This window comes from Plebeiibacterium sediminum, assembly GCF_026013605.1.
Classification (GTDB): Bacteria; Bacteroidota; Bacteroidia; order Bacteroidales; family Marinilabiliaceae; genus Saccharicrinis; species Saccharicrinis sediminus.
Genome location: NZ_JAPDPJ010000015.1, coordinates 1 through 57,671 on the forward strand (window position 1 = coordinate 1; position 57,671 = coordinate 57,671).

Annotated in this window: 45 protein-coding genes and 1 tRNA gene (1 of these 46 running past the window's edge); 25 read left to right on the plus strand and 21 right to left on the minus strand. The window is 33.2% G+C overall.

The window, feature by feature from the left end:
• Window positions 1–833: 833 nt before the first annotated feature.
• On the plus strand, window positions 834–3,428 hold the full coding sequence (locus OM075_RS08465; protein ID WP_301190062.1) for an alpha-L-rhamnosidase-related protein: 2,595 nt from the start codon (window positions 834–836) through the stop codon (window positions 3,426–3,428).
• Between the two features lie 70 nt (window positions 3,429–3,498).
• On the opposite strand, the gene OM075_RS08470 is transcribed toward OM075_RS08465, so the two are convergent.
• Window positions 3,499–4,683 carry a BamA/TamA family outer membrane protein gene (locus OM075_RS08470; protein WP_301190063.1) on the minus strand — a complete coding sequence of 395 codons (1,185 nt, stop codon included), beginning with the start codon at window positions 4,681–4,683 and terminating at the stop codon, window positions 3,499–3,501.
• 146 nt (window positions 4,684–4,829) lie between these two features.
• On the opposite strand from OM075_RS08470, the gene OM075_RS08475 reads away from it, so the two are divergent.
• From OM075_RS08475 to OM075_RS08500, 6 genes are all read left to right on the plus strand, one after another.
• Window positions 4,830–5,207 (plus strand): PAS domain-containing protein, encoded by a 378-nt coding sequence (locus OM075_RS08475; RefSeq protein ID WP_301190064.1) that lies wholly within the window; start codon window positions 4,830–4,832, stop codon window positions 5,205–5,207.
• Window positions 5,208–5,601: 394 nt separating this feature from the next.
• On the plus strand, window positions 5,602–7,188 hold the full coding sequence (locus tag OM075_RS08480) for an alkaline phosphatase (RefSeq protein ID WP_301190065.1): 1,587 nt from the start codon (window positions 5,602–5,604) through the stop codon (window positions 7,186–7,188).
• A 150-nt stretch (window positions 7,189–7,338) separates the two neighbouring features.
• Window positions 7,339–8,481 carry a YibE/F family protein gene (locus tag OM075_RS08485; RefSeq protein ID WP_301190066.1) on the plus strand — a complete coding sequence of 381 codons (1,143 nt, stop codon included), beginning with the start codon at window positions 7,339–7,341 and terminating at the stop codon, window positions 8,479–8,481.
• A 209-nt stretch (window positions 8,482–8,690) separates the two neighbouring features.
• Window positions 8,691–9,893 (plus strand): dipeptidase, encoded by a 1,203-nt coding sequence (locus tag OM075_RS08490; protein ID WP_301190067.1) that lies wholly within the window; start codon window positions 8,691–8,693, stop codon window positions 9,891–9,893.
• A gap of 288 nt (window positions 9,894–10,181) precedes the next feature.
• A complete protein-coding gene (locus OM075_RS08495) occupies window positions 10,182–11,087 on the plus strand; it encodes a helix-turn-helix domain-containing protein (RefSeq protein WP_301190068.1) in 906 nt (301 codons plus the stop codon).
• Window positions 11,088–11,196: 109 nt separating this feature from the next.
• A complete protein-coding gene (locus tag OM075_RS08500) occupies window positions 11,197–13,440 on the plus strand; it encodes a T9SS type A sorting domain-containing protein (RefSeq protein ID WP_301190069.1) in 2,244 nt (747 codons plus the stop codon).
• A gap of 101 nt (window positions 13,441–13,541) precedes the next feature.
• On the opposite strand, the gene OM075_RS08505 is transcribed toward OM075_RS08500, so the two are convergent.
• Window positions 13,542–15,251 carry a M56 family metallopeptidase gene (locus OM075_RS08505; protein WP_301190070.1) on the minus strand — a complete coding sequence of 570 codons (1,710 nt, stop codon included), beginning with the start codon at window positions 15,249–15,251 and terminating at the stop codon, window positions 13,542–13,544.
• Window positions 15,244–15,618 (minus strand): BlaI/MecI/CopY family transcriptional regulator, encoded by a 375-nt coding sequence (locus OM075_RS08510; RefSeq protein WP_301190071.1) that lies wholly within the window; start codon window positions 15,616–15,618, stop codon window positions 15,244–15,246. Before OM075_RS08510 ends, OM075_RS08505 begins: the two co-directional genes overlap by 8 nt.
• Window positions 15,619–15,819: 201 nt before the next feature.
• Here OM075_RS08510 and OM075_RS08515 point away from each other — a divergent pair, with 201 nt between their 5' ends.
• Entirely contained in the window at window positions 15,820–17,766 is a 1,947-nt protein-coding gene (locus tag OM075_RS08515; protein WP_301190072.1) for a tetratricopeptide repeat protein, read from the plus strand.
• Window positions 17,767–17,851: 85 nt separating this feature from the next.
• Here the strand turns inward: OM075_RS08515 and OM075_RS08520 are convergent, their stop codons facing one another.
• The 13 genes from OM075_RS08520 to OM075_RS08580 form a co-directional block, all read right to left on the minus strand.
• Window positions 17,852–18,613 carry an exodeoxyribonuclease III gene (locus OM075_RS08520; protein WP_301190073.1) on the minus strand — a complete coding sequence of 254 codons (762 nt, stop codon included), beginning with the start codon at window positions 18,611–18,613 and terminating at the stop codon, window positions 17,852–17,854.
• 292 nt (window positions 18,614–18,905) lie between these two features.
• Window positions 18,906–20,354 (minus strand): TrkH family potassium uptake protein, encoded by a 1,449-nt coding sequence (locus OM075_RS08525; RefSeq protein WP_301190074.1) that lies wholly within the window; start codon window positions 20,352–20,354, stop codon window positions 18,906–18,908.
• A gap of 11 nt (window positions 20,355–20,365) precedes the next feature.
• Window positions 20,366–21,742: a sodium:proton antiporter NhaD gene (gene nhaD / locus OM075_RS08530; protein WP_301190075.1), complete on the minus strand. Its 1,377-nt coding sequence runs from the start codon at window positions 21,740–21,742 to the stop codon at window positions 20,366–20,368.
• 89 nt (window positions 21,743–21,831) lie between these two features.
• Window positions 21,832–22,086 carry a hypothetical protein gene (locus tag OM075_RS08535; protein WP_301190076.1) on the minus strand — a complete coding sequence of 85 codons (255 nt, stop codon included), beginning with the start codon at window positions 22,084–22,086 and terminating at the stop codon, window positions 21,832–21,834.
• Between the two features lie 295 nt (window positions 22,087–22,381).
• Window positions 22,382–22,819, minus strand: a complete 438-nt coding sequence (locus OM075_RS08540) for a VOC family protein (protein WP_301190077.1) — start codon at window positions 22,817–22,819, stop codon at window positions 22,382–22,384.
• A gap of 119 nt (window positions 22,820–22,938) precedes the next feature.
• Window positions 22,939–23,202: a hypothetical protein gene (locus OM075_RS08545; protein WP_301190078.1), complete on the minus strand. Its 264-nt coding sequence runs from the start codon at window positions 23,200–23,202 to the stop codon at window positions 22,939–22,941.
• A 79-nt stretch (window positions 23,203–23,281) separates the two neighbouring features.
• Window positions 23,282–24,754: a hypothetical protein gene (locus tag OM075_RS08550; protein ID WP_301190079.1), complete on the minus strand. Its 1,473-nt coding sequence runs from the start codon at window positions 24,752–24,754 to the stop codon at window positions 23,282–23,284.
• Window positions 24,747–25,763 (minus strand): S41 family peptidase, encoded by a 1,017-nt coding sequence (locus OM075_RS08555; protein WP_301190080.1) that lies wholly within the window; start codon window positions 25,761–25,763, stop codon window positions 24,747–24,749. The genes OM075_RS08550 and OM075_RS08555 overlap by 8 nt, the downstream gene beginning before the upstream one ends.
• 6 nt (window positions 25,764–25,769) lie before the next feature.
• Entirely contained in the window at window positions 25,770–26,564 is a 795-nt protein-coding gene (locus tag OM075_RS08560) for a hypothetical protein (protein WP_301190081.1), read from the minus strand.
• Between the two features lie 61 nt (window positions 26,565–26,625).
• On the minus strand, window positions 26,626–27,471 hold the full coding sequence (locus OM075_RS08565; protein WP_301190082.1) for a hypothetical protein: 846 nt from the start codon (window positions 27,469–27,471) through the stop codon (window positions 26,626–26,628).
• Entirely contained in the window at window positions 27,471–28,091 is a 621-nt protein-coding gene (locus OM075_RS08570) for a hypothetical protein (protein ID WP_301190083.1), read from the minus strand. The genes OM075_RS08565 and OM075_RS08570 overlap by 1 nt, the downstream gene beginning before the upstream one ends.
• Before the next feature lie 178 nt (window positions 28,092–28,269).
• Window positions 28,270–29,637, minus strand: a complete 1,368-nt coding sequence (locus OM075_RS08575; RefSeq protein ID WP_301190084.1) for a hypothetical protein — start codon at window positions 29,635–29,637, stop codon at window positions 28,270–28,272.
• Between the two features lie 315 nt (window positions 29,638–29,952).
• Window positions 29,953–30,711: an acyl-[acyl-carrier-protein] thioesterase gene (locus OM075_RS08580; RefSeq protein WP_301190085.1), complete on the minus strand. Its 759-nt coding sequence runs from the start codon at window positions 30,709–30,711 to the stop codon at window positions 29,953–29,955.
• A gap of 321 nt (window positions 30,712–31,032) precedes the next feature.
• Between OM075_RS08580 and OM075_RS08585 the strand changes: the two genes are divergently transcribed.
• The 6 genes from OM075_RS08585 to OM075_RS08610 all read left to right on the plus strand — a co-directional run bounded on the left by OM075_RS08585 (window position 31,033) and on the right by OM075_RS08610 (window position 39,670).
• The gene (locus OM075_RS08585; protein ID WP_301190086.1) at window positions 31,033–32,553 is read left to right on the plus strand and encodes a rhamnogalacturonan acetylesterase; all 1,521 of its coding nucleotides are present in this window, start codon (window positions 31,033–31,035) and stop codon (window positions 32,551–32,553) included.
• Between the two features lie 325 nt (window positions 32,554–32,878).
• Window positions 32,879–34,774, plus strand: a complete 1,896-nt coding sequence (locus tag OM075_RS08590) for a methyl-accepting chemotaxis protein (RefSeq protein WP_301190087.1) — start codon at window positions 32,879–32,881, stop codon at window positions 34,772–34,774.
• Between the two features lie 327 nt (window positions 34,775–35,101).
• Window positions 35,102–35,728 (plus strand): carbonic anhydrase, encoded by a 627-nt coding sequence (locus OM075_RS08595; protein ID WP_301190088.1) that lies wholly within the window; start codon window positions 35,102–35,104, stop codon window positions 35,726–35,728.
• A 690-nt stretch (window positions 35,729–36,418) separates the two neighbouring features.
• Window positions 36,419–37,255: a formylglycine-generating enzyme family protein gene (locus tag OM075_RS08600; protein WP_301190089.1), complete on the plus strand. Its 837-nt coding sequence runs from the start codon at window positions 36,419–36,421 to the stop codon at window positions 37,253–37,255.
• A 161-nt stretch (window positions 37,256–37,416) separates the two neighbouring features.
• Complete coding sequence (locus tag OM075_RS08605) at window positions 37,417–37,911, plus strand: hypothetical protein (RefSeq protein ID WP_301190090.1); 495 nt, start codon at window positions 37,417–37,419, stop codon at window positions 37,909–37,911.
• 550 nt (window positions 37,912–38,461) lie between these two features.
• A complete protein-coding gene (locus OM075_RS08610; RefSeq protein ID WP_301190091.1) occupies window positions 38,462–39,670 on the plus strand; it encodes a glycoside hydrolase in 1,209 nt (402 codons plus the stop codon).
• 316 nt (window positions 39,671–39,986) lie between these two features.
• On the opposite strand, the gene OM075_RS08615 is transcribed toward OM075_RS08610, so the two are convergent.
• Window positions 39,987–40,061, minus strand: a tRNA-Arg gene (locus OM075_RS08615).
• A 318-nt stretch (window positions 40,062–40,379) separates the two neighbouring features.
• Here OM075_RS08615 and leuS point away from each other — a divergent pair.
• From leuS to OM075_RS08635, 4 genes are all read left to right on the plus strand, one after another.
• Complete coding sequence (leuS, locus tag OM075_RS08620; RefSeq protein ID WP_301190092.1) at window positions 40,380–43,166, plus strand: leucine--tRNA ligase; 2,787 nt, start codon at window positions 40,380–40,382, stop codon at window positions 43,164–43,166.
• An 87-nt stretch (window positions 43,167–43,253) separates the two neighbouring features.
• Window positions 43,254–44,114, plus strand: coding sequence for a YitT family protein (locus tag OM075_RS08625; RefSeq protein ID WP_301190093.1), 861 nt, complete (start codon window positions 43,254–43,256; stop codon window positions 44,112–44,114).
• Window positions 44,115–44,165: 51 nt separating this feature from the next.
• Window positions 44,166–45,026, plus strand: coding sequence for a YitT family protein (locus tag OM075_RS08630; RefSeq protein WP_301190094.1), 861 nt, complete (start codon window positions 44,166–44,168; stop codon window positions 45,024–45,026).
• 148 nt (window positions 45,027–45,174) lie between these two features.
• On the plus strand, window positions 45,175–46,440 hold the full coding sequence (locus tag OM075_RS08635; RefSeq protein ID WP_301190095.1) for a M23 family metallopeptidase: 1,266 nt from the start codon (window positions 45,175–45,177) through the stop codon (window positions 46,438–46,440).
• Window positions 46,441–46,507: 67 nt separating this feature from the next.
• Here OM075_RS08635 and OM075_RS08640 read toward each other — a convergent pair whose 3' ends face one another.
• Together OM075_RS08640 and purN are read right to left on the minus strand one after the other, a co-directional pair.
• The gene (locus OM075_RS08640; RefSeq protein ID WP_301190096.1) at window positions 46,508–47,236 is read right to left on the minus strand and encodes a DUF169 domain-containing protein; all 729 of its coding nucleotides are present in this window, start codon (window positions 47,234–47,236) and stop codon (window positions 46,508–46,510) included.
• Window positions 47,237–47,284: 48 nt separating this feature from the next.
• Window positions 47,285–47,854 carry a phosphoribosylglycinamide formyltransferase gene (gene purN / locus OM075_RS08645; RefSeq protein WP_301190097.1) on the minus strand — a complete coding sequence of 190 codons (570 nt, stop codon included), beginning with the start codon at window positions 47,852–47,854 and terminating at the stop codon, window positions 47,285–47,287.
• A gap of 172 nt (window positions 47,855–48,026) precedes the next feature.
• On the opposite strand from purN, the gene OM075_RS08650 reads away from it, so the two are divergent.
• The 5 genes from OM075_RS08650 (at window position 48,027) to rprY (ending at window position 52,647) form a co-directional block, all read left to right on the plus strand.
• Window positions 48,027–48,263, plus strand: a complete 237-nt coding sequence (locus OM075_RS08650; protein ID WP_301190098.1) for an acyl carrier protein — start codon at window positions 48,027–48,029, stop codon at window positions 48,261–48,263.
• Window positions 48,264–48,301: 38 nt separating this feature from the next.
• Window positions 48,302–49,549 (plus strand): beta-ketoacyl-ACP synthase II, encoded by a 1,248-nt coding sequence (fabF, locus tag OM075_RS08655; protein WP_301190099.1) that lies wholly within the window; start codon window positions 48,302–48,304, stop codon window positions 49,547–49,549.
• A 5-nt stretch (window positions 49,550–49,554) separates the two neighbouring features.
• The gene (rnc, locus tag OM075_RS08660) at window positions 49,555–50,298 is read left to right on the plus strand and encodes a ribonuclease III (protein WP_301190100.1); all 744 of its coding nucleotides are present in this window, start codon (window positions 49,555–49,557) and stop codon (window positions 50,296–50,298) included.
• 85 nt (window positions 50,299–50,383) lie between these two features.
• Complete coding sequence (locus OM075_RS08665; RefSeq protein ID WP_301190101.1) at window positions 50,384–51,991, plus strand: sensor histidine kinase; 1,608 nt, start codon at window positions 50,384–50,386, stop codon at window positions 51,989–51,991.
• On the plus strand, window positions 51,964–52,647 hold the full coding sequence (gene rprY, locus OM075_RS08670; RefSeq protein ID WP_301190102.1) for a response regulator transcription factor RprY: 684 nt from the start codon (window positions 51,964–51,966) through the stop codon (window positions 52,645–52,647). Before OM075_RS08665 ends, rprY begins: the two co-directional genes overlap by 28 nt.
• 105 nt (window positions 52,648–52,752) lie before the next feature.
• Here the strand turns inward: rprY and lepA are convergent, their stop codons facing one another.
• Complete coding sequence (gene lepA, locus OM075_RS08675) at window positions 52,753–54,540, minus strand: translation elongation factor 4 (RefSeq protein WP_301190103.1); 1,788 nt, start codon at window positions 54,538–54,540, stop codon at window positions 52,753–52,755.
• A gap of 244 nt (window positions 54,541–54,784) precedes the next feature.
• Window positions 54,785–55,975, minus strand: a complete 1,191-nt coding sequence (gene sucC / locus OM075_RS08680) for an ADP-forming succinate--CoA ligase subunit beta (protein ID WP_301190104.1) — start codon at window positions 55,973–55,975, stop codon at window positions 54,785–54,787.
• A gap of 118 nt (window positions 55,976–56,093) precedes the next feature.
• Between sucC and OM075_RS08685 the strand changes: the two genes are divergently transcribed.
• Window positions 56,094–56,627 (plus strand): RNA methyltransferase, encoded by a 534-nt coding sequence (locus OM075_RS08685; protein WP_301190105.1) that lies wholly within the window; start codon window positions 56,094–56,096, stop codon window positions 56,625–56,627.
• A 586-nt stretch (window positions 56,628–57,213) separates the two neighbouring features.
• A protein-coding gene (locus tag OM075_RS08690; protein WP_301190106.1) for a hypothetical protein crosses the window boundary here: on the plus strand, window positions 57,214–57,671 show its beginning. Its footprint extends 700 nt past the window's final position; 458 of the gene's 1,158 nt are visible here — the first part of the coding sequence; the start codon lies at window positions 57,214–57,216; its stop codon lies beyond the right edge, outside the window.

Consider the following 57,671-nt stretch of genomic DNA (forward strand, 5'->3'; position numbering starts at 1 on the left):
AAACCATCGTTTTTGGCCAAAAGTGGAATCCAAAACCCCCATTTTTAGCAAAAAATGGAATTCTGAGGCATTATGGGGGGTAAATCAAATCAAAACTTCAGACACCCAAAATTATATATCACTATCACACAAATACTTACAACCATAAAAAGTAACAGTAAAATTACTGTTATTTTTTCGATGAATATTTCAATATACTTTAGTACTACAAGCTGAGATCAAAGCGCTATTTGCGCTAAACACTTTGCTCTTGGCTCTAAAGTCGGCCGATACATGTTTAACCCGAGTTCTGTTATAACCTGATCAGTGATAGCAGGGCATACAAAAAAACAAAGTCATGAAAATTTATACAAAAGGAATCAACGAACCATCAACATAAAAAAAAGTAAACACTGTCGGGAGTCAAAATAAATCAGGATATTTTATAAAACTTCGATTATTTAGTTCTTTGACAAAGTTACTTTTAAAATCTACTAAGGCTTTAAATTCTTATTTCACTATGGATAGCTATGATAAAAGATGCTTTTCAGTATACAAATAACCTATCGCAAACAGGTAATATTCTGCCAACATCCCATTAATACTTCTATATTTTTCTCCCTTACAACTTCTTATATTACACTGGTATTCTTTTTCTTACCCCCTAAACCTTCAATATATTTTTTGTATTTTTAGTTATTCAGTAATGTTTTTAATTGCTTTGAATTACAAAATGACACTAACCATTAACATTTCGATAAAAGTATTTTTAATAATTCAATTAAACATTTCATGTTATGAGGATCACCCCTTTTATTTTCATTTTAATGATACTATACAGTTGTAATAATCCCATGAACATTCATCATGTAAATAAAAACTTTACGGTATATAACAATAAAGTAGTACAAGGCGATTTTATTGCTGAAGTACATCCTGATGGTTCCATGACCAGTAATTATATGAGCCCGGTTAACATTCCTCAAAAAAGGACAATCGAATTAAAGTTTAGCATCAACCAAAAGGATAATGAACTACCGTTTGCTACAAATCATCAAATTGTTGTTAAACCTGAAAATGGGATTTATAATACGCCTATCATTGAATTTGGAAATCAGCATATTGATGAACAAGCTGGTATTGATGAAACTTTAGAATCAAATATAACATTAAATGTAAAACTTGATCTGCGAAAAGTATTTAAAGCCTTTGATGAAAAAGGTTATTATGAAGATATTAACCACGACAAAATAACTCAAAAAGATTTTAAAGGGGTTTTTATGGCAGGGAATATTGCACCCCTTAATTTTGATTTTGAAAACCTTGGAGAAAATGTTCAACTTAAGGATGAAGATGGAGATCATATTTATGAGTTATCAATAAACATAAATACTTTTGACGAAAACAAATTTGTAAAGCCTGAGTGGAAACTAACAAAAGATATCAGTCAGTATCCTCAACTTAAAACGGATAACGAATTGATACAGGCTTTATATAATATGGCCCTGGAGGAAACTAAATTATTGAGCGAAGATGATGGAACTTTTAGAACCGGTGCGAAATGGGCTGGCGTTTGGACCAGAGATGTTAGTTATGCTACCGTTTTAGGTTTAGGAATTGCAGATACACAAAGAGCGAGACATTCTTTACTCAAAAAAATAAAGCGGGATAGAATTATTCAGGATACCGGTTCGGGTGGTGCATGGCCAGTATCTTCAGACAGAACAACATGGGCATTAGCAGCATGGGAAATCTATCTAATTTCAGGAGATGAGTTATGGCTTGATTACTGCTACAAAGTCATTAAAAATACGGTTGAAGATGATAGGATTATTGTATTTGACAACAATTCGCATCTATATAAAGGAGAATCCTCCTTTCTGGATTGGAGAATACAGACTTATCCAAGATGGATGGATAATACTGATATCTATTCTTCACTAAACCTTGGAACCAACCTGGTACATTATCAAACGCTGAGAATATTAAGTCAGATGGCCAAGCTATTAAACCAGAAAGAAGATATAAGCAAGTATTCGAACTGGGCCAATGAACTTAAAACTGCCATAAATACCAATCTTTGGAATCAGGAAAAAGGATATTACAATCAATATATCTATGGTAGAAACTACAAATTCAGTTCACCAAAATCAGAATCTCTGGGTGAGGCTTTTTCTGTTTTATATGATGTTGCCGATGAAAAATCAAATACCGTTATTGAAAACACACCAACTCTAACATGGGGAATTCCATGTGTATATCCACAAATACCAGGTATTCAACCCTATCACAACAATGGAATATGGCCTTTTGTACAAACCTTCTGGAATTTAGCTGTATCTAAAGCAGGGAATAACAATGCCTTAGAACAGGGCATCAGTTCTTTTTACAGAGCCGCAGCAATGTTTTTAACCAACAAAGAAAATATGGTTGCTGATAATGGAGATTTTATGACTGCATTAAATTCTGACAGACAACTATGGAGTGTTGCAGGGAACCTGGGGCATATTTACAAGATTTTCTTTGGAATGAACTTTAAGCCAGATCACAAATTGTATTTTAACCCCGTAATTCCGAATTCATACCAATGCAAAATGGAGTTAAGCAACCTAAAAATAAGAGATAAGGAATTTACGATAAAAGTGAATGGTTACGGAAATAAAATACAGTCATTTACTGTTAATGGAGAAAAACAAACAGAACATTCTGTAAGTCTGCTTGGAGAAGGTAAAGTTATTATTGAAATAGAGATGGCTAATAATGATTTTTATGGTAGTACAAATGTGGTTGCTAATAAATTCCATATTGCAACACCACAAGCCGCCATCAAAAACCAGGAGCTGTTGTGGGATTCTGTTCAGAATGCAGTAAAATACGAAGTATACAAAAATGGCAAACTACTTACCACCACTACTGATGTAACCAAAATAAACCTGGATGAAACCAATGGAGAATATACAATTCGTGCCATTGATATTGTTGGAGATCCTTCATTTATTAGCGAACCAATTTATTACAAACCACAATCAGGAGGATATCTGTCTTTTAATAAATACAAATGCAACAAAACGGTTTCTATTGCAGGTGCTCCTGCCGGTATGATTGAATTATCAAAACAAAAGAATCTTGATGTTGAATGGAATATCAATATTCCTGAAGAAGGAACTTATATACTATTCTTTGAATACACAAACGGAAGTGGACCATGGAATACGGATAACAAATGTGCCAACAGAACTTTGTGGATAAATGATCAAAAGACAGCTCCTGTAATTATGCCACAGAGAGGAACAAATGAATGGGCCAACCTGGGAGAAACAAATCGTATAAAAACCCAGTTACCAAAAGGAACACATCATTTTAAACTGACTTTTGAGCCAGAAAATGAAAATATGAATGTTGATACAAATAGCGCTTTACTTGGCAAAATGAAATTAATTAAACTTTAAATCAATTCAACAAATTCAATCGGATAGAACAACCATTTCTATCCGGTTGTTTTTATGATACCCTTAAATATTAAAAGGCTTCACTAAAAGCAACGTAAAAACCTCTTCTATCTTTAGCTACTCCATAATCCAACCTTAAATTCATACGTGGTTGTATTTCAATCCTCAAACCGGCACCTAAATTAGGTAAGAAATCTTCAATCTCTTCATAGCTACTGGCTACAGAACCAAAACCAGCCCAGGCAGCAAAACCCACATGTTTTAAATACCTTCGTATGGATGGCATCCTCATCCCTGAAAACATATGACGATATTCAGATATCCCGAATAAAGCAACTTTATCTCTGAATCGCCCCCACTGATACCCTCTTAAATCAAACTGAGTTCCCAACTGAGGTAAATCCATCCATGGAATTTCGCCATCAGAATACTGTGTTTTAAACTGAAAAGCCCATACCTTTCTGTCTCCAAGGTTCAGGTATTTACGTGTATCAAGGGTAGCTTTTAAAAACTCGTTGCTATCCCCTATCTTTAAAAAGTTATTGTATTTTAAAAACGATATACTAAAATAATAACCTTTATATGGATTCTGAACATTATCCCTCTTATCTAAATCCAAAGCCAGACCTAATCCAAAATTCGTGGCACTTTTGCCATATTTTTGAACATAAATATCCGACTTCATGTACTCATTTAATTCCGTTGCCTTGGTACTGTTAAAATCATAGGTTACTCCAACAAACAGACTTTTATTGATACGATGAACAACTTTTCCTTCTGCAGAAAACCATTGGCGGTGATATCTTGTGGTTTCATCTGGTGTAGATGTTCTGTTTCCGGCATCATAACCTACCCCCCAGTAATTATCCGGCATATCCCTGTAAAACAGCATGGTCAACAACCTCATCTTATCTGTTTTACCATATATATAAGGGAAAGCAGCTATAGAAACAGATTCGTTTGTACTGTATCCTACCGAAAACGGAATACTTGAGCGATCAACAAAAGGATTATCTTTTTGAAGTTTAAAGGACATTAATGCACCTGCAGAAAACAACAATTCCAATTCAGGAGTGTATGTTGGAGCTACATATGGTGTAAACATCAAATTCTTTTCTGTTGACCTTGAGTGATACAACGAATCCAATTGATCTGATGTTTTATCTGTAGGATCTCCAACCTTAGGAACCTGAGCTCTAACAACTACAATAAAAAAACAGAAAAGGAATACTATTCCTCCCTTATACTTATACATTTCCTCCCTTTTATAACCGCTGCAAATATACAATTATTGAGCATTTCATAAGAACATGTTTATCACAAATTTACGAGAAAAAACAATTGATATTGACAAACTATTTTCATAAATTTAAAAGACTGATACAAAATGACATATATAAAATGACAACAAATATCGCCCTAACAAATATTTCCTTTAACTTTTTAAGAGGTTCTCATCAATTCTTAGAATTGATACTGGATAATATCAATAGTTCTGTTTTGCTCTTAAACAACAGAATGGAACTAATCTCATTTAATAACGCTTTCTTAGCTATGTTTCCGAAAAATAAGGACAAAGATCTTATTTATATCAGGTGCGGAGAAGCGATTGGCTGTGCCTATCAGGTAGAAGAACAAAAAGATTGTGGAAAAACCAGTAAATGCAGGAATTGCGAATTAAGATTAAGTGCCATTTCAACCTATTTAAACAATACCACCACTTTTAGAAAAAAATCACCCGCCCATTTTATGTTGAGCGTAACAAAAAGGTGGACATGAACATTCAATACACTACAAAATATTTTGCCTTTGAAAACGAAAAGTATGTATTGATGATTATTGAAAGCATCGATTAATAGCAATTCTTACTCTCGACTTACATTACCTACTTAATTTATTGTTAATTAGAGCAATTAACTACTAAATTGTAACATTACGCTTAACTTCTTCAATATAAGGCGTATTTAATTTAAGCGAACATAAAATACAATTTATACGCCTATTTGCAACACCCTAACGTTAATATATTGTTGATTTTTATTCAATTAGCTAAAGAACTTGATTTTAATAAAAATAACGTTTTAAATAAACTTAACACTAATAGTTGACTTTTGCACTGTTTACTTAACTCAAACATTACTTAGAAAATAACAACCTAAATTATTTAAACAGAATGAAAAAATTCAATTATTTAAACAAGTTAGCTTTTGCCTTTTTTACAATAGCTAGTCTTTCTTTAACTTTTACCTCGTGTAATGATGATGATGACACGATTGATTCAAGTAAAAAATCAGCTACCGGCATACTTGAAGAGTACAATACACCAAAGTATGTATTTCTATTTATTGGAGACGGTATGGCTAACGTGCAAATTAATGCAGCTGAAGCAGCCTTAAACAGTTCTGGCTTTCTAAAATCAGTTGGTATAGGAACATTGAATATGCAGCAATTTAATGTAACAGGCATGCAAACTACACATGCTAAGGACCGTTATATTACTGACTCGGCTGCTGCAGCAACAGCATTAGCAACTGGAGAAAAAACAACTTGCGGTACCATTTCTCAAAACGGAGAGCATTCTGAAGAAATAAAAACCATGGCAGAAATGGCCAAAGCAAAAGGAATGAAAGTTGGTATTGTTTCAAGTGTAAGTATCGACCATGCAACACCTGCCTGTTTCTATTCTCACGCAGAAACACGTAATTACTACAATTATATTGCAAGCCAAATGGCTACTAGTAATTTCGATTATTTTGGAGGAGGATATGCTAAAGGCAATTTTACTAAATACAGAGACGCATCGAGAGTACCTGCAGATTTTACTCCGGTTGATATTGATCAGGCCATGATAAATGCAGGATACACTATAGCTACCAACAAAACAGAACTTAACGCTATTGCAAATGGAACAAAGTGTTGGGCTTATTCAGATCAATATGATGGTTCTGCAGCGCTTCCTTATGAAGTTGACCGTACTTCTGATGACCTTTCCTTAGCCGATTTTACTGAAAAAGGCATTGAACTATTAGATAATAAAAATGGATTTTTCATGATGGTTGAAGGTGGAAAAATAGACTGGGCTTGTCATGCTAACGATGCTGTTGCATCAACATTTGATGTTGTTGCCTTTGATGATGCAGTAGGGAAAGCCATTGATTTTTACAACGAGCACCCGGATTCAACCTTAATTATTGTAACTGGTGATCATGAAACCGGAGGATTAACTTTAGGTTATGCAGGAACTGCCTACGAAACCGCCTTTACATTTTTAAACTACCAAAAAATATCCTATGATGAATATTATAATAATGTAGTAAAATCCTGGGATCCTGCCACAATTACATTTAATGAAGCATTAGCATCAGCTAAAGAATATTTTGGATTAGGAGATGAAACTAAAACTGAATCAAGCGAACAAGGACTTGACTTTTCTCTTGAGTTATCTGATTATGAAACAGAGAGACTTCAAACAGCTTTCGATTTAACTATTGGCATCATGGATGGTTCTGTTAATTTTAAAGAAGAATGTGCAGGATATGATTCTGATATTTTTGGAGGAAGCAGTTACGATCCTTTTACCGTAACAGTAACTCATATTTTAAATGAAAAAGCAGGTATTGATTGGACAACATATTCACACACTGCAGTTCCTGTTCCTGTTTTAGCCCTGGGTCAGGGAGAATATAAGTTTACTGGATACTATGACAACACTGATGTTGCGAAAAAAATAATAGAAATAGCCGCATTGAATGCTGAATAATCTGTTTTCACTAACTAATTAAAAGGTCTGCATTTTTTAATGCAGGCCTTTTATTCAATAAAAGTCACTCAGTCATAACCCTTAACAAAACATGTGAATAACTAAATATACATTACAATTGAGGTAAATCGACCAATTATTAAATATGTCATGCTAAAAACACACAAAAGGAAAATTAATATTGCTTTCACTATAACTATCTCCATCTTAACCATTATCTTAATTTACTTACCTACAGGACATGAAAATCCTCGTTTGTTAAAAAACACAGATCATGTTAAAGCCCAAGTTATTGCGGTAAACAATGACGATCTGGATCAACACGGAATTGTTACTGTGGGAACCCAAGATCTTAACTTAAAACTATTATCTGGTAACTTTAAAGGTGATACCGTAATAGCACACAATATTCTTATTGGACAAAAAAAATTAGACAAGATTTTTAAACCTGGTAATAAAGTATTAACTGTTTTAAAGTTTAACAAAAGTGGTTCAAAGATTATTGAGGCAAGAGCCGATGATTTTTACAGAATACAAATAGAATGGATATTATTAGGTTTATTTGCATTGTTTCTGGTTTGCTTTGCCGGAATAACCGGGTTTAAGGCTTTATTATCATTTATTTTTACTGCGCTGGCCTTTTGGAAAATTCTACTACCATTATTTCTGAAGGGATATTCCCCAATCATTGTTTCATTTGGAATTATAGTTTTGTGTACAACTGTAATTATTATTTTAATAAACGGTTTCTCAAGAAAAGGATGGGTAGCTTTATTAGGAGCCATAAGCGGAGTTGGAATCACAACTAGTATGGCATTATTATTTGCACATTTCTTTAAAGTCTCCGGTACAGTAAAAGAGTTTTCTGAAACACTACTTTATACAGGTTATACACACCTTGACCTAACTGCTATATTTATATCTTGTATTTTTATTGCCGCTGCTGGTGCTGTTATGGATGTAGCTATGGATATTGCTGCTGCACAACACGAAGTACTTGAACATAATCCATCCATAAAAAAGAAAGAACTCATGAAATCTGGATTTAACGTAGCCTATCCTGTAATTGGAACAATGACAACGACACTCCTATTTGCATATTCCGGAAGTTTTATGTTTGTTTTCATGGTATTTATGGCTAAGGGCACTCCGTTAATATCTATTTGTAATACAAATTATATTGCTGCTGAAATACTACACACTTTGGTTGGTAGTTTCGGCTTAGTGTTAGTAGCTCCCATTACAGCAATATTAGGCGGCTTAATTTACCCTATAAAAGATCAGAATAAATAAAACAACCTTTGCTATTGATGTGAAAAACTAAAAAGCAATGGTGAAGCAATATTATAGTGCATAGACATAAGTTTGAGATATTTTTGTTGATCCACAAATTTTAACTAGGGGTGCAGGGTTATTTTTAATCATTTTAAACACATCTATAATAAATATCAGGCATTAAAATATAAAATATCACTATTTTGCACATCTAATACTCAAACAATATGGCATTTTTAAAATTTTCAGCAATCATTATTGCTTTTTCAGTACTTTTTCCAAAGAACTTCTCACTTTCTGATGCAAAACGCGTTCATAATTCCATTACAACTATTGATACGCATTGTGACACACCTATGAAATTTGTGAACAATGGCTTTGACATCAGTGTATCTCACGAGGCACCTGAGAGCCGGGTTGATATACCCAGAATGGAGGAAGGTGGTTTAGATGCCATCTTTTTTGCCATCTTCACCAGTCAGAAGCCAAGAAATACCGAAACTTACAAAGAAACTTATGATTTAGCCAATCAAATGATTGATTCAACAATAGTAAGTTTAGAACACAATAAAAGCACTACTGGTCTGGCCACCTCAGTAAAAGATTTACAAAAACTTGAGGCTGAAAATAAGAGAGCCATCTTTTTAGGTATGGAAAACGGCTTTCCTATTGCCAAGGACATTAACAGAGTAAAAGAATTTTACGATAAAGGTGTTCGCTATTTAACGCTATGTCATTCTTCAAACAATGATATTTGCGATTCATCAACAGACCCAAAGGGAGCTGAGCATCATGGCGTTAGTAAATTTGGGAAAGAGGTGATAAAAGAAATGAATAAACTGGGTATGATTATCGATGTTTCGCATATTTCAGACACAGCTTTTTACGATGTAATGAAATACAGTAAAGCTCCGGTAGTTGCATCGCATTCAAGCGTGCGTTCGGTTTGTGATCATCCAAGAAACATGAGTGATGATATGATTAAATTGTTAGCTAAAAACGATGGAGTGATTCAAATTTGCATACTTGGAGATTATATAAAATCACCTGATACCACAAGTGTTCATTACACCAAAATGCAGGAACTGAAGAAAAAGTATAACAACTGGCAATATAAAAACGACGATGAAAGAAAGCAAGCCTGGGCTGAATGGGATGCCATAAACAAGAATTACCCTCAAGTATTGCCAACCATTGCCGATGCTGTTGACCATATTGATTATGTAGTAAAGTTAGTTGGGATTGATCATGTTGGAATTGGTTCTGACTTTGATGGTGGTGGTGGATTAGCAGACTGCACAAACGTTGCAGACTTTCCTAAAATAACTCTGGAACTACTAAGAAGAGGTTATTCTGAGGATGATATTGCAAAAATTTGGGGAGGAAATTTCTTACGTGTATTTAAAGCTGTTGAAAAGTTAAAAGCTTAGCAAAGAAACCCTATTCATTTCATTTTAAAAACATTAATCATTTACATCCAGAATCACAACCTCATATTAAATCAAAATATAGCTATAAAAACGTTTAAGTACTCAGTTTTATGCTTTAAAAACCAGAACAAAACATTACTCTTTTTGTTAATAAATCGTAGTTACCCAAAAGAGATTAATAACTTTTATAGCTATATTTAACACCCTCCGTAATTATAATGATTGGCTACAAGTTTTAAATAATAAATTTTGTTAGCTACAAATGTTAATGTTATTATAATTATAAATATGGGAAGTGAAATTCTACATTACCGTTCGGTTGAACACTTTTTTCAATTACTGAATTTAGATAGCCCCAGGTTAGATGGCTTTGGCATTATTTCATTAGCTGATTTAGATGTACCCGGAAACATCATAAACCAGAAAGTAACCTGTGAGTTTTATTGTGTAATGTGCAACAGCACTGATAAACACCTGATATATGGAACCTCAAACTATGAGCAAAAAAATGGCCTTTTAAGCTTTGTTGCTCCCAACCAGTTAATTATTGGAACTGAAGGCTCAAACTCAAAAGACGGGTGGATTCTGGTATTCTCACCAAAATTTATTAAAAATTCGCATTTCATTAAAGATAGCAGCCTTCACCACTTATTTTCTTATGATATTAACGAGGCTTTAAATGCAAACAATGAAGAATTAGAGGTGATTAATCAGGGTATTAAAAGAATGCAATCAGAAATAATGCGTAATGATGAGTACAGTCAAAACATTATATCAACAGAAATTTTTTTACTACTACAAAACTGCTTAAGAGCTTTTAACCGACAGTTCAATATAAAAAATAGCTCCGATACAAATTTATTGGCTAAAGTGGATTACTTTCTTGAAACCTATTATGAGCAAAATCGAAATCTGAACGATGGACTTCCTAATCTTCAGTATTTGGCAGATCAGTTTTGTCTTACGCCTAAATATTTAAGCAAAACTTTGAAATCAAATACTGGCATAAAAACAACAGATTATATCAATTCATTTATTATTAACAAAGCAAAGAGTACGCTTCTTGTTAGTAATAAAACCATACAGGAAATTGCTTTTGATTTAGGTTTTTCACAACCCCATTACTTTACTCAGCTTTTTAAAAAATTTACTGGGGAAACACCCCTTGAGTACAGAAAGGAAAAATTAAATTAATATTAAAAGATACCTTTGTCTTTTTTGTTAGCCAAAGCGACTTTTCTGATAAAATCCCGAAAAGTAAGTGTATTTCTTTGTCATATAGAAAATTTATTAAACTATTATTATGAAGAAAACACTTTACCTTTTATTATTTTTATGCATTGCAAATTTTGCAAAAAGTCAAAGCATTATTTATGTTGATCAAAATGCAACCGGAAATTCAGATGGTTCCAGTTGGGCAAATGCTTTTACAACCATATCTGATGGATTGGCTCTTGCCACAACAAACGATGAAGTATGGGTAGCCAAAGGAACCTATACGCCGAGCGTGGCTGCAACATATACTGTTCCCCTGGTATTAATTAATGAGGGAGTAAAATTAATTGGTGGCTTTGATGGTACTGAAACTACTATTTCAGACAGGGATATAACTAAAATCCATACAGATAATGCAACCATTATTACTGGCGACTACAATGGTGATGATATTTCCGGAGATCTGTCAACAAACAAAAATGATAATGCTCCTAACCTTATCCGACTAAGCGCTAATAATACTACCATTGATGGTGTTATTTTACAAAATGCCTACACACCAGGACACAATCCAGTTATTGTTCCAGGCACTAACAAATACGATTTTACCATAGCCAATACTATTATTAAAGATAATTTCGCAGAAGGAATATTTTTTGACTGGCGTGTATTTTCAGGTGATTTAATCATTAAAAACACAAGTATTATTAACAATAAAGCTAATAACGGCATAATGTTAATACAACTTAGCAATGATAATGGAAACAACCTGAACAGTTATTTGGTTAATGTTCTGTTTGCTAACAATAATTACCATTCCGATTGGGGTGCCATTTGGTTTCGCAAAGTATCTGGATCATCTTACACTGGTAACCATACTCTTACTAACTGTACATTTGTTAACAATGTAAATGTACATTACCAACCATACCGCCAACTTATCAATGTAAGTGGTGACGGTAATAATAACATCAATATTTACAATTCAGTATTCTGGGATAACAAATATCAAACAACCAATATTGCAGACTATGATATTTTTAATACTAAAATATCAGAAGGTGATACACACAATGTTACCATTAAAAATTCCATCATCAAACTACCTGCAGAAATTGACAGGGTTACTGATGGCACAATAGTAACTGAAGACCTGAGTACAACAAATCCTAATTTAGATTCAGATTACCTGCCTACAGCTACATCTAGTGCAGTAATAGATCAAGGTGATAACACTTTTTACTCCAGCACTTATCCAACGACCGATTTAGCTGGTAATAACAGAATTGATAATACCACAATTGATTTAGGTGCCTACGAATATTCTGCTGGTTGTTCTGACATCATTACTATTCCGGACAATAATTTTGAAACAGCATTATTAAATCACGACCCGGTTATTGACACTAATGGAGACGATTTAATTTGCAGAGATGAAGCAGAAGCGTTTACAGGAATGCTTAATTTATATAATAAAAACATAAGTGACTTAACAGGGATTGAAGCATTTACTAATATTACGAGATTGTTGTTAACGAACAACGCACTAACCACAGTCAATTTAAGCCAAAACACTGCTCTTACATACCTATGGGTCAAAAACAATAATTTATCGAGTATAGATATTTCTCAAAACACAGCTTTAGAATATTTTTCCTGTGAAGAAAATCAGATTTCAACCTTAGATCTAAGTGCAAATAATCAAATAATCCATTTATCTTGCTTTGATAATCAGCTGACAAGTTTGGATGTTAGTAATCTAAGTTCATTAACAAGATTGCTTTGTTACGATAATGAATTAACAAGCCTGAATGTGTCATCCAACACAAACCTAATGGAATTATATGTTTCCGAAAACTATTTAACAAGTCTCGATTTATCTTCAAATTCTAATTTTAAAAGTTTAGAATGTAATGATAATCATCTAACTACCTTAGACTTATCTAATGGCAACAATAGTAATATGATTCAGGTTTGGGCCTACAACAATCCGGACTTAACATGTATTAAGATTGACGCTGGCTTTACACCTTCTGCATCATGGCAAAAAGATGCAACTGCAAATTGGAACGAGAACTGTGGTACTGCAACCGATGTTGAGGATCATTTTTCTGAAGGCGTACAAATTTATCCTAACCCTGCAAGTGAGTATATTTTAATACAATCGCAAGATGAAATACAAGAAGTAATCTTATACACTGTAGCCGGCTCTGAAGTTATGAGAACTACTGAAGACAAAATATCATTGACAGATTTACCCAATGGATTATATATCGTAAAAGTCATTAACATTAAAGAAGAAATTGCTGTTAAACGAATTTTCAAAAAATAGTTAAGTGTGAATAATGCTAGTTAATCAAATTAATTAACTACAACTAAGGCGATGTTCAAAGTCTGAACATCGCCTTTTTATTTTTTGAAATTACATTACTGCTACTCCAAATCAATGTTTTTAAAAGTTAATGTAATCGGGTATCGCTTTTTTATTTCCTTTTGCTCATCAAATGTCATATCATCATATTTCTTAGATTTAAAAAACGCAAATTCTCTACGTTGCTCAAAAATAGTTGACCAAACCGCATCAATAGCTTTCATATAATCGTTATAAAGCGTGCTATTATTGTACTTATACAACATCACATATTTTTCATGCGCCTTAATATAAGTACCTAATTCTCTTTTTACATGATCAATATTTCTTACATCTGCATCATTAATAGTAAACAAAAAATCAATTTTACTTTCATCAACTAACATAGCATCTTTAGGAGGAAGTAATGCAAATAATGCAACTTCTTTTCCGTTAAATTCATCACCCGCAGGATTTACAACATAACCTATCTTTAAAAGATCCGTATTCCGCAATGCACTCTTTACCTCATCAACAAGCTCCATTTTTACAGCTTTATCAATGATTAATAAAACAGTCATTTTATTCACTTTCTTTTGATCGGCTTTTGACTTAATTGAACTCAGAATTTTCTCTATTTGATTAAACTCTTTCTTTTCATCATTAATATAAAGCTGTTTACCTTCAATTTTTACTCTACAAAGAATAAAGTCTTCATCATAAGGCTTAACTTCCTTTGCAAATGGTAAATCAATTTTACCATTTGTGTTGGTTACTGCAGCTAAATCACCAATAATACTATCATTAACTTTTTCAGGAATCAAGGTTCCCTTTGTCATATTAACAAAAAATAAAAATGCAACAGCAAGTAACGGTAGTACTATAATAGCTTTCAATTTAGCTAAACGTCCTGATTTTATTTTATTCATCATGGCTATTCTTTTTTTAATCGATAATAAATTAAAGTTATTTACCAGCTCAACTGAGCGAATGCTGATTAACTGACTCAGTAAAAGAGACTGATAATCGAATAATTGATGTCCCTGCTCAAGTACATGCCTGTCGGCAATATACTCGTGACACGATTTAATCGATTTCTGTATGCGCCATGTTAGCGGATTAAACCACTGGAACGAAATAATAATTTGTGCCAGCAATAAATCTACTGTATGTTTCTGTTTTACATGAATCCTTTCATGCTCTAACACTTGTTTAAATTCACTATCTGTTAAGGCCTCTTTATTGATGAATATCCATCGTAAAAATGAAAAACTGGGAACTTCCTCTGTTAACAATACCAGAGTATAGCTACCGTATTTCTCTGTTTTATTTTTATGGACTAAGTGCGCTAATTGAAAAACATGAATAATTAAGCGCAATACAAAAAAGAGCAAGCCTGCTAAATAGATATAAAATAAGATTTTAATAAGATGTATAGAAGATTTTGCTTGTTGCTGCTGAAGATCTTTATTTTTCTTTGATGCAGCAAAAAATGAATTTGCTTTATGATCATTATGAGATACGGCATAATCCGGATCTGTTAATAAAATAAGCTCTTCATAATAGTTTCTGAACTGACTAACTTTAACTATTGTTTCTGAGATAACATTAGACTGTACTGAATTTACAGACACTGAACCCAATGGCATAATTAACGATAATACCATGGCTCCTACCAAATAAATTCGATTAAAGGTAAAGTAAGTTTCTTTACGAAAGAAAAACACATAACCTAAATAAAACAGGGTTAAACACAACCCCGATTCAAACAAATATATCAGAAACTTAGCCATTTTGCTGTTTTTTAAGTTCTTCTAACATCTTTATCGCTTCATTTACTTCATCAATTTTTAAGTTTTTATTTTCTGAGAAAAAATTAACTACCTGAGACAAGGAGTTATTAAAATATCCTTTTACCAAACTACCCAACTGACTCTTTCGATATTCATCTTTCGAAATCAAAGGATAGTATTCGTACGTTCCGCCATATTTATTAAACCCTACAATTTCTTTCTTCACCAAAACCCGCACTATAGTGGAAACACTATTATAAGGAGGTTTAGGATCTGGCATTTTTTCAATAATATCCTTTATAAATCCTTTTTTAAGCTCCCAAAGCAGCTTCATTATTTTTTCTTCAGCTTTTGTTAATGTTACCATCGTAATACTAAGTTAGTTAATCAGCAATTCAAACTTACAACTTATTTTTACGTTTGTCAACTTATTTTTAAGTTATTTAATTTAAAAATAAGTTTTGCGACTAAAACACTCATTGCTTTTATGATGATATTTTAACTTTTCTTATTATTTTTCAAATATTCTACTTTTATCTATCTTTATACCTTAAACCCAAATACATTAATGATGAAACTAACCCTAAAGCTATCCATTACTATTATTGCGCTATTTTTCCTAACGCCAATTTATTCTCAAACACCATTCGGTGCTCATATAGAAGCCACAAACCTTTATAATCAACACAAATACGCAGAGGCATTAACTCTATTTACAGAAAACATCAATAATGGACAAAAGGATTTTGATGGGTATTACAGAAGAAGTTATTGCAACTTTTACCTCGATAATTACCAGGCAGCCATTAACGATTTAGAATGTGCCTATGATTATGCTCCCAAAGATTATAATTACTATTACATGAAAGCCCAATCATATGATAAGCTTAAAAAGTTTGACTTAGCAGCATACTATCTTGACCTTGCAGTTAAAAGTCAACCTCAAAATATAAAATACCACAAGTACAGATCAGCCCTTAACATGGAATTGGGTAATTATAAAAAAGCCGAGTACGATCTAAACCTAATCATTAACAATAACCCTAAGGATTATAGCAGTTACTTTAACAGGGGATTAGCAAAATTTAATCAGAAACGAAAAACTGAAGCTTGCCTGGATTGGCAATATGCAAAAGAACACAGCGATGGCAGTAAAAGATTCTTTTTTTACAAATGTGCAGATGTTGATTTACGAAATAAAAAAATAACCCCAACAACAGAAAAGTCTGTAATTCCTCCACGCTTTAAAGCAAACGATGATACTGTATGCTGCGCTTATTTAAGTGATAAAATAAGCTATACAATTGACAATTACATTAATCATGCAGAAGGTAATGCCCTTGTAAAATTTACACTATCCAAACAAAAACAAATCACAAATATCGAGTGGCTATTATCAACAGACTCGATTCTAAATAATAAAATTACAGAGGCTATCATATCTTCTGAGCAATATTTTACAACATGTGCAATAAAAGATAATCACCCCGTTGATTACACCTATTACATACCTGTTTCATTTCAACTAAATAAAGTAAAAATATCTTCAGTTCAACTCATTGAGTCTCTGCAATTCTATTATAATAACAACGACCTTAATAAAGCCTATCAATTATCTAATAGGATCTTAGCGAGAAACCCATATTTAATTGAGGTAGCTGAAATACATACTGCAACAGCCTCAAAACTCAAATTAAAAAATAATTTCATCAACTTAAATGATATTTGCAAAACGGAAAGCAACGTAGAATTGGCAAAACATATTGTTGCTAAGCAAAATTTTAAATCCATTTATTTTAACGCTACATGGCAATTAACGAACAAGGAAAACTCTGATTTCTACAGAATATGCCAGTGGACTACCCCAAAAACATTCGATGATAAGAATTATGAAGGACCCATGAATCACACCTTTCTTGATATGCAGGGTAATTTTTACGACTATACCTCATCCAGAAAAATAATAACAAAAGGGTCATACAACAACAACAATAAACAAGGTCGCTTTGAATTCTTTTACGCAAATGGTAATCCTTCGTTAATGTTGAATTTTAACAAAAATGAAGTTTGTGATACTGCCATCTTTTATAGCGAAGAAGGATTTAATTACCAATCTATTCTTTGCAAAGATGGATACTTTAACGTAATTAAATATTACGATGAAAACGGAAATAATCTTTTAACAGATGGTAGTGGCTCCTGGGAATATACAAAAGAAGGTGTAGATAATCAGAAAACATTAAAAGTTGAAGGAAACCTTATTAATAATTTAAGAGATGGTAAATGGCGCTGTTATTACGGTGATGAGCTTTATATTGAAGAAAAATACGAATACGGATTATTTATTAGTGGTAAGTATTACGAATACGGGAAAAGTAAATCGGCTCCGATAAAACTTGAATCCTCAGCAATTCTATCATGGATTTTCATTCCATCTTTTATTATTGCAAGCGAAACACCCGTTATAAGTATTGAGTACAGAAGTGCATTTGAAGATGTAATATCTCAAAAATAACAACTCAAATCATAGATGAATCATCCCTGATAAAAGTAACAACCTGAATTCAATGTACAATTTTGAATTCAGGTTGTTGTTTTTTTTATATTTCAATACCCACTGGGCAATGATCTGAGCCCATAATATCATTCAAAATAAAGGCATCTTTAAGTGATGGAAGAAAAGATTCACTGGCTAAAAAATAATCGATTCTCCAGCCTACATTCTTACCCCTGGCTCCTGCTCTGTAACTCCACCATGAATAAGTATCTGCCTGGTCAGGGTAAAAATGTCGGAAAGTATCTTTCAGTCCTCCCTGAGTAAAACGGTCCATACCATCAATCTCTTCTTGCATAAAGCCGGCCGACTTGTTATAATTTGCCTTTGGTCGGGCCAAATCTATCGGTTTATGTGCCACATTAAAATCACCGCACGAAAGTACCGGCTTTTTATCTTCAAGTGATTTTAAATAGTCAAAAAAGGCCTTATCCCATTCCTGACGATATCCTAAACGCTTTAAATCACTACCTGAATTTGGCACATATACATTTACCAAATAAAACTGATCATACTCCAGTGTTAAAACCCTACCCTCATTATCGTGCTCTTCAATACCAATACCTTTTGTAACACTTATTGGTTCAACCTTACTTAAAACTGCAGTACCGGAATATCCTTTCTTTTCTGCTGAATTTGAATAAACAAAATACCCATCTACATCATTCAACACTTCTTCCACCTGATCGCACTGAGCCTTGGTTTCCTGCAAACAAAAGATATCTGCATCAATACTTTCAAAATCCTTAAAAAAATCTTTTTTAGCAACAGCCCTTAAGCCATTTACATTCCACGATATTAACTTCATGCTTATTTTAAAATTTTTCTTCTACTTGTTATATAAAAGTTGACAAGCTTCAACATTTATTGATAGGATGATAATCAAATCCTATACATTTTTAATTACACGCAATATAAAGAAAGTTTTAGATGTAACACAGTAAGCAAAATTTAGCTGGTCGTCATTATTTCATCCAAAACCTTATTGAAACAACTTAATTTTGGATGTTTTGTTTTAATACCAAAGTCTGAAAACAAAAAAACGGTTTATCATGCCTAAACAATCAAAACCGTCTTTTCCTCATTCTTTGTTAAATATCTTAATTATTCTTCCAGAATCCCGGAGCAAATAAAATCAATACGGAGAACAATTCTAAACGTCCCAGTAGCATTAAAACAGATAAAATCCATTTCCCTGCCTCAGGTATTGCATAGAAGTTATTCATTGGACCAACTACTCCCAATCCTGGACCAATACCACCCATTGAGGTAGCTACTGCTCCAAAAGCAGAATCCATATCTAAACCAACGATGGTCATTAACAAGGTTCCTACGCAAAAAATAGCCATATAAAGCACCAGGAATGCCAATACTTTATAAATCACTTCGTGCGAAACCATATTTTTACCAATCTTTAATGGAATAACCGCATTGGGATGACTCATTCTTTTAAATTCAATCTTGATATTTTTAACCAATATCATATGTCGGAACAACTTGATTCCTCCAGATGTACTTCCCACACAGGCTCCACTAAACATCAAACCAAAGATTACGAATGTAAGATATGGATGCCATGCTGTGTAATCGGCAGTAACAAATCCGGTACTCGTTATGGTACTTGTAACCTGAAACAACGCATCTCTGAATGATTTTTCGAATGTTTGATTGGTATGAAAAAACAAGGTTGTTCCGATACAAAGCGAAACCACTAGAATTACACTTAAAAACACCTTAAACTCGGCATTCTTGGTCAGCTTTTTCCAATTGCCTTTCCATACAAAAAAGAACAAGGCAAAGTTAGTACCGGCAAAAATCATAAACACAATAATTACATATTGTATATATGGTGAGTATTCAGCAATACTTGCATTCTTTGTTGAAAATCCTCCTGATGCAATTGTTCCAAAACTGTGACACAAGGCATCAAACAGAGGCATTCCTCCAAACATTAAAAAAGCAGTTTCTGAAAGTATTAACACTACATAAATACCCCACAAACTTTTTGCTGTTTTAGTAATTCGGGGATGAAGTTTATCATTTGTTACACCTGCTGCTTCGGCACTATAAAGCTGCATTCCACCAAATCCAAAAAATGGTAAAATAGCAACTGCCAGTACAATAATTCCCATACCTCCAATAAGGTGTGTGATACTACGCCAAAACAAAATTCCATGTGGTAAAGCTTCTATGTCATTAACTATAGAAGCTCCTGTAGTTGTGAATCCGGAAATTGTTTCAAAGAAAGCATCTGTAAAACCAGGAATTGTTCCACTAAATATATAAGGCAAACTACCAAATATTGACATGACCACCCAAACAAGAGTTACAATAATAAAACTCTCTCTTTTCAGCATGTCTTTTTCCACCTTTCTGTTTAATGCCCAACACAATCCACCTACAGAAAAGGTAATTGCAAAGGATATTAACAAAGCTTCAACATCAAAATCTCCATAAAACAGAGATACCCCCGCACTCAAGAGCATAAAAAGGCTTTCAAACACCAATATTAACCCCAGCGTATTTAAAATAAACTTCTTATTCAACATAAATTAATATGCTATATGATTATCGTTTGTAAATAAAAAATTGCAGCTCCTGCCAGATATCCTGCTAAAGCAATTAAACTTACTTTTTTCAGATACCACATAAAATCTATTTTTTCAAGTCCCATTGCAGCTACTCCTGCTGCAGAACCAATTATTAAAATACTACCTCCCGTACCTGCACAATAGGCTAAAAACGACCAGAAATTTCCATCCTGAACAAAGTTAGCCATATAACCTGCAGCTCCTGTTCCGGCAATGTGATACATTCCCATAGAAGCAGCGACCAAAGGTACGTTATCTACTATAGAGGATACAATACCAATGATAATATTTATCACATAAATATTTTTAACATGTTCATCAAGGAATGAAGCCATTAAATCGAGATGTCCTGCAGCCTGAAGTGCACCTACTGCACTTAAAATTCCTAAAAAGAACATTACCGTAGGAATATCTACTGATTTAATTACTGATGAAACATTTAAATGACGTTTATCTTCATGAGGTCTGTGACGTAAATATCTGTCGTTCATCACCCATAAAACGCCAAGACCCAACAACATGCCTAAATATGGTGGCAGGTGGGTAACAGTTTTAAACACCGGTACTGAAACCAAAGCCAGAATACCAATAATTAACATAAACATCCTTTCTGATGGAGTGGTAAAATCTACAGTCTCTTCATCTGGCAATACAGGTCGTAAAACTTGCCCCTTTGTAAGTAGCGAAAAAAGATAAGTAGCTACAATTACATTGACCAAACTAGGTAATATAACAGATGCAATAATATGACCAGCTGTTAACTGACTTCCGATCCACAACATAATAGTAGTAACATCACCAATTGGTGACCAGGCACCTCCTGCATTTGCAGAAACAACAACAACACTGGCAAAGATCCATCTGTTTTTTTGATCGGTTAACAACTTACGCAATACGGTAATGATAACAATGGTGGTAGTTAGGTTATCCAATATGGCCGACATAAAGAAGGTCAGCAAACTAATAATCCAAAGCAAACGGGTTGCACTTGAGCTATTAATTTTATTGGTGATGATTCTGAATCCCTGGTAACGGTCAACCAAATCAACAATAGTCATAGCACCCAATAAGAAAAATAAAATAGAGGATGTTTCCGCTAAATTATCCAATAAAGCATGATGGGTGATAAACTCTTTTGCTTCAGCCAGACTACCCAATTCTTCTAAGTATTTTGTCCAGGCAGAACTAAAGCCCAGATTCAGTATATCGGAACCTCCAAGGGCAAAAATGGCCCAAATGAGAGAACTCATCAATAGGGCTGTTGCTGCTTTATTAATATGGTTAACATGCTCAAACATGATAAAACCATATCCCACAACAAAAAGGATTAGCATTAAATAAAACATTGTGATACTTTTTTTAATATGTTAGTTATGTAAATAGAAAATTCTATTTTGCTTTACACATTTTAAGTATAAAGTCCGCAGATAGTAGTTTATACTAATGAAAAATATAACGGGGGAGAAACATCTGCTTCAAATAAAATAAAACTGCTAAAGTTTTTGTTGAATGGGGATTCAAAACCAAAATCAAAAGTGATAGTTGGCTCATTCTTACATAAATCAAAATCAGCACACAAATAATCATCTTCTTCTAAGTCGGCAACTATATGAAGAACTTTCGCACTACAATAAGCATGAGTACTTTGACGGCAAATTACCTGAACAACAGTTGTATTACACTCTAACACAATAAATATGTTCAGAAACAAAAAAGAAATAATAATGTAACCTAATCTGCCCATTTGAAATTTTGAATGCGCAAATGTACAGTTTATTATTATTCTGACAAGATTTAAGTGTAATTTTATATGTTTTAAAACACTATTTTAAAATTTTTCACAGTAATATCTTTGTTCAACCACTAACCATTAATCCAGTCAATCAAAACAACATCAATACCTTACAGAAAGTCAGTAAAATTAACAAATCGCAAACAAACATAATGGTATTTTGTTCGAAAGACTTGTAGACTGAAAGGTGATTCTACTTGGAATTCTCGATATCAAAACTAACCATCCAATTAATTCCAAACTGATCTGTAAGCATACCAAAATACGATCCCCAGAATGTAGTATCCATTGGCATTACCACTTCTCCATCAATCGATAGCATATCGAAATAGCGGTCGGCATCTTTTTTTGAATCCGCTTCTATTGAAATTGAAAAATTATTGCCCTGAACAAAATCATTTGACCATTCTCCTCCAACATCGCATCCCATCAAAACAGTTTCATCACTAATGGGTAGTGAAACATGCATAATTTTTTCAGCATCGCCCTCAGGTAATTTAGTTCCATTTTGAGGCGGCATATCCTTGAAACGGTTAATCATTGCAAATTCAACCTCAAATACATCTCTATAGTAATTGAAAGCATCCTCGCAATTACCATCAAAAGTCAAGTACACATTGATAACAGGCATAACACATCTTTTAGTGGGTTTAACCTATTCAAGTTAAGAAAGATTTTGCAATGGGTATAAAAAAAGTAAGGGAAGCTTTATGCACAAAACCTCCCTTACCATAACATTATAATTGTCTATTATTCAACTTCTATCTCAAGGTCTGTGATGGATTCATCAAACACAAAATTTTCTTTATAATTCACAAATTCATTTTCAAGCGATAAACAATACTCACCCGGCTCTTCGTATTCAAATTCGTAACCTGATTTTAAATCCAACTGAGAAACAATGTCAACCTTTTTAAAATCGCCTTCTATTGTTAATTTTATATTGGCTTTATTCGATATCTCTCCAATACTGGCCACATCATTAAACTCAACCCAAATTTTTATTTTATACATACAGTCTCTTTTTTCATAAACTTTTCCAAATTACAGAAAAGTCTTTTATTGTTTTTTGGTTGCAAAAATACACAATTGATTAGATTATAAATCTAGATGTAAAATTTACCATAATTACAAAAAACAACAATAATAAAATAAAAACTAAAACCGGATTACATCTTGATGTTAAATAATAAGTATCTTTTTTATTTAAATAAAATACTGATTCTAATACATCATTCTTATTATAAACTTCATTTAACACATATCCTCGATTATCAATGATACAAGATAATCCACACCAAGAAGACCTTACTAAATATTTATTAAAAATAATTGCATTACAAACTGATAATAATCTAGTCAAATTTTTATAGTGATAATTATTAAGAAATGGCTCTCGTGCAATTACAAATAAAGCACCAACCTCATCTTTTAGTTTTTCCTTAAGATTTTGCTCAAAAAACGATTCATAACAAATTGATACATGGATTGAATCTGCATGCCAGGCAAATATACTCTCATTATTATCAGGTGTAATATAAGTTTCTGAAAGATAATTTTTATAAACATCTAAATTCTTTATACCATCTAACATTTTAGGAATTTCTTCTCCCAGAGGAACCAATACATCCTTATACCTCGTTTTAACAACATCATCATTAATTAGTACAGCTAAAACTTGTTGCTTACCCCATGTTGTTAAATTAGCTCCAAGAATTGTTATAAGAGAATCTTTTTTATACTGAAGGTTATTATTTATTATTGACTCTATTATCTTATTATCTTCCGGATTTTCATTATTTAGATTGATAACCAATTCTGGAAAAACATCATAGCAAACACCTTTTGTTATAATATCATTATTTGATTCTATGATTCTATCCTGAATTTGTTCTATTTTACAAACACTGCTGTAACTATGAATCTTTACTTTACGTGCCTCATTTGTTGGCATAGGAGTGTCTGAAATAATTAAGGATATAGTAATGGGTAGAAATATTACTGCAACAATTATATATAAGTATCTAAATGATTTAAAGCCTTTTCGCATAACAACCCCAATCTCATATGTTATTAAAACGTTAACAACAATCACCCATAATGAACCTCCCAAGACTCCAGTATGATTATACCAATGTATAATTGAAGCATTATTTGCTAATAAAATACCTAAGTAACTAAATGGTGTTTTTAAAATCCATTGAGAAATAAAATATTCCATCAAGATCCATAAACATATAAAATATACACGTTTAAATTTCAAATTAGATAGTAAAACAATAAATGGCAATAGCTCTAATACAGTAAAAACTCCAATTAAAACCGGGATATAGACTTTTACATCTTCAATATAAAAAGAATATAGAAACTGATAATTAAAAGCATTCCAAAGGATTAAAAATAGAATCGTCGCTAATAAAATTTTATAATTATTGATTTTTTCTTTATTATTAAAACAATATAATAATGGAACTAAGCTAATAAAAGATAAATAGTAAAGAGAATATGATGCACAAACCATTAACCCAGAAACAACCCCCATTATAAGATATTGTTTCTCAATCATTTCTTTGCAATACCTCAAGCGCTTTCTCCAATTGTGGATCAATACCTGTTTCTCTATGTTCATTTTCCCAAAAATCATTATTTCTTATAACTTCAACATCCGGATTAATTCCATCTTCAATCGTCTGTCCTTCCAAATTATAAATTTTTGTAAACGTATAAGTAAGTCCCCAACCATTTGGTAAATATACCGAGTTTATAGTTCCTCCTCCGCCTCCTGTTTTTTGACCCACAAAAGTACTATTAGTTAAATCTTTCAATACCGATGCCATAAAATTACCCATACTATAAGTATTATCATTAATTAAAACAACTTTAGGTATTGAATTTGATATGATACCTTTTCCATTTAAAACCACTGAGAACTTTCGAGTAAAATCCTGCCGATTAATCCCATTACGATACTGCTCATAATAAGCAATCCTTGTAGCATCTATAAAAATATCCAACAACTCCAAGCCTGTTGTATATCCACCTATGCAATCTCTTAAATCTAATACAAAACCATTTTCGTAATTATAATCACTCAACGGCAAACTGCTACCTGATATTCCTTTGAAATTATTCAATACTCTTAGATAAGCAATTTTATTAGGTAATTGACCTAAATGAAGACTGTCATATTCCTTTAAATTAGTTAAATAATAAAAACCATAAACCATCCCAAAACTAATTTCAGGAACTTCTAATTCTGATTCATAACTAATTCCATAATCATTGTTAATACTTATCCTAACATGCCGATCATGAAATAGATCAATAATTTCTTGGTATAATTTTTTAGCTTCCTGATCACTTGTAACTTTTTCAAACTTGGTATAATAATTTTCATATACTGCATCCCAGTCTACACTTTTCTCCTTAAAAAAAACGTAGCGTTCATTAAGAATATCCCAAAATGATTGAAATGTATTTAAATAGCCTTCTTCTTCATTAAAAAGATTATCGGTACATGAATAAGTTATTACCATAAATAGCAATACTACTATTATATCTTTCAGTTTTATCATTTTATCCTAAAATCTAATACCTATTCCAAATTGATGCTGCATATATTTCTGATTTTCGATACCTTTTGAATAAGTATGATTTTTATATCTGTATAAAAAACAAACATTCATTTGGTTTATAGGTACTACAACTTTTAATTCGTAATCAATTTGAATTAATCTACCAATAAAAACTAAATCATTGGGATGTAAATAATATGAAACTGAAGGTTTGACATTGTTTGATTTATATGGAGCTTCAGGAAAATATCCTCCTCCAACAAATGGAACACAAACAAAATTTTCTATAACAATATCTTTTAATTTAGTCTGATTTCTTAATGTAAAATCAATCCCGGTAGTCCATCTGCCAAAAACATCTGCACCTAATAAACCATTATCGTTATTAACCTTTTCAGAGACTACATACTCGGCTTCTGATTCCAGTAAACCTCCAATGTAAAATTGATTTACATAACAATGCGATTGATTAAAAATTTCCCATTCATTACCAACTCCGCACTTTCCTCCGTAAAATACATACATATTCTGACTTCCATAAACATTTACATTACGATTTAATCCCCCAGTATTAAAATCAATAAGCAAATAACTCCTATGATTATTATGGTTATCATTTTTGGCTATAGAATATTGTAAACCAATGACTCTACCTTTAACCCCGTTAGGAATAGTCTGTTTATTGTTATATGCAACACAACCCAGCTTAAAACTCAATTCATGGGTAATTTCATGATGCTGCCCATAAACAAACAACTGAGCACATAACAATAATAATTGTGTAATAATTATTTTTCTCAATGAAATCAGAATAAAACTCGTCATAGCTAAGAAGCTATGACAAGCTTAAAAACATTCTTAATTAATTATTAATCTCTTTTACTAAAACCATAGGTAAAATGGCATGACTCTCACCAAATACTCTATAACTAGTACTATCAAGTTCTGCTATTTCAATATTTCCCCTCAGTAATGTTACATAAGCCAAAGCTTTATTAGGGATATTATCAAATAACTTACTATTCAACACTACTTCTCCATCATCCTCTTTAATAACATCAATATTCCTTACATAAGTAGCTTCATCTTCATCCTCAGAAAGAACAGTTCCAAGCCATTCAACAATTACAACCAAACCATTTTCGTTATTAATATCTGCATTCCACTTTAGAATAAAATTATCGTAATAACAATATGGATATAACTCTTGTGCTGTTTCGATAGGGGGTGATAATATTTCAACTAACTCAGGAACATACATTTCTATTGCCACTGTATCTACTGAAGAAGCACTCTTTAATTTACTATTTGAGCTTAATATAAATTTCACATCCTGACCATACCAACTATTAAATAAATCATGTCCCTTGGTAATTGGCGCACTCTTTAAATTACTAACCCCTGCTAAAACATCGTGATTATTTGCTGTAAAAGCAATTTGTTTAGTACTCTTCAAACCATTTTCTTGTTCTACAAAAATTGGAACTAGTTCCTCATCAGATAAAGAATTCTGTTTTACAGAAGAATACCCAGCCAAATAACTATCATTATTAAAGTAATTACTATAAACAGAAGGTTCCGTTGCCAAAACACACTCTTTCACCTCATTATCAATTACATTTGAAACGCCTTGTTCGCTATTTTGTTTTTCTTTTTCACAAGAAAATAAGATAATTGCGAGTATTACCAATATATATATATTCTTCATTACAAAATTGCTTTTAAATATTTACCATCTTTATACATTAAAACTGGCTTTGGTTTTATTATGCCCCCGTGATATCCATTTGATACCTTTTTATAAACCCCCTGGATAACTCCACTTTGTGGTGAATCCAACTGATTTGCCATACTTGATTTTGTCCACACAACATAACCTTCTCCCCCATTCCTATCTGCATGTAATCCACTTTTTATTTCAACCTTAACTTCAAATTCTTTTTTAGAATTCTTAGGAGTATAAATATTATTTATACTCCAGGTCCCAAGATCACTATGATTTGATTTTGTATAAGAAGTAGTTTTACTAGTTGTTCCTGAGCATCCATTAGCTTTTACTACAACTTTAATTATTGATTTTGTTTGTTCATAATGTCCTCCAAAAATATCCAATAAAGAAGCAATATATTCACTATTGGGATACACCGATGAATAAGTTAGCAAATCAGAGATATTTTCTGGATGTTTTAATTCTATATATTGATAATGGATATCATCATTTTTATTCCACCTACATTCTGGTGATTTTTGTGGTGTTCCAATGCCTTTGTCCTTACAACTACATAACATCAGTATAAACATGCTATAAAGCAAGATTTTTTTAATCATTTTATTATTTTTGCAATGAGAGCTGCAACTCTCATTAATTACTATACTTTGTCTCCAACGTTTGAAATATTTCGGTATTTTAGGCTTGGAGGCTTTTTCCTTTTCCCGCTACTCTGAGACTACTATTGTTCGTCACAAAACAGAAGTTGATACTATTTACATTTTTAAAATATTTATTTTATTGTTCATTATTACTACACATCCCATTCTCAAAATCCTCAATAGTAGGATTGTATAAATTGTGATATACATAAAACTCATCGGGTACATGAGCTTTTATAGCATTAGAAATAGGACAATAATCTTTTAATAGAGGATTTGCTAAAGCTGATTTTTCATACCCTCCTATTACTAATTTTTTATTTATCGCAATTAGTTTTTCCAAACCGGCTAAAGAAGCCAGATTAGGATTGCTTGTTATGAATATTTCATCTACACTTTCTAAATTCTCCAAACCTTCAAGTGATTCAATATTTTGCATTTCTGCAATACTTAAATGCTTCACTCTTCTTAATGATTGTAATCCATAAAGGTTATATACAGAAGGATTACCTGTTAATAAGAACTTTTCAAGTTGCATATATTGGGATAAGCCATTTAGATCATTTATATTTTTACAATATTGAATTGAAACAGAAGTTACATAATTCAATTCTGATAAAAAATCAACATTATCAATTTCATCACAATAACTTATATCAACTGAACTACAGGCTATATCCTGATTAAAACAAAATACTTTGCAATTTAAATTTGATATTGACAATGTATTTAGGGTTGAAACAGTTGGTATATTTATGGTATCCAGATTTATCAATTCTGACACATACAATTTTCCAATATAACGTAGAGTATTAAGATCTTTTATTGCCCTAAGCATTGGATTATTTGTAATTGTTAACGATTCAACTTTGCGGATATTATTTAAATTACTAATTGACTCCAATTTAAGATTACCTGATATATTTACCCTTTCTGCTTCCTCTATACTATCAAGTCCTTTTAAACAATTTAGTTTTTCATTTTCGCTAATATCAAGAGTTTCAACTTCACGAACTCCTTCCAATCCATTAAGATTAGTCAATAAATCACAATCAGACACTGACAAATAAGAAAGTTTATTGATCTGATCAAAACCTTTTAATGATGTAAGTTTCGGATTAACTGAAATACTTAAACTACTCAATTCTCCTTTAAGGATTTTAAAATCAGGTAAGGATTTTAGTACATAATTATCACAAATGCTTATTCCACTATCAACAGCGACTATATTTTCTAATCCATCTAACGATACAAGCATAGGATTATTCTTAATAATTAACTTTCCTCCAATATTTTGCAATAAACTTAAACCTTCCAGATTATTTATAAACTCACCCGATATAATAATATCTCCGGGAATAGAGGCATAATGAAAATTATCAACTTGTTTTTGGGATGTAATTTCTAATCTTTTAGGAATAGGATCATTTTCATTACACGCATAAAGTATCACTAAAAAAAAGAAAGATATACCATATAAGATATATACTCTTAAAAGATTCATAAGTATAGAATTGGGTTAACAATCTTGGTAGTTAAAGATGTTGTCAATATACAAGCTAAATCAATCTAGCTCATAAATAGAACATCAAGGCAAAAAATTAATTTAAATACACTAAGTAGTTATATTGTAATTGTGTGTGTGTTTTATTCTCATAATCAAATTTCAGCTCTGGTTAATAACGGATTCAAATGTAATTTATTTTTTTTTACAAAACAAATTTTAACAATAAAATCATGTAAGTAACCACATGAGTATTCAGACCTTAATACTAAATATAATGAAGATTAAAAAAACTACTTCAACAATCTCCTATGGTCACTTTCTACTCACTGTTAACCTCACACTAAAAACCGATTTTGAACTCGCTTTATTTATTCCACAAAAATATATTTCATTTTTGAATTCAGGCTGCAATTGATGGATATTACTATAACATTCTACATCATCATTTAAAAAGGCTTCACCTAAAAAGTTGATATCATACTCAATAACAGTGTAAGAACTATGATATTTAAATGGAATTAAATCTAAAATCCACTGCGAATACTTAAAATTATTGACGTGCTTGCTCAAATCCAGATCGCTGTTTTTAACCACTACAGTTTTAAGTAAATCCATATTTTCAGGAATCTTCAGTTTATCTGTTGTAAAAGGTAATGTATAAGCTGCACCAGGATCAAACTGTTCATCAAACCCATGATGAAAATGTGGTTTACGGTTTTGAGCATCTAAAATCATCCAGCTGGTGGCACATTCCCCTATCCTTTCATCTTTATAATAAATTTCAAAGTTTCTATCCGCAAAACATCCTTTACCTGGTTTTGGATAGGTTTTAATGAACACCTTCTCCTTCCATTTGGGCCAATAGGTCATCTTTAACTTTTGCCGAATCAATACCCAAAAGGTATTATTGTTAATCATATCCTCGTAACCATAGCCAAGCAGCGCTGCATGGTCGTAGGCAATATCCTGCAGCAAGCCCAGCAATCCGTATAAACCCAGTTGCTTATTGCTGTTTATTAAAAGACTATTTATGGTGTATTCCTTTTCAAGAACTAAATTCTCTATATTCATAACTCAAAAATAAAGCTCGAAGTTAGAATATTTAAGCATAAGAATAAATGCTTTATTTAAAATGATGTATCTGTACATATAAGCATTCAATACTAAAGACTTAAGTTCTAAAAATTAAATGTAAAATAATCCACTTTTATGTTCAACGGTACCACTGAATCACTCAAAAAACACAACTAAACAATTCACTATCTACACATTACAACAATAACACCCACTTTTTGAAGCCATATTGTAAATTTTAATTATTTCTGACAAAATATAACTTTGGCCAGGGAATTAATCTAATAAACTATCTATAATCAATATAAGACTTAGCAAATGAACAAACTAGCGTTAATTGTTTTAACTATTTTTATTACAACCTCCTTTTTATCCTGCAGCAATAAGGATAAAAAAGATGCTACCTCTAAACCAACAGTATACACCATAGGTGATTCAACTGTTAAAAACGGACAAGGCGATGGATCTGGAGGATTATGGGGCTGGGGAGACCCTATACGACAGTATTTCGATTTAGAAAAAATCAATCACGAAAACCATGCCCGAGGTGGCACCAGCACTAGAACTTACCGATCGTTGGGACTATGGGAACCTGTACTTGCCAAGTTGAAAAAAGGAGATTTTGTAACCATTCAGTTTGGACACAACGATAACAGTGCCATTAACGATGAAAAACGTGCCCGCGGAACTATTAAAGGTATTGGTGATGAAACAGAGGAAATTGATAACATGCTTACCGGTGAACATGAAATTGTACACTCGTACGGTTGGTATTTAAAACAATTTATTCACGAAATTAAGGATAAAGGTGCCACTCCTATAATTATTTCTTCTATTCCTCAAAATAAGTGGGAAGACGGAAAAGCCCGTAGCTTTAAAGACACTTACGCAACCTGGGCACGACAGATCGCAACTGCAGAAAATGTAACTTTCATTGACCTTAACCATAAGATGTCAGATTACATGGAGAAATTAGGTCCTGAAAAAGTGATGAACTACATGTTTTGGGAAAAAGACAAAACACATCCATCGGCTAAAGGCGCTGTTATTGCAGCTTCATTGGTGGTTGAAGGTATCAAAGAAAATCAGGAGTGTGCACTTAGTGAATATCTATTAGAGAACCCTGTAATTAACTTCCCTGTTAAAAAGGATGTGTTTATTTTGGGTGACTCTACTGCAGCTTTTGGTAATGACTCTGCCATTGGTTGGGGACGAATGATTCCTATGTATTTTGATACCACAAGAGTTATTGTACATAACAAAGCTCGTGGTGGTCGTAGTACGCGTACTTTTATGAATGAAGGTCTTTTAGATTCAGCATTAATCAAAATGGGTGAAGGAGATTTTGCTCTGATTCAGTTTGGTCATAATGATGATTCTAATCCCGGGGCCCCAAAATACAGAGGAACGATTCACGGCACAGGTAATGAAACAGAAACGGTATCACTTGCCGATAGTACTACTGAAGTTGTTCATACATATGGCTGGTATTTAAAACTATATATTGAAAAAATTAAAGAAACAGGGGCTACCCCTATTGTATTGTCGCTTACTCCCCGTAATATGTGGAAAGACGGTAAAGTAGACAGAAGACACCTGAACTATTGTAACTGGGCAAAAGAAGTTGCAGACTCAACCGGAGTCCTTTTCCTTAATATTAACGAACGTATTGCCAACAGATATCAGGAATTAGGACCTGATGAAGTAAGCAAATTGCACCCCAAAGACCACACGCATACCTCAATGGAAGGTGCTCGCCAAAATGCGCTTGATATTGCAAAAGCCATTCGCGAAACACGAGATTGCAAACTAAGAGGCTACATAGAGCTTCCAAACTAATTAATTATTGAAATTCACTGGTGCTTAATTCTTTCTGGCATCAGTGAATGCTTTCCTTGCCTCACCCAAAACATCTCATTACTTATCAAATTATCCCTTATTCACTTCTCCACCTTTTGGAGTGAATCTCCATTTTACATATCTCATTATAAACAAACAGATTAGCTATTTTAGGCAGGCTCATCATATGTATACCTTAACAATACTTAACTAAAAAACAGAATTATTATAGAGCAATAATGCAACCTTATTAAGATGTAATAGGTAAATCAAAACCAATAAACATACGCCCCCCCCGTATACATAACAAACAAATTACATCAAAATGATAAAAATTAATAACATCTCTATCAGGAAGAGACTAAACCTTATGTTAGGTGGATCGGTTATAGCCATCATTCTATTTATTTGTATTTTTTCAGTGTTTTATTCTCAAACCCAATTTGGTAAAATGTTAAATACCAATATGTCATCAGAAATGGAAAACCTGAACTCTTTAATTGACATTGAAACATCAGAAAAACATGCATCCATAGAATCATCTGCTCAAATGATATCTGAGATTTTTGAAATTTTAGATATCCAAACAGATGAAAAAAATACCAAGGAAATTAATACCATTAGTATTATTGATTATACGAAGCAAAAAATAAAAATACCAACAGTTACATACAATGGAACTCCTTTTTACAAGGATACTACCTTGGTTGATCATTTGGGTGAGATAATAGATGGTACAATTTCGTTTGATCAGCGAATTAAAGGTGGTTTTGTTTGTACTTCAACAAATGTTAGAGACGATAAAGGTAATAGAACAACCAATTTTTTCATACCTGAGGGGTCAGATTTAGGCAAAAAACTATTAAATAAAAAGTTATTTATTACACATCAATTATTTTTGGGCGTAAGATATTTAACTGCTTATTTACCTGTGGTTAAAAACAACGTTGTGGTTGCTGCAATTGCTATTGCTATTGAGCAAAACGATATTCACTTATTAAAAGAAAAATTCTACAATAAAAAGTTTTTAGAAACAGGCTATGCTTTTTTAGTAAATAAAGATGGAAAATTATTAATTCACCCTAATCAAAAACTAGAGGGAACCAGCGTAGCCGAAAACGATTTTTTTAAAACAATGTTAACCTCAAATGAAAATAAAGGTCAATTTGATTACAACTACGGCGGCGAGGATAAAATATTGTTTTATGAGTACAATGAAATGATGGAATGCTATATTGTTGTTAATATTCAGGAAAATGAATATTCAGCAGTAGCACGAAAAGCCACCCTTATATTTATAATTGTACTTTTTGTGGCCATCATTCTGTTTTTACTCATTGGAGGCTATATTGTAAACACCATTAGAAAACCTTTAAATGCCTGTGTTCATTTTGCTGATGAAATTTCAGCAGGTAATATATTAGCAAAACTTGATATTAATCAAAAAGATGAACTTGGCCAGTTAGCTACATCACTAAAAACCATGATTACTAAACTTAAGGAGGTTATAAACGGCATCCGACTTAGTTCTGCAACCATTACCAATGCAAGTGCTATGGTTAACGAAGCCTCTCAATCGCTTTCAAACAGTTCCAACGAACAGGCATCTACTGTTGAAGAAGTATCTTCTACTATGGAAGAAATGGTTAGTGCTATAAAAGAAAACTCTCTAAATGCTGACAACACGAATAAAATATCCATTGAAGCACAAAAGGTTATGGAGAGTGTATTTAATGAATCAAATAAACTAACAAATGCAGTAAAAGATATATCAACTAAAATAACCGTTATTAACGGAATTGCTATGCAAACCAACATACTGTCGTTAAATGCCAGAGTTGAAGCAGCAAAAGCTGGCGTTGAAGGAAGAGGTTTTAGTGTGGTAGCTGAAGAAATTAAAAAATTGGCAGACGTAAGTAAAGATGCGGCTACGGATATTATTGGAATTACTAAAACAAGTTTACAAATAGCCACAAGTACCGGTGAACAAATTAATGACTTAATGCCTAGAATTGTTGAAACGACAAACCTGGTAAGCGGAATATCGGCAGCCAGTAACGAACAGTATAATGGTGCTGAACAGGTTAATTTTTCAATGCAACAAGTCAATGAATCTATTCAATCAAATGCCAGTTCAAGTGAAGAGTTATCAAACAGCGCACAACAACTTACTGATGAAGTTCAGAAAATGGAAGAGTTAATATCTTTCTTTAAACTTTAAACATCAAAAGGTTTATCACTTACAGTTAATTTCAGTAATGGTAAAACTCAAAATATGATCATTACAAATCACTTTTTTTTTGCAAGAGTGATTTGTAATTTCCTATTCAGGATATTTAATCTCTTTCGCTAAAAAATTCTTAAAAATAAGATCAATTAAACCACATTTCTTTTCGCCTTCCCTTGTCCATCATTTTTATTTCTGGCATCATATAACATTTCCATTACCCCGCTAAGCTTAAAAATATTTTATTTAATCTATATTCGCAATAAACCAATCCTCTTCAACATTGTTAGAAATTATATACTATAAAAACAAGAAGCATAGATGGATATTAAGCAAATATTTAAGAACAACCAAAACTGGGTTCAGGAAAAATTAAGTATCGACTCCAATTACTTTAAAAACTTAACAGAAGGCCAAAGTCCTGATATTTTATACATAGGATGTTCCGATAGCCGTGTAACTGCTGAAGAACTTATGGGCGTATCGGCTGGTGAGGCTTTTGTACACAGAAACATTGCCAATATGGTTCCCAATACCGATTTAAGTGTAATGTCGGTAATTGATTATGCTGTTTTGCAACTAAAAGTAAACCATATTGTGGTATGTGGTCATTATTATTGTGGAGGAGTTAAAGCTGCCATGCAATCGCAGGATCTGGGAATTCTCAATCCATGGTTAAGAAATATCAGAGATGTGTACAGAATGCATAAAGAGGAACTTAATGCAATTACAGACGAGGAGCAAAAGTATAAAAGATTGGTTGAGTTAAATGTTGAAGAACAATGTATTAATGTTCTTAAAACTGCCGAAGTTCAAAGAGCTTATCGCGAAAGAGGCATTACAGTTCATGGATGGGTATTCGATATTCACTCAGGCAACTTAATTGATCTTAAAATTGACTTCGATAAATTATTAGATAATATCATGGAAATTTATCATCTGGATTAACAAAAAACAACCATCTTAAATTGCTTCTTAGTTTTTATTATCATCTTATACAAACCATTTTATGGGTATGTAACGGAGCTTCCATTTATGAATATTCAGAAATTAAACAGGTAATTCATCTACTAGCTACAAAACAATAACTAATAGCAGAAAGCTCCGTACCACCTTAACATTCAATTTGTATTCATATTGGTAGCTGTTCGGTTCCTATAGGCCTATCCCTATCCGAACACAACCCGAACACAGACCTACCACACCCGAACGCGACCCAAAGCCATACCGAACCCGTATCCAATCAGTCTCCAAAATGACATTTTTTTGAATAATTTTTGCCCATTTTAGCTATTTTCAGAATAATTTTCCTCGTTTTTGGCTTTTTTAGGAATAACTGAGTGATTTTAGCCCATTTTTGACTCAATATTAAAACCACACACTTTTATTTCACACTATTATTCAAACACTTACAAAGACCAAAAGTCACAGTAAAATTACTGTTATTTTTTAGTCCACATTATTCATATATATTAATTATCAAAAGTCAGAGCACAACATACAATTGTAGTACTTAATCTTTAACAAATGAATTAGCACTAACTTAAAAATCATAATAACATAGCGTTATTGCAATAAAACGAATATATTAAACGTTACATTGGTAGGCATTAAAGTTCATAACCTAAAACTAAAAAAATGAAAACACTACTATTCATCTTCATTGGATTACTATTAATCCTTAACCTTTCTGCTCAAAATAAGAAGCCTAAAGAAATTAAACCTAAGAATATGGTTTTTATACCCCAAGGTAATTATGTAGATACTTTTAATCCGAATAATGATACGGTAAGTATATATGCATTTTGGATTAGTAATGAAGTAACAAACGCTGAATACAAGGAATTTTTAGATTATGCAGAAACACACCCAAACGAAGAGCTGAGTTGGGTTAATCTTAAACATCTGAAATCTATTAAATACAGGAATTTATCAACATCGTCTATTGATAGAAAAGAATTCACAGAAAGTATAAAGTACTCAGAAATATTCGAATTACTTATAGATTTAACCAAACAACCCTATGGAGACTATTTCACAAATAAAAAATATTCAAAATATCCGGTTGTTGGTGTTTCTCAAAAAGCAGCTACATGGTATTGCGCCTGGAAAACTGAATTGGAAGCCAGAGAACATAAAGAGAAAGGAAAACCTTTATATTTTGGGTACCGATTACCTACCGAAAGCGAATGGATTTACTTAACAAGTCAAATTCAAACTATAAATAACGACGATAATAAAAAAGAAATCATGCCTTCTAAAAAAGGTAAAATTGAAGTATTAGGTGTACGACACTTACTTGACAATGTCGCTGAATGGACTTCTACTGGTTCAAACAATGAAGACTATCAATTGAAGGTTGTAAAAGGAGGTTCCTGGACTAATAACCAAGGAATTTACGATAAGAAACTATATACTGAAAATACAACAAAGAAAGATGTTGGTTTTAGAATTGTAAGGCCATATACGTTGTGAAAAAAGCAATTTTCTAATTCCTGATAATTTTTTTTAATCTATGCATACTTTTCTTTTTACTCTGAAAAACGAAAAGTATGCATACAATTGAGCACTTGACTTATATAAGGTATATAAAAAATATGATGGAGTTACTTTAAGGTAATCTACTTTAAATTAAGATGAAACAAATAATCTACATATCAATTTTCCTATTTCTTTATTTTACTGGCTCAACACATATAAAAAACAATCCAGATGAGAGTAAAGAAATTAAACTAATCAGATTTGATAAATTGAGTGAGGAAAACTTATTTAATTTTGTTGACTCATTGATATATAAAGTAGTTATGTATGATTCCTCTTTTGTTGATTCCACTTATTTACAAAATTTAGATAGCCGTGAAATCGCATCCTTAAAAAAACGTATTGAACTTGGATATAAAACTAATCCAGAACCTATGATTTTATTAAATGCGCATTCTGTTGAAAACAAAGAAATACTTAAGAAATTCAAAATGACAGATGTCTTAAAAATTAAATATCTAACTACAGAACAAGCTTCTCCAAATTATGGCTACCATGCTTTAAATGGTGTAATTGATATTTCAGTTAGAAAAAAGAAATTTAAGAAAGAATGGAAAATTCATCTAAAAGAACTTTTATTGAAGGCTTAATAATAGGAATTACAATTGGAATTTTTGCGGGACTAATGTTCTTCTTTTTCTAAATTATAAGCAGTCTCAAATTATATATACAATTATTATCTGTACGCCAAACATTCAAGATTTCCAATAACACAAACCTTTTTTATGCAACTATTATAAAGGCGTTAAACAGCAAATCTGCTTTGGAATTCATATGGTCTATCAAATAATAAAAGCATTACAATTATATTAATCCGGCGAATTCAACCTATCTAAAATTCCATTAATGGCTAACAACAACATACCAGGCTATTTTAGCCGTTGTTAAAAATAATCATTACTACAAAACTCCTTTACATTTCTCACCAAAAACATAACAATCTGTTATTTACAACTTTAACACTCGTTATATAAGTGGAATTTTTAAGACTCCCATTACAAATATTTACCCCTTCATTTTTTAATACATATTAACATTTTACATCATTCATTGCAGCATTAACAACATTTGTTCTATCTCTGTTAACAACAAAAAACGAATTTTACGGTCAGTTCACTTTTAAAATTTAAACGATTAAAAATGAAAAGAAATCTATTATTCCTGGCTACAGCAGTTACCCTACTGCTATTTAGCTGCTCAAAAGATGAAACACTTCAAGATATTGAAGAGAACATTCCTAAAGGTACTGCCACAATTAATGCCTCTTCTACCCAACAATATATTAGGGGTTTTGGTGGTGCAAGTATACGGGGCTGGATACCCGACTTAACATCTTATGAAAGACAAAAAGCTTTTGACCCTAATAACGGTATGGGGTTAAGTGTGCTACGTGTGCGTGTTTCACCAACTCCTTCTGAATGGATTAAAGAAAAACCTACTATTGATGCAGCAAAGCAATATGGAGCATCAGTAATAGCAACTGCATGGTCTGCACCTGCATGGATGAAAGACAATAATAATTTAGTAGGAGGTAAACTAAAATCTGGCAACTACTCTTCATTTGCCAACCACCTTAAAAATTTCTGCACTGAAGTTGGTGGCGTAGATGCTATTAGTCCATGGAATGAGCCAGATTGGGAATGCGGTTACGAATCAATGCATAACTCTGCTTATGAAATTGCATCTTTTATACGTAATTATGGGGCAAATTGTGGTGCACCAGTAATGGGGCCTGAATCATTAAACATGAATGAATCATTAACTACAACAGTGGTTAACAATGCTGGCTCTAACTTAAAATATGTTTGTGGTCACATATATGGCAAAACCCCATACTACCATAACTGGGGCAAAGAAGTTTGGATGACTGAACATATTACAGATAACAGCGCCAATAGTGGCAATGACTGGGCTAGCGCCATGGAGACTGCAACAGAAATCCACAACTGTATGAATGTTGGCTGGAGTATGTGGGTACATTGGTACCTTCGCCGTAGCTATTCCTTAATTGACGAAAACAGTAATGTTACCAAACGTGGTTATGTTGTTACTCAATTTGCTAAGTTTATCCGCCCTGGCTCAAACAAAATTTCATGTACAGCTAATCCTTCAAGCGGGGTTTACACAACTGCATATAAAAAAGGCTCTAAAATTGTTGTTGTGGCCATTAACACAAACTCAGGATCGGTATACCAGGGCTTTAATTTAACTGGTGCTACAGTATCTGGTTTTGACCGTTACAGAACAACCAGCAGCTCTAACCTGGCACACGATAGCTTTAATGTGTCAGGAAGCTATTATGGCATTACTTTGCCAGGCAACAGTATTACAACACTTGTATCTCGTTAAATTATACATATTTTTGACTATTGGGGGCTGCTTTTATTGAAGGCAGCCCCCTTTATATTTTTTCTTCTCTCCTATTTTATAAAAAAGATGCTGCCGACATTACGCTATTCCTATCTGATATAGCAATAATTTGAATTTAACTTACATCCTACTAATTTAAATCAGTAAACATGTTAGTCAATAATTAAACAACAAATGCGACAGAAAGTGGCAAAAATAAGTTATTCAGCTAATTTTTAAAACTTCGACAAATACGGCCAAACCCTTCATTATTAAAGAAAAAGGCATAAAAAAAAGCGGTCATTACTGACCGCTTTGGTGACCCCTACGGGATTCGAACCCATATCGCTGGAACCGGAATCCAGTATTCTATCCATTGAACTAAGGGGCCTATTGTGGTGGGCACAAAATACTTATTATAATGTCTGTATTTTTTAAGGACGCGCAAATTTATAAAAACTTTTGAATTATAACCATGATTCATTGTTGATTCAGCATGTGACATACCTAAACCTATGCTAACAATACACTAAAACAGCATATCCTATTCATCATATAACATATAATTACCCCGCATCCTTACCGAATTATATAAACTCATGAATCAAATCGTTAAGTATTTATAAAAGATTTTATAATTTCGCAGATTCAGGGTTAAACTTGGTTTAACATTTCATTTATCATCAGAATTTGATACGTAAATAATAATATGGAATACAACTTTAAAGCCATAGAACAAAAATGGCAGAAGCAGTGGGTAGATAACAAAACTTACAAAGTAGAGATTGATAAAAACCGTCCAAAGTTTTATGTTTTAGATATGTTCCCTTATCCTTCGGGAGCAGGGTTACACGTGGGACACCCACTGGGATATATCGCTTCTGATATTTATAGTCGCTTTAAACGATCAAATGGATTTAATGTATTACACCCAATGGGTTATGATGCATACGGATTACCTGCTGAACAATATGCTATTCAAACAGGTCAACATCCACAAATTACAACTGATACCAACTTAAAAAGATATAGAGAGCAATTAGATAAAATTGGTTTCTGTTACGATTGGGATCGCGAAATCAGAACTTGTGATCCTGAATATTACCACTGGACTCAGTGGGCATTTATTCAAATGTTCAACAGTTACTATTGCAACCAGGCAAAAAAGGCAGCTCCAATTACTGAATTGGTAGAGGCTTTTAATGCAGTAGGAACACAAGGATTAGATGTAGCTTGTACCGAAGAGCTTGAATTTACAGCTGATGAATGGAAAGCTAAATCAGAAACTGAACAACAGGAAATATTATTAAACTACCGTTTGGCTTACCTTGCCGACACTATGGTAAACTGGTGTCCTGCACTGGGAACAGTATTGGCAAACGACGAAGTTAAAGAAGGAATCTCTGTTCGAGGAGGTCACCCTGTGGAGCAAAAAGTGATGCGTCAGTGGTTATTACGTGTTTCTGCTTACTCAGAAAGATTACTGGAAGGTTTAGATAAAGTTGACTGGTCTGATTCGTTAAAAGAAATTCAACGTAACTGGATTGGTAAGAGTGAAGGTGCTCAAATGAAGTTTAAAGTAAAGGATTCGGATATTGTGATGGATATCTTTACCACTCGCGCAGACACTGTGTTTGGAGTAACATTTATGGTTTTAGCACCAGAAAGTGATTTAACTCCGCTATTAACTCAACCAGAACAAAAAGAGGCTGTTGACGCCTATATTCAACAAACTAAAAAACGTACAGAACGCGAACGTCAGGCTGAGGTAGATAAAGTTACCGGTGTATTTACGGGTTCATATGCAATTAACCCGCTATCGGGAGAAGAGGTACCTATCTGGGTTGGCGATTACGTGTTAGCTGGTTATGGAACCGGAGCTGTAATGGCTGTTCCTGGTCACGACTCTCGCGATTTTAAATTTGCTCGTCAGTTCAACTTACCAATTGTGCAGGTAGTGATTCCAGAAGGTGAAGAAGCTACAGATCCTGCAACTTGGGAAGATTCTAAAGATTCAAAAGCCGGAACTGTAATTAATTCTGACTTCCTGAATGGTTTAAGTGTTCCTGAGGCTATTGCTAAAACAAAAGAATATATCCGTGAGAAAAAAGTAGGTGATGTAAAAGTGAATTATCGTTTACGTGATGCAATCTTTAGTCGCCAGCGTTACTGGGGAGAACCATTCCCTGTGTATTACAAGGATAATTTACCACAGATGGTGGATGAAGCAGATCTTCCTGTACAATTACCTGAAATTGATAAGTTTTTACCAACTGAACAAGGCGAACCACCTTTGGGACGCGCCAAAAACTGGGTGTATAAAGACGCTTATCCATTGGAATTAAATACTATGCCTGGGTTTGCCGGATCATCAGCATATTACTTACGTTATATGGATCCTAAAAACGACACTGCATTAGTGGGTAAAGAAGCTAATGAGTACTGGCAGGATGTGGATTTATATATTGGAGGTACTGAACATGCTACCGGTCACTTAATATATTCACGTTTCTGGAACAAGTTTTTATACGACTTAGGTTACGTGGTAAAAGAAGAACCATACAAAAAGTTGATCAACCAGGGAATGATCCAGGGACGTTCAAACTTTGTATACAGAATCAATGGTACCAATAAGTTTGTTTCATTAAATCTTAAAGATCAATACGAAACTACAGCAATCCACGTAGACGTAAACATTGTAAGCAACGATGTTTTAGATACTGAGAAATTCAAGAACTGGAACCCTGAATATAAAAATGCGGAGTTTATTCTTGAAGATGGTAAATACGTTTGTGGCTGGGCTGTAGAAAAAATGTCGAAATCGATGTTCAACGTGGTTAACCCTGATGACATCATTGAAGACTTTGGCGCAGATACCCTGCGTTTATATGAAATGTTCCTAGGACCACTTGAGCAAAGTAAACCTTGGGATACAAATGGTATCGACGGTGTTCATAAATTCTTACGTAAAACATGGCGCTTATTCTTAAACGCTAACGAAGAATTTGAAATCTCAGAAGAAAAAGCAACTAAAGATGAGCTAAAAGTACTTCATAAAACCATTAAAAAAATCACTGAAGACATTGAGAAGTTCTCTTTCAATACATGTGTTAGTGCATTTATGATATGTGTTAATGAGTTAGGTTCATTAAAATGTAACAAGCTCGAAATATTAGACCCATTAACAGTGTTACTCGCACCTTTTGCTCCTCACCTGGCAGAAGAGTTATGGAGTTTATTGGGACATGAAAATACGGTATGCGATGCTCAATGGCCAGAATTTGTTGCATCACATTTGGTTGAATCAACATTTAGCTATCCTGTATCGTTTAATGGCAAGATGCGTTTCAAATTAGAAATGCCTGTTGATGCTCCAAATAATGAAATTGAAGAAGCGGTTAGGAATCACCAGAGCTCTCAAAAGTGGCTCGAAGGAAAAACAGTGAGAAAAATCATAATCGTTCCTAAGAAAATAATCAATGTGGTAGTGGGTTAATCTCACTACCTTTTCTTTACTTTGCCGAAAATTTTAAAACACTAATAATCAGACTACAAAAGACTGATTTATATCATATTTTTGGCAATGACTAAACAAATTTTCTTTAGAGAAGTAAAGTCATATTTGATATTGACTTTTGCACTATGTGTAGCAACACTTGGCTGGTCCGCATTTATCATTCCTTCAGGAATTGTAGGTGGAGGAATTACAGGACTAGCCAGTACTTTTCACTTTTTATGGGGATGGGATGTCGGAGTTGTATCTCTATCCATCAACTCCATCCTTGTTCTTTTAGCCATCAAACTATTAGGCTTTTCGTTTGGTGTTAAGAGCGTATACTGCATCACAGTATTCGGTATACTACTATCTGTTCTTACTAATTATTTCCCAAAACCTGTCACTGAAGATAGCTTTATGGCCACAATTATAGGAGCCACGCTTGCTGGTACAGGTGCCGGAATGATCTTTGTAAATGGAGGAAGTACCGGGGGTACCGACATCATTGCAATGATTATCAATAAATATAAAAACATCAGCATTGGCCGTCTGCTTTTGCTTTGCGATATTTTTATTATTTCCACTGGGTATATTGTTTTTCACAACATTGAAATTGTAATGTATGGTTTAATTACCATGGCTATTTTCGGATACTCTGTTGATATGGTAATAACCGGTAACAAACAGACTGTTCAGCTGTTTATAATCAGTAAAAAGTATAAAGAGATATCTGATTACATAGTAAAAAACACAGAAAAAGGCTGCACCATACTGGATGGCATCGGGGCCTACTCCGGAGATGAAAATAAAGTACTTATGGTCATCTCTAAAAAGAAAACCTCGAGTATTCTATTCCGAATCATAAGAGACATAGATCCGGCAGCTTTCGTAACAATGAGTTCTGTATCCGGTGTTTACGGAAAAGGTTTCGATCAGATAAAAGTATAATCACATTTAATATTTTATTATCTCAATAAAGATATTTATAAACACAAATCAATGACTACAGGAAAAATTATTCAGGAAATCAGATCCTATATAACATTAACCATTGCGGTATGCATTTCTTCATTAGGTTGGGCAGGCTTTATCATCCCTTCCGACATTATTGGAGGTGGAATTACCGGATTATCAACAACTTTTTACTTTTTATGGGGATGGAATGTTGGTATTACATCATTGGTAATTAATGCCTTTTTAATTCTTCTTGCAATAAAAATATTAGGCCTCTCCTATGGAGTAAAAACGGTTTATTGTACTGTGGTATTTTCTGTATTATTATCCTTTCTTACACAATACTTTAAAGAGCCCCTCGTAAGTGATGTATTTATAGCTACTTTAATTGGAGCCGCACTTGGTGGTGTGGGTACCTCAATATTATTTATAAATGGCGGCAGTACCGGTGGTAATGAAATCATTGCCATGATAATAAACAAATACAAAAATATTAGTCTGGGCAAGCTGTTACTTATCATGGATGTAATTATTATTTCGACTAGTTATATTGTATTCCATGATATTGAAAAAATTGTATACGGATTAATTACCATGGCCATTTTTAGCTACAGCATTGATTTAGTTATTTCCGGAAACAAACAAACAGTTCAATTCTTTATTATTAGCGAAAAATATGAAGAACTTATGGATAAGATTCTGATTGATGGCAATAAGGGTGTAACCATGATCGATGGCATTGGCGGTTATACCAGAGAGCATAAAAAAATACTTATGGTCATCTCCAAAAAAAGAACATCATCCATCGTTTTTAAAATCATTAAAGATATTGACCCTAAAGCATTCATAACAATGGGAAGTGTTTCCGGAGTTTACGGACAGGGATTTGAAAAGATTAAAGCATAACATTTTTCCTTATTTTACACTTATATTCTAAATAAAAACCTTGATTTATTATAATCTTGTAATAACTTGCAAAGCATAAAATAAACCATTATCGTTTATTATATTTTTATTCAACAATTGCAACGCAACACATTAAAATTACAGGTTTATGATTAAAAGATTCGCGCTGCCTCTATTTGCAGCTATTTTTTCAATATATATTTCAAGTTGTTCAAACACCACTAATAATAAGCAGAGCATTAGCTCTGCTGAAATTGTAAAAGACACCATAGACACCATCCCTCCAAACCTTTTATTCGGGTTACCGGTGGACTCTTTTGTCATTGAAAATAATACAGTAAAACGTAATGAGTTTTTAGCTTCGATTTTATTGAAATACGACATTCCCTACAAGCAAATTGATTTACTGGCTCAAAAAAGTAAAAGCATCTTTGATGTCAGAAAAATTAAGGTTGGTAATCCGTATTATGTTTTCTTAAGTAACGACTCTTTACATCAGGCAAAGTATTTTATTTACGAAATAGATAAAATCAACTACATAAGCTATAGTCTGGATGATTCAATAAATATTACTACCGGACAAAAAGAAGTTAAACAGATAAAGAAGACAGCAACCGGAAAAATTACATCTTCACTATGGAATGCCATGACCGAAAATGGAGTTTCACCAGTTCTTGCGCTTGAATTATCAGATATTTATGCCTGGACTGTAGATTTCTTTGGAATTGAAAAGGGAGACTATTTTAAGGTGCTATATACCGAAGACTATGTAGACTCTGTTTCCGTAGGTATTAGCTCAATTGAAGGTGCATTGTTTCATCACAGAGGAGATGATTATTACGCTTTTCACTTTCAGGAAGATAGTGTAACCTACAATTACTTTGATGAAAAAGGTAATAGCTTAAGAAAAGCATTTCTGAAGGCACCGTTGAAGTTTTCAAGAATCAGCAGCCGATTCTCCAACAGCAGAATGCACCCGGTTCTTAAAATTAGCAGACCACATCATGGTATTGATTACGCAGCACCCAAAGGAACTCATGTATTTTCAATTGGAGACGGAAGGGTTATTGCTCGCGGATTTCAGCCTAAAGGTGGAGGTAATTACCTAAAAATTAAACACAACAGTGTTTACACTACCGTTTACATGCACCTAAATGGATTTGCAAAAGGAGTAAACCAGGGCGATAAAGTTAAACAAGGACAATTAATAGGTTATGTTGGTGCAACAGGTTTAGCAACCGGACCACACCTTGATTTCAGGGTATTTAAAAACGGTAAACCTATTGATCCGTTAAAAGTTAAGGCTCCACCAGTTGAACCTGTAAAAAAAGAGGATATGAAAAGGTTCAAGCAATTTTATAAACCTATGAAAGATGAAATAGACAATTTGATATTAATAGAAAACTTACATTAAATACAACAAAAAAGAGAATGCCTACCGACATTCTCTTTTTTTTACTTTTTAAAACAAGGGCTCATTTTTATTTAGTCGACTTTCTAAAATCTATTAAATCTTTCAAAAAAGGTTTATTTAAAAAGCTCTTTTCATCCAAAGAACATAGTTTTTCAAACATTGACACATTAACAGTAAAGGCTAAAATATTTTTAGGCAAATACTTTCTCATGGTTAAATCTGTTGCCCCAATCAAAGCTTTTGGTTCATCTCCCTGTGGTACTAAAGTCAAAAATTGCATACATCCGGAACCAAATGGAACATCAACCATACTGGGTTGAGAACCATCATTAAAGTAATTGGCTCCAACAATTAAAGCACTCAACTGATCAGGATTTACAAAAAAGGTAACAGATTTCAGGTATTCATTCATCGAATTCCTATAGGTACCCACATAAATACATCTGTGTTTTGATTTATATGGGCGTTTATTCTCCAGCCATGAATTTGCAACTTTCCTGTTACACTTTACCCCTTCCTCTTCATATAACAGATTCACAAAATCCTCGCGCTCTCTTAATTCTTTACCAAAAATCCAATAACCACAATCACCACAACCATAATTCGTAGAGGTAATTTTTAACATCTGACCACGCATCCATGCATTATAATAAGCAAACATGCATGTTCTTTTATGTGATATCGGTTCTATTATATTATCAAATGAAGCCTCATGCGGTGCATCATACACCGCAATCAAAGGAATATCTATCCCTAATTTATCCTTTAAATAATTCGCATCAATAAGTCTAGCCATGGCTCCTGATATAAGTTAAATGTTGATCTGCGAAAATTAAGAAAAAAATCAATCTAATTTCAGTAATTGCTCAATAACCTTGGGATAGTACAAGTACTCCAGATCATGCACTTTACGTTCCACATCACTTGCAGAATCCAGCTCTGTTATATCGCAACTTGCCTGAAAAATAACTTTACCTTCATCATAGTTCTCATCAACATAATGAATGGTTATACCTGATTCGGTCTCCTTATTTTCCACAACAGCTTCATGTACTTTCTTTCCGTACATACCTTTACCACCATATTTAGGCAATAATGCAGGATGTACATTGATAATCTTACCTTTAAAAGCCTTAACCAAATTATCAGGAATCAACCATAGAAAACCTGCCAGGACAATAATTTCACAACCTTCTTTTTTTAGTTGTTCAACAATTATATCTGAATTATAGAATTCTTCTCTTGAAAATAACGTAATCTTAACACCTAATTCTTTAGCCCTTTCATTTACAAATGCGTTTTTATTATTACAATAAAAGCTAAAATCATCACTTGAAAGCCTCCCTGAAAAATATTTTACAATATTTTCAGCATTAGATCCAGACCCCGATGCAAACACCGCAACTCTACTCATTATCTGTTCTTTACCTATTATAAAAAATTAGAATTTAAGCTATCAAAATTAGAAAAAATTGTCTTCAAAACGATTTTATTTCAATTTAATTTGAATAATTATGCCGATTTTTTTTCCTTTGCAAAGTTATTTAAATCAATAAATTTTAATTATTAACTTAAAATTAAAAGCTATGTCTGACATTGCATCAAGAGTTAAGGCAATCATCGTAGATAAACTAGGAGTTGACGAAACTGAAGTTACACCTGAAGCAAGCTTCACTAATGATTTAGGTGCTGACTCTCTTGACACTGTTGAATTGATCATGGAATTCGAAAAAGAATTCAATATTGCAATTCCTGATGATCAAGCCGAAAACATTGGCACAGTAGGTGATGCCATCTCTTATATCGAAGAGAACGCTAAATAAGTAAATAAAAAAAGTAGTATTATACTTTAAAAGAAGTTATGGAGTTAAAAAGAGTAGTAGTAACGGGATTAGGAGCCATCACTCCACTAGGTAATTCCATTGATGAACTTTGGAATAACCTTATAAATGGAGTAAGCGGTGCTGCACCCATTACTCGATTTGACACCACCAATTTCAAGACAAAATTTGCTTGTGAAGTAAAAAATTACAACTCTAACGATTATTTTGATCGTAAAGAGGCAAGAAAACTTGATATGTTTGCTCAGTTTGCATTGATTGCAGCTGAGCAGGCTGTTCAAGATTCCGGCATCGACTTAGAAAGCATTGACCTCGACGAGGTTGGTGTAATTTGGGGAGCCGGTATTGGTGGAATTCAAACATTTACAGAAGAGGTTAGAGCGTTTGTTACCGGTAATGGTACTCCTCGTTTCAACCCATTTTTTATACCGAAAATGATTGGCGATATTGCTGCTGGTCATATTTCAATGAAGTTCGGATTTAGAGGCCCTAACTACAATACGGTTTCTGCTTGTGCATCTTCTACAAATGCCATTGGTGATGCTTATAATCTAATTAGATTAGGAAAAACTAAGGTATTTGTAACAGGAGGTTCTGAAGCTGCCATTTGTGAAGCAGGCGTTGGTGGTTTTAACGCCATGCAAGCTCTATCAACCCGAAATGAGGATGCTTCTACTGCTTCTCGCCCATTTGATAAAGACAGAGATGGATTTGTTATGGGAGAAGGTGGTGCTTCGTTAATTTTAGAGGAATACGAACACGCTGTTGCTCGTGGTGCTAAAATTTATTGCGAAGTTATTGGATCTGGTATGACTGCCGATGCTCATCACTTAACTGCTCCACATCCGGAAGGATTAGGTGCTAAAAACGTGATGAAAATGGCGCTTAAAGACAATGATACTAAACCAGAAGATATTGATTATATCAATGTTCATGGTACATCTACTCCTCGTGGTGACATTGCTGAAACATTAGCAATTAAAGAAGTTTTTGGTGAGCATGCTTATAACTTAAACATCAGCTCAACAAAATCAATGACAGGTCACTTACTAGGTGCAGCCGGAGCAATTGAATCAATTGCATGTATCCTTGCTATTAAAAACAGTATCGTACCTCCAACAATCAATCATTTTACTGATGATCCGGAGATCGATCCTAAGTTAAACATGACTTATCACAAAGCTGAGAAGAGAGAAGTTAAAGCTGCTCTTTCAAATACATTTGGTTTTGGTGGTCATAATGCATCAATTATATTTAAAGCAATATAAATATTGTGATAAAAATATTAACTCAAATAATAAAGCTTTCTTCCGACAGGAGAAAGCTTTATTATTTACTAAAATCTATAACTGGAATATTTCCAAAAGAACTGGAGGTTTATGAATTAGCTTTAATACATAAATCTGCCATGATTAAAGCCGACAATGGAGAGATCATCAATAATGAACGTCTTGAATTCTTAGGAGACGCGATTTTGGGTGCCATTGTTGCTCAGGAACTCTACAACAAATACCCCACAGTTAACGAAGGCTTTTTAACCAAAACGAGATCAAAGATCGTAAACCGGTCCTTTTTAAATGAAACAGCCCTTAAACTGGGTTTAAAAGACATTATCAGTTCACAGTCTAGAATAGCTCTTGAAAAAACGAACATAATGGGAGATGCTCTTGAAGCACTTATCGGAGCTATTTTTGTAGACCAGGGTTACAAAGGTTGTCAGAAATTTATTACTAAAAAAATTCTGGTTCCTTATGTTAATCTAAACGAAATTACCAAACACGATACCAATTTCAAATCCATTTTAATAGAATGGGGTCAAAAGCATAAACACGACATTCAGTTTATTACAGATGAAATTCCGGACAATTGTGAACATGCACCGGTTTTTGTATCATCAGTAGAAGTTGATAATAAAGTATTTGGAAGAGGAGAAGGAAGTTCAAAGAAGGAATCACAACAAAATGCTGCCATGGAGGCATTACAAAATGTTTCGTTAAGAAAAGAAGATCTTAGTTAAACATTTTTACTATATTGTTGCTTTCTTATTACAAGCTATTTAGAAGCTAGGAAAATAGTGTATTTTTCTTAAGTTAACGATCACAATGAACAAGAAATTCATATATCTTTTATCAATAATTATTGCTGCCAGTTTAATGGGTATCATCTACATACAAACTTTGTGGATGGAGGCAGCCAGTGAGCAGAAAGAAGCGGAGTTTGATAAATTGGTAAAAAGAGCAATGACAGAGGTTATTGACAAACTGGAGCGATTTGAAAGCAAAGAACAGGCTTCATTACTTACCTCACAATTTAAAAATCAGAACTCAAAAAACATACCGGATAACCTTCAAAGGGCTCCTAAATATTTTGATAATAAAAAGAATGAGAATAACATTCTGGATAAAGAAAGCATTGATATTGAATTTAAATTTCAATTACAAGATCAGTTCATTAAAACCACAATGCTTACTTTTAATCAGGATTCTCTAATCTTTAATCTCGATAAAAGATCTCCAATATCTACCAGAACAAGTAAGTTTGGCCCTTTAACAAGCGCTTTACTAACTATACAGGATGAACTAAAGTCTAAGGTTGAAGATAAAAGTGAAATGCTGTTAGACGCACTTTTCCCAAAAAGATCAATATCTGAAAGAATTGACAGGGAGAATGTGGATGTAATGCTGATGAATCACTTTGCCGAAAAAGGAATTACCCTACAATTTGAATTTGCAGTTTTTGACGAGAAAGGGAAAATGGCAATGGCAACACCAGGGTACAAACACAATGGTTCAAAAACTGTATATCAAAAATATTTATTTCCAAATGATTTGCATCCTAAAGCGCATAATATCAACTTGTATTTTCCTGAGCGCCCTAATTTCTTGATGCAATCAATAGGAATGGTCATTCCATCTGCTACGTTTACCCTGATGATGATTTTAACATCTATCATTACAATTATGATCATCTTCAGACAAAAGAGATTGGATGAAATTAAGAATGACTTTATTAATAATATGACGCATGAATTTAAAACTCCGATATCAACTATATCGCTTGCGTCACAAATGTTAAAAGATCCAAGTGTAGCTAAAACACCGAAAACGCTGCAACATATTTCGAGTGTAATTCAAGATGAAAGTAAAAGATTGAGCTTTCAGGTTGAAAAAGTCCTACAAATGGCTATCTTTGAAAAAGGTAAAGCTGGTTTAAAAATAAAAAAATTAGATGTAAATCAGTTAATTCACAATGTTTCTACTAACTTTAAACTGAAAGTAGAAAACAAAAATGGTAAAATCATTGAGAGCCTGGATGCAAAAAACAACACTGTTTACGTTGACGAGGTGCACTTTACCAATGTGATTTACAACCTTTTTGACAATGCTTTTAAATACAGAAAAGGGACACCTATTTTACAAGTTAAAACCTGGAATCAGGATAACGGAGTAATGATTTCTGTAAAAGATAATGGCATGGGAATCTCAAAAGAGAACCTAAGCCGAATTTTTGAAAAGTTTTACCGCGTACCGACAGGTAATGTACATAACGTAAAAGGCTTTGGCTTAGGTCTGGCATACGTAAAAAAAATCGTAGATGACCACGGAGGTACAATAACTGCGGAAAGCGAAGTAAATGTTGGAACAAAATTTAAAATTTTTCTACCCATAAAAAGTACAAAGGAATGGAAAAAGAATACAAACTTCTTTTAGCAGAAGATGACGAAAATCTTGGAATGCTTTTAAGGGAGTACCTTGAGGCTAAAGGTTATGAAACAGATCTTTTCCCTGATGGTGAAGAAGCTTACAAAGCTTTTACCAGTGGAAGTTACGACCTTTGTGTTTTAGACGTTATGATGCCTAAAAAAGATGGCTTTACCTTAGCCAAAGACATCAGACTGATTAACACTGAGATTCCTATCATCTTCTTAACAGCTAAATCTATGAAAGAAGACGTCTTTCAGGGATTTAAAATTGGTGCTGATGATTACATTACTAAACCATTTAGTATGGAAGAATTGCTTTTCAGATTAGAAGCAATCATTCGCAGAACTAAAGGATCTAGTGCAATTCAGGATGTATACCAATTAGGCAAATACAAATTTGATACACAAAAGCAACAATTAATTGATGGTGAAGAAATTGTAAAACTTACTACAAAAGAATCGGAACTATTAAAATTGTTGTGTAATAATGCAAACAAAGTACTTGAACGTAATTTTGCATTAAAAACAATTTGGGTAGACGACAATTATTTCAATGCTCGAAGCATGGATGTTTATATCACAAAATTAAGAAAGCACCTTAAAGATGAAACTTCTGTTGAAATAATTAACGTTCATGGTAAAGGATATAAACTAGTAATGTAAATTCTTTACCATCCCTCAGGAATATATAGCAAATTAGATATTCACATAATAAAAAAGCCCAAAACTTACGTTTTGGGCTTTTTTGTATATGGTATATTACTATAATTAATCCAGCTTTAATACAGCTAAAAAGGCTTTTTGAGGCACCTCTACGTTACCTACCTGCTTCATTCGTTTCTTACCTTTTTTCTGCTTTTCTAATAGCTTACGCTTTCTACTGATATCACCACCATAACATTTTGCAGTTACATCCTTACGAACCGCTTTTACTGTTTCTCTGGCTATAATTTTTGCACCTATAGCAGCCTGAATAGCAATATCAAACTGCTGACGCGGTATCAACTCTCGTAATTTCTCACACATTCTTCTACCTAAAGTATAGGCATTATCAAAATGGATTAAAGTAGATAATGCATCCACACTCTCTCCATTCAGAAGAATATCAAGTTTAATTAATTTGGCAGGTTTAAATCCTGTTGCGTAATAATCAAAAGAAGCATAACCTTTAGAAATACTTTTCAGTTTATCATAGAAATCAAATACAATTTCAGCTAAAGGCATACTATAATTCAACTCAACTCTGTCAGCTGTCAGATAGTGCTGCTTTTGCAGTTCTCCCCTCTTGGCCAAACAAAGTGTCATTACCTGTCCAATAAACTCACTCTTAGTAATAATTTGGGCATGAATATACGGCTCTTCAATTCGATCTATCACAGTCGGTTCCGGAAGCCCTGAAGGGTTATGCACCTCAAGCAATTCACCTTTTTTTGTATATACATTATATGGTACGTTTGGAACAGTTGTAATCACATTCATATCAAACTCTCTGTCCAGTCGTTCCTGAATAATCTCTAAGTGAAGCATCCCCAGGAATCCACATCTAAATCCAAATCCTAAAGCTGCAGAAGATTCAGGTTCAAAAGTTAAAGAAGCATCATTCAATTGAAGTTTTTCCATTGAGGCCCTCAAATCCTCATAGTCATCACTTTCAATAGGATAAACTCCGGCGAAAACCATTGGTTTTACTTCTTCAAATCCTTCAATTCGTTTATCACAACCACCTTTTACATGGGTGATTGTATCTCCAACCTTAACCTCTTTACTGGTCTTGATTCCTGATATAATGTACCCAACATCTCCGGTTCGCAGAACTTTTCTTGGCTCCATATCCAATCGTAAAACACCTATTTCATCAGCGTCATACTCTTTTCCTGTTGCCATAAACTTAACTAAGTCGCCTTTATGAACTTCTCCGTTTACTACTTTAAAATAAGCAATAATACCTCTGAATGAGTTAAACACAGAGTCAAATATCAAACACTGTAAAGGTCCTTTTTCGTCACCCTGAGGAGCAGGAATTCTATCCACAATGGCACTTAATATGTCATGAACACCTTCACCTGTTTTACCGCTGGCTCTGATGATTTCCTCACGGTCACATCCTATCAAATCAATAATCTGATCTTCCACTTCATCCGGCATAGCATTGGGCAAATCCATTTTATTCATAACAGGAATAATATGTAAATCATGCTCAATGGCCTGATATAAATTAGATATGGTTTGCGCCTGGATTCCCTGAGTAGAATCCACAATTAAAAGCGCTCCTTCACAAGCTGCAATGGAACGCGAAACTTCATAAGAAAAATCAACGTGCCCCGGAGTGTCAATAAGGTTTAATACGTATTTTTCTCCATTTAATTCATAATCCATTTGAATGGCATGACTTTTAATGGTAATACCTCTTTCCCTCTCTAACTCCATATCATCAAGAACCTGAGCCTGAGCCTGACGTTCCGATACCGTAGCGGTATACTCTAACAATCTATCCGCCAAAGTACTTTTTCCATGATCAATATGAGCAATAATGCAAAAGTTTCTTATATTCTTCATATATAGTTTCTACCGTTCTTTTATATCAAAATCTATTCTTAAGTGTTCCATTAAAACACCTCTTTCCGAATTTGCAAAGATATTCAATTCATTGTAATTATGTATGCCCTTAATAAAATATCTGGTTTAAATTCACTATAAATTGAAATTATCATTAACTCTACAAACATACAAAACAAAAAAGGTCAGATTATTTACGTATTTAAACAACCTAACCTTTTTATATATTACCAAATAGTATTTATCAACTAACTAATTGCTGCACCAAATCAGAAGCTTCTTTAAGAGTAATTGCTGAATAAACCTTTAAACCTGATTCATCAATAATTTTCTTTCCTCCCTCTGCATTTGTGCCTTGTAATCTGACAATGATAGGCACTTTAATTTCTCCAATTTTCTTATAAGCCTCAACTACTCCATTGGCAACTCTATCGCATCGAACAATTCCTCCAAAAATATTAATAAGTATAGCCTTAACATTAGAATCGGCCAGTATAATTTTTAATCCTGCTTCAACTGTTTGTGCATTTGCACCTCCACCTACATCTAGAAAGTTTGCAGGATCGCCACCTGACAACTTTATAATATCCATTGTAGCCATAGCTAAACCCGCACCATTAACCATACAGCCTACATTTCCATCCAGCTTAACAAAGTTCAGATTATGCCTTGACGCTTCTATCTCAGCAGGATCTTCCTCAGTCAAATCTCTCATCTCAGCATAATCCTTATGCCTGTAAAGTGCATTGTCATCTAAATTTAATTTAGCATCAATGGCCATTATTAAATCATCAGATGTTTTTAAAACCGGATTAATTTCTACTAATGAGGCATCAGAACCTTCATAAGCTTTATAAAGAGCTGTAACAAACTTAACCATCTCTTTAAATGCTTTTCCTGATAATCCTAAATTAAAAGCTATACGTCTTGCCTGAAAAGGCAAAACTCCGGTAGAAGGATCAATCTCTTCTTTGTATATCAAATGAGGTGTTTTTTCAGCTACAGTTTCTATATCCATACCTCCCTCAGTTGAATACATAATAATATTACGCCCTGTTGCTCTGTTTAATAAAACACTCATATAATATTCTTTGGGCTCTGAGTCGCCCGGATAAAATACATTCTGTGCAATAAGTACCTTATTTACTCTTTTTCCTTCCGGACCAGTTTGGTGCGTCACAAGTTGCATTCCGATTATTTCATCAGAAAGTATTTTAACTTCATCAAGAGTTTTTGCCACCTTAACACCTCCACCTTTTCCTCTACCTCCTGCATGAATTTGCGCCTTAACTACCCATTTATCAGTCCCTGTTATTTTTTGTAATTCTTTAGCTGCTTCTACAGCTGCATCCGGTGATTCTGCAACAATGCCTTCAGATACTTGTACTCCAAAACTTTTTAAGATTTGCTGACCTTGGTATTCGTGTATATTCATGGTAGATTTTTTTTAGATTATTAAATATTAATATATCTATATCAGTAATGTACTATTTTGCTTTTAAAAATAAAAGCCAGAATTAATTATTTTTGTATCCTTATAAACGAAATATTAAATGAGAAAACTACGTAACAAAGAGTTAAACAGATTAACCATAAAAGAGTTTAAAGAAATTGAAAAAACTCCCATAATAGTTATTCTGGATAATGTGAGAAGTTTAAACAATGTTGGATCAGTGTTTAGAACATCAGATGCACTTTGCCTTGAAGAAATATATTTATGCGGTATTACACCTACTCCTCCACATAATGACATTCATAAAACGGCTTTAGGAGCAGAAGATTCAATGAATTGGACCTATTTTGAGGATACTAAAACAACAGTTGAAACCTTACACAAAAAAGGCTATAAAGTATATTGTGTAGAACAAGCTAATGAAAGCATCTCTTTACCTGATTTCAAGCCTACACAGGAACAGCCCATTGCTTTAATCTTTGGAAACGAGGTTAAGGGAGTTCAACAATCAGTAATAGATATAGCTGATGGATGTATTGAAATTCCTCAATTTGGTACCAAACACTCATTCAACATAAGTGTAAGTGCCGGCATTGTACTTTGGGAAACCACAAAACACATGAGAAATCTCTGATTAACTAACCCTATCCTACCCTATACTTCTTATTTCCAAGTAGATACAATGCAATTACCCTCTAATTTTACTACTATTACCCATAATGTTAATTATTGTTTATTTTGTTGTAAATATATTAAATGTGAAAATTATATTTCTACACAAACTATTTTCATCTAACATTAAAAACTAAAACCATCACCTCAAAAACAACAAACATACATTAACATTTAATTATCAATATATTGACAAATCACACAACCCATTATCCTGGTAGATTAAATCATTCATTTTCCATCTTATTTTGTATTGAAACTTTTAATTGACCACCTACTTTTAACCCTCACTCTTTATCCTTTGAAAGTTCGAATAATTTGATTTTAAACTTCTTTAGTGTATTTTTGCACCGCAAATGATAAAATTATTCCGATACGACATAAAATTTTTAAGGGTACTACTCACCTTTTCTGTTCTTTTTTCAAAGAAGCAGTCTGATCGCTATATCCCTCCTACGAGTATCAAATAAGAACTACACCAGGCCTGCCAACATTACTTTCTGTAGAAAGTAATATCTGATCTTCTGTTAATTTTAAAATAATTATATATGTATTACTTATCAAATTGTACCAAAGTACTTTTTATGTTTTTGTTTTTTTCACTTTCCTCTATTATCGTAGCGCAAGATAAACCAGAGGTAACAATGGGAGGAGCACTTCGTTTTAACTACAATTCTTCCTCATGGAAAGGAAATCAAACTGAAAGAGGAGGAGATTTTGGATTTGACGTTTTTCGCGTTAACGCTAAAGCTGCCTACAAAGGATTGAAATTAAACGCTGAATATCGTTTCTACAGCAGTGGTTTTGGCGGCGGAATGTTAAAACAAGGTTGGATACAATACGATTTTAAAGACAACAGCCAATTCCAACTTGGATTAACTCAGGTTCCTTTTGGTATTACTACTTACAATTCAAACAGCTGGTTCTTTTCCTTAAACTATTATGTTGGCTTAGAAGATGACCACGACATGGGATTAAAGTATAGTAGAAGCAACGACAAATGGGA

Excerpts from the sequence above, each read along its gene's own strand:
- OM075_RS08555 (WP_301190080.1), bottom strand. The coding sequence starts at position 25,763 with ATGATAAAACTGAAAGATATAATAGTAGTATTGCTATTTATGGTAATA.
- OM075_RS08480 (WP_301190065.1), top strand. The coding sequence starts at position 5,602 with ATGAAAAAATTCAATTATTTAAACAAGTTAGCTTTTGCCTTTTTTACA.
- OM075_RS08595 (WP_301190088.1), top strand. The coding sequence starts at position 35,102 with ATGGATATTAAGCAAATATTTAAGAACAACCAAAACTGGGTTCAGGAA.
- OM075_RS08520 (WP_301190073.1), bottom strand. The coding sequence starts at position 18,613 with ATGAAGTTAATATCGTGGAATGTAAATGGCTTAAGGGCTGTTGCTAAA.
- rprY (WP_301190102.1), top strand. The coding sequence starts at position 51,964 with ATGGAAAAAGAATACAAACTTCTTTTAGCAGAAGATGACGAAAATCTT.
- OM075_RS08590 (WP_301190087.1), top strand. The coding sequence starts at position 32,879 with ATGATAAAAATTAATAACATCTCTATCAGGAAGAGACTAAACCTTATG.
- OM075_RS08510 (WP_301190071.1), bottom strand. The coding sequence starts at position 15,618 with ATGGTAACATTAACAAAAGCTGAAGAAAAAATAATGAAGCTGCTTTGG.
- leuS (WP_301190092.1), top strand. The coding sequence starts at position 40,380 with ATGGAATACAACTTTAAAGCCATAGAACAAAAATGGCAGAAGCAGTGG.
- OM075_RS08545 (WP_301190078.1), bottom strand. The coding sequence starts at position 23,202 with ATGTATAAAATAAAAATTTGGGTTGAGTTTAATGATGTGGCCAGTATT.
- OM075_RS08465 (WP_301190062.1), top strand. The coding sequence starts at position 834 with ATGAACATTCATCATGTAAATAAAAACTTTACGGTATATAACAATAAA.
- OM075_RS08565 (WP_301190082.1), bottom strand. The coding sequence starts at position 27,471 with ATGAAGAATATATATATATTGGTAATACTCGCAATTATCTTATTTTCT.
- OM075_RS08470 (WP_301190063.1), bottom strand. The coding sequence starts at position 4,683 with ATGTATAAGTATAAGGGAGGAATAGTATTCCTTTTCTGTTTTTTTATT.
- purN (WP_301190097.1), bottom strand. The coding sequence starts at position 47,854 with ATGAGTAGAGTTGCGGTGTTTGCATCGGGGTCTGGATCTAATGCTGAA.
- OM075_RS08585 (WP_301190086.1), top strand. The coding sequence starts at position 31,033 with ATGAACAAACTAGCGTTAATTGTTTTAACTATTTTTATTACAACCTCC.
- OM075_RS08610 (WP_301190091.1), top strand. The coding sequence starts at position 38,462 with ATGAAAAGAAATCTATTATTCCTGGCTACAGCAGTTACCCTACTGCTA.
- OM075_RS08605 (WP_301190090.1), top strand. The coding sequence starts at position 37,417 with ATGAAACAAATAATCTACATATCAATTTTCCTATTTCTTTATTTTACT.
- OM075_RS08515 (WP_301190072.1), top strand. The coding sequence starts at position 15,820 with ATGATGAAACTAACCCTAAAGCTATCCATTACTATTATTGCGCTATTT.
- OM075_RS08550 (WP_301190079.1), bottom strand. The coding sequence starts at position 24,754 with ATGATTGAGAAACAATATCTTATAATGGGGGTTGTTTCTGGGTTAATG.
- OM075_RS08495 (WP_301190068.1), top strand. The coding sequence starts at position 10,182 with ATGGGAAGTGAAATTCTACATTACCGTTCGGTTGAACACTTTTTTCAA.
- nhaD (WP_301190075.1), bottom strand. The coding sequence starts at position 21,742 with ATGTTTTATTTAATGCTAATCCTTTTTGTTGTGGGATATGGTTTTATC.
- sucC (WP_301190104.1), bottom strand. The coding sequence starts at position 55,975 with ATGAATATACACGAATACCAAGGTCAGCAAATCTTAAAAAGTTTTGGA.
- OM075_RS08580 (WP_301190085.1), bottom strand. The coding sequence starts at position 30,711 with ATGAATATAGAGAATTTAGTTCTTGAAAAGGAATACACCATAAATAGT.
- OM075_RS08500 (WP_301190069.1), top strand. The coding sequence starts at position 11,197 with ATGAAGAAAACACTTTACCTTTTATTATTTTTATGCATTGCAAATTTT.
- OM075_RS08570 (WP_301190083.1), bottom strand. The coding sequence starts at position 28,091 with ATGATTAAAAAAATCTTGCTTTATAGCATGTTTATACTGATGTTATGT.
- lepA (WP_301190103.1), bottom strand. The coding sequence starts at position 54,540 with ATGAAGAATATAAGAAACTTTTGCATTATTGCTCATATTGATCATGGA.
- OM075_RS08665 (WP_301190101.1), top strand. The coding sequence starts at position 50,384 with ATGAACAAGAAATTCATATATCTTTTATCAATAATTATTGCTGCCAGT.
- OM075_RS08540 (WP_301190077.1), bottom strand. The coding sequence starts at position 22,819 with ATGCCTGTTATCAATGTGTACTTGACTTTTGATGGTAATTGCGAGGAT.
- OM075_RS08490 (WP_301190067.1), top strand. The coding sequence starts at position 8,691 with ATGGCATTTTTAAAATTTTCAGCAATCATTATTGCTTTTTCAGTACTT.
- OM075_RS08625 (WP_301190093.1), top strand. The coding sequence starts at position 43,254 with ATGACTAAACAAATTTTCTTTAGAGAAGTAAAGTCATATTTGATATTG.
- OM075_RS08525 (WP_301190074.1), bottom strand. The coding sequence starts at position 20,354 with ATGTTGAATAAGAAGTTTATTTTAAATACGCTGGGGTTAATATTGGTG.
- OM075_RS08600 (WP_301190089.1), top strand. The coding sequence starts at position 36,419 with ATGAAAACACTACTATTCATCTTCATTGGATTACTATTAATCCTTAAC.
- OM075_RS08505 (WP_301190070.1), bottom strand. The coding sequence starts at position 15,251 with ATGGCTAAGTTTCTGATATATTTGTTTGAATCGGGGTTGTGTTTAACC.
- OM075_RS08475 (WP_301190064.1), top strand. The coding sequence starts at position 4,830 with ATGACAACAAATATCGCCCTAACAAATATTTCCTTTAACTTTTTAAGA.
- OM075_RS08685 (WP_301190105.1), top strand. The coding sequence starts at position 56,094 with ATGAGAAAACTACGTAACAAAGAGTTAAACAGATTAACCATAAAAGAG.
- OM075_RS08630 (WP_301190094.1), top strand. The coding sequence starts at position 44,166 with ATGACTACAGGAAAAATTATTCAGGAAATCAGATCCTATATAACATTA.
- OM075_RS08485 (WP_301190066.1), top strand. The coding sequence starts at position 7,339 with ATGCTAAAAACACACAAAAGGAAAATTAATATTGCTTTCACTATAACT.
- OM075_RS08640 (WP_301190096.1), bottom strand. The coding sequence starts at position 47,236 with ATGGCTAGACTTATTGATGCGAATTATTTAAAGGATAAATTAGGGATA.
- fabF (WP_301190099.1), top strand. The coding sequence starts at position 48,302 with ATGGAGTTAAAAAGAGTAGTAGTAACGGGATTAGGAGCCATCACTCCA.
- OM075_RS08575 (WP_301190084.1), bottom strand. The coding sequence starts at position 29,637 with ATGAATCTTTTAAGAGTATATATCTTATATGGTATATCTTTCTTTTTT.
- OM075_RS08650 (WP_301190098.1), top strand. The coding sequence starts at position 48,027 with ATGTCTGACATTGCATCAAGAGTTAAGGCAATCATCGTAGATAAACTA.
- OM075_RS08635 (WP_301190095.1), top strand. The coding sequence starts at position 45,175 with ATGATTAAAAGATTCGCGCTGCCTCTATTTGCAGCTATTTTTTCAATA.